Below are 41,107 nucleotides of genomic sequence, written 5' to 3'. Positions count from 1 at the left end.
GACACCGACTTCCTGGCCCGGGTCAGCCGCCGGTGGACGGAGGCGCTGGACCAGGACGGCGCCGAGCCCTCCGAGGAACTGCTCCGCCAGCTCCAGGGCGCCTTCCTCCGCAAACCCCGGCACGGCCTGCAGCACCTGGAAATCTTCGCCACCACGGACCAGTTCGAACACCTGATCACCGTGATGAACACCGCCACCAACCCCCGCACCGGCCCAGACACCGGCCAGGGCACCGCCACCGGACCGGGTGACGGGTCCGCGGCGGCGGATGCGCCAGGCCCCGCTGCGGAGCCCGCCACGGCCGAACAGGACCCCGCACTGCCGTCCCTGGACCACCGCTCCCGGCCCCAACGGCTGCTCGACGGCCTGGTCGGCGCGTGCAAAGCGGCCCTCGCCACCGGAGGGCTGCCCGCCGCGGGCGGGCTCCGGCCCCAGATCATGGCCACCATCGACTACCGCGACCTGCTCACCCGGCTCGGGACGACTCCCGCCGAAGCAGGCGCCCCTGCCAACACCGCACAGCACGGCACCGGAACCAGACACGGCACCGGGACGCTGCTGTTCACCGGCCCAATTACCGCGTCCACGGTTCGCAAGCTCGCCTGCGACGCGGACATCATCCCGGTCGTCCTCGGCGGCGAGGGCCAGGTCCTGGACATCGGCCGCGCCTCCCGCATCTTCCCGCCCCACATCCGCAAGGCCATCACGGCCCGGGACCGGGGCTGCGCCTTCCCGCAATGCACCATCCCGGCCCCCTGGTTCGAGGCCCACCACATCACCTACTGGTCCCGCGCCGGAACCACCGGAACCGGCAACGGCACCCTGCTCTGCTCCCATCACCACCATCTGATCCACAAGGAACACTGGAGCATCCAGATGCGCACCGGCATCCCCTGGTTCATCCCGCCACCCCACCTCGACCCAGCCCAGACACCCCGCCGGAACACCTACTTCCGCCTGGAGTGACCCCCGCGCCTGGACTGACGCTCGCCTCGACTGACTCGGTGGGACCCCCGAAACCGCGCCCTCCGTCGCCGGGCTCCCTGCACCGGGCCGAAAGTCCCAAGCCTGCGCGCCACGGCGGGCCTAGGGTGGAGGCATGGACCAGCGCAGTCTGATGCTGCGGGTAGTGAAGACGCTCCACACCCTTGCCTGGCTCGTGATCGAGGCCTGCATGGCCTACGTCCTGTACGCCGGCATCACGGGCCGCAATGACCGGAAGACGAGGGCTGCCGCCGTCGTGGTCGCCAGCGAATCGCTGATTTTTGCGGGCACCGGCTTCCAATGCCCGTTGACTGTCGTCGCGAAAAATCTTGGCGACGGCTCGGGCTCCGTCACGGACATCTACCTGCCGCGGTGGTTAGCGAATATCTTGCCCGGGCTCCACGTCCCCCTCATCCTCGTCGCAGTGCTGCTGCATTGGCGGAATTGGCGGAAACAGACGGTGCGCGACAGCGAGCGGCGGCTTTTGCTCGGGCGATAGTGCGCGCCCGCCTCACACCTTCGCCCTGCCGCCGATTAACCGTGGTCCCTCCGGCGTGGCCCTTACGGGGATGCCCCCGGAGCCCGGCGGACCGTCCGGGAGTTGCCCGGATTGCGGGTAATCTAAGAGAGTTCCGGAGCCGGCACGGTCGCTCCGGAGCAGTTCATGGCAGGCAGCAAAAGGCGAGGTTGATGGTCCACATCTGGAACGATCTGTCCGAGGTCCCGGCGGACTTTGGTCCTTCGGTTGTCACGTTCGGCAATTTCGACGGCGTGCACCGCGGCCACCAGCAGGTGCTGTCGCAGCTCATCCGCACCGCCCGGTTGAAGCACGCACGCGCCGTCGCCATCACCTTCGACCCGCACCCCGCGCAGGTACACCGTCCGGAATCGGCTCCCGAACTGATCATGGGGCTGGAGGACAAGCTCGTGGCCCTCGGAGAGCTCGGCCTCGACGCCGTGCTGGTGATGAAGTACTCGATGGAGCTCGCCAGCCTCACCCCCGAGGAATTCGTCGCGACAGTGCTGGTCGACAGCCTCAAGGCCAGCCACGTGGTGATCGGCCACGACGCCCGGTTTGGCCGCGGCAATTCCGGCGACCTCGCCACCATGCAGGAGCTGGGCAAGAAGCTCGGGTTCGAGGTGCAGGTCATCAGCGAATTCGGCTCAGAGGGCTTTCCCATCCACGACGACGACGGCACGGACCGCCGCTGTTCGTCCACGTGGGTGCGCGAGGCCCTGCGCGCGGGCGACGTCGCCACCGCCGCTGCCGTCCTCGGCAGGCCGCACCGGATGCGCGGCGAGGTGGTGCACGGGGCCGCACGCGGCCGCGACCTCGGGTTCCCCACCGCGAACCTCTCCTCGACGGCCACCGGGTACATCCCCGCGGACGGCATCTACGCCGGCTGGCTCGTGGACCAGGCAGGCACGCGCTGGCCCGCCGCCATCTCCGTAGGCTCGAACCCGACGTTCGACGGCGTGAGCCGTCAGGTCGAGGCCCACGTGATCGACCGCCCGGAAGAGTCTCCCGATGACTTCGATCTGTACGACCAGACAGTTGTGGTGGAATTTGTCGCCAGGCTCCGCGGCATGGTGGCGTACCGTGGGGCTGAAGCTTTGGTGGAGCAGATGCGCCTGGACGTCGTCCAGGCCCACGACCTCCTGTTCGCCCGCTAAGAACCGGGCCGGATCGGCGTCGGCCCCGCGCTGACAATGTTCTGGTTCACTGGAGCCGCGCTGATTCACAGCCACTTGGCAAGGAAGGCAAGACACGTGACCATCGAGAAAAACACGAGGGAACTGGACCAGGACATTGTCCGGGATTTCAGTGCGCGGATGAGCTACGCGTCCTACCTGCAGTTGCCCACCCTGCTCAGCGCCCAGCAGCCGGTCAGCACGCCGGAACACCACGACGAGATGCTGTTCATCATCCAGCACCAGACCACGGAGCTGTGGCTGAAGCTGGTATTGCACGAGCTTCGCAGCGCCGCCGCGTGGCTGCGGTCGGACGACCTCGGGTCCGCCCTGAAGGCGATCGCCCGCGTCAAGCACATTCAGAAGACACTCACCGAGCAATGGTCCGTGCTGGCCACCCTGACGCCCACCGAGTACTCCCAGTTCCGCGGCTTCCTCGGCAACTCGTCCGGATTCCAGTCCAGCCAGTACCGTGCGGTGGAGTTCCTCCTCGGCAACAAGAACGCCAAGATGCTTCCGGTGTTCGAATCGGACCCCGAGGCCCACGAGATGCTGCGCGAACTGCTCGAAGCCCCCAGCATCTACGACGATTTCCTCGCCTATCTCAAGCGCCAGGGCTTCGACGTCCCGGCCTCCCTGCTGGAGCGCGACGTCACCAAGGCCCACGAGTTCTGCCCCGAACTGGTCCCGGTGTTCAAGTACATCTACGAGAACGCCGCCGACAACTGGGGCGCATACGAGGCCTGCGAGGAACTTGTGGACCTTGAGGACAACTTCCAGCTGTGGCGTTTCCGCCACCTGCGCACCGTCCAGCGGACCATCGGCATGAAGGCCGGCACCGGCGGATCCAGCGGCGCCGCGTTCCTGCAGAAGGCCCTCGAACTGACCTTCTTCCCCGAGCTCTTCGCTGTGCGGACGGAGATCGGCCAGTGAGCATCTCCGCCAACACCGACGCGACGGACAGCCTGTGGCAGCGCGCCCTCGACCTCGACGCCGCGGACCCGCTGGCCGGCTACCGCGACCACTTCGTCGGCACGGACACGGACCTGTCCTACCTTGACGGCAACTCCCTGGGCCGTCCGCTCAAGCGGACCGTCACCGACATCAGCAGCTTCATCCAGGACAGCTGGGGCGGCCGCCTGATCCGGGGCTGGGACGAGGAATGGCTCGAACTGCCCCAGAAGATCGGCGACCAGCTCGGCCGCGCCGTGCTCGGCGCGGCGCCGGGGCAGACGATCATTGCCGATTCCACCACCGTGGTGCTGTACAAGCTCATCCGCGCCGCGCTGGCAGCCGTCACCGATCCGGCCCGGACCGAGATCGTCCTGGACACGGATAATTTCCCCACCGACCGCTACCTGGTGGAGGGAATCGCCCGTGAAGAAGGCCTGACCCTGCGCTGGATCGACGCCGATCCGGCCTCCGGCGTCACCGTCGAGCAGGTGCGCGACGCCACCGGCCCGGCCACCGCCGTCGTGGTCCTGAGCCAGATCGCCTACCGCTCCGGCTTCCTCGCGGACCTGCCGGGCATCACCGCGGCAATCCACGACGCCGGCGCCCTGGTGGTGTGGGACCTGTGCCACTCCGCCGGGTCTGTGGAGATCGCTTTGGACGACGCCGACGTCGACTTCGCGGCAGGCTGCACCTACAAATATCTGAACGGGGGACCGGGCTCGCCCGCGTTCGCCTACATCAACGCACGGCACCTGGCCGGGCTGCAGCAGCCCATCTGGGGCTGGATGGGGCGCAAGGACGCGTTCGAAATGGGTCCCGGCTACGAGGCCGCCCCCGGCATCCGCGGCTTCCTTAGCGGCACTCCGGCGATCTTCGGGATGCTCGCCATGCGCGGCACCCTGGACCTGATCGAGGAAGCGGGGATGGCGTCACTGCGGGAGAAGTCACGGGTGCTGACCGCTTATGCCCTCGAACTTTACGACGCCTGGCTGGCGCCGGCCGGCGTGCAGCTGTCCACCCCGCGGGCGGCGGAACTGCGCGGCAGCCACGTGACGATCGACCACCCGGCCTTCCGGGAAATGACGGCCACATTGTGGGACCAGGACGTGATTCCCGATTTCCGCGCCCCGCAGGGCATCAGGATCGGGCTGTCGCCGCTCAGCACATCCTTCGCGGAGCTTTACCGGGGCGTCGCCGCTATTCGCGAACTGCTCGCAGCCCAGGAAAGTGGAAAACCGCAACCGCCGCAGGCAGCTGGCGCGCCGGCAGAGTCGGCGGCCGCGCCCGGCGGTTTCGACAAGACCGCGGACGTGCCACTAAACTGAACGTTGGATCCGGCTGCAGTCCGTGGCGGCTGGCTCCTGTTGTGTACGGAATGCCCGGCTTCGGCGGGGGATTCCGGGACGGCACCCCCGGCAGTGAATTACTGATTCGGGCCTCACGGCACATCTCTAGGAGTTATTGTGGCACTTGAAGCCGCTGTAAAGCAGTCCATCATCAAGGATTTCGCAACGTCCGAGGGCGACACCGGTTCGCCGGAGGTCCAGGTTGCAGTCCTGACTCAGCGGATCAAGGATCTCACTGAGCACATGAAGGAGCACAAGCACGATTACCATACCCAGCGCGGTCTGCTGGCCATGGTTGGTCGTCGCAAGCGCATGCTCACCTACCTCAAGAACACTGACATCACCCGCTACCGTAAGCTCATCGAGCGCCTCGGCCTGCGTCGCTAGTCAGCTTTAAGGGGCGGCCCCTTCCGGACCGGAAAGGGCCGCCTTCTTCAGGAAAAAACTAAACAGGAGGATCAACCGCATCACGCATTCGCGGTCCTCGGTAGTGATCCCCGGGAACGGCCTCAAGGAATGAGGCCCGGCCCGTGGGTCTCGATCGATGACCGGGTGCAGTGCAGGCCAGTAGACAGATGCTGGGCTGGGTTGATGCGGCTGGGCTCCGTGAACCAAGAAACGGAGGTGACTCTCTATGGAGGGTCCCGAAATCCAGTTCTCAGAAGCAATCATTGACAATGGCCGCTTCGGCAAGCGTGTAATCCGCTTTGAAACCGGCCGCCTTGCCAAGCAGGCAGCCGGCGCAGCGATGGTCTACATCGATGAAGAGACCGCGCTGCTGTCCGCAACCACCGCCGGCAAGCACCCGCGTGAAGGTTTCGACTTCTTCCCGCTGACCGTCGACGTCGAAGAGCGTATGTACGCCGCCGGCCGCATCCCGGGCTCGTTCTTCCGCCGCGAAGGCCGTCCCTCCACGGAAGCCATCCTGGCCTGCCGCCTCATGGACCGTCCGCTGCGCCCCGCGTTCGTCAAGGGCCTGCGCAACGAGGTCCAGATCGTCGTCACCGTGCTGTCCATCAACCCGGACGAGCTCTACGACGTCGTCGCGATCAACGCGTCCTCGATGTCCACCCAGCTTTCCGGCCTGCCCTTCTCCGGCCCGATCGGCGGCGTCCGCGTTGCCCTCGTTGCCGACGAGAACGGCTCGCAGTGGGTTGCGTTCCCGAAGCACTCCCAGCTCGAGAACGCCGTCTTCAACATGGTCGTCGCCGGCCGCATCGCCGGTGACGACGTCGCCATCATGATGGTTGAAGCCGAAGCCACCGACAACTCCTGGAACCTCATCAAGGAACAGGGCGCCACCGCCCCGACCGAAGAGGTTGTCTCCGAGGGCCTCGAGGCTGCCAAGCCGTTCATCAAGGCCCTTTGCGAAGCACAGTCCGACCTGGCAGCCCGCGCCGCCAAGCCGACCGTCGAGTTCCCGGTCTTCCTGGACTACCAGGACGACGTGTACGCCGCTGTGGAGTCCGCTGCCGCCGAGAAGCTGGCCGCTGTCTTCCAGATCGCCGACAAGCAGGAACGCGACACCGCGTCCGACGAGCTCAAGGACGAGGTCACCTCTTCCCTGGCCGGCCAGTTCGAAGGCCGCGAGAAGGAACTGTCCGCAGCCTTCCGCTCCGTCACCAAGCAGGTTGTGCGCCAGCGCATCCTCAAGGACCAGATCCGCATCGACGGCCGCGGCCTGACGGACATCCGCCAGCTCACCGCCGAGGTTGAGGTTCTGCCCCGCGTCCACGGCTCGGCCATCTTCGAACGCGGCGAGACCCAGATCATGGGTGTCACCACGCTGAACATGCTCAAGATGGAACAGCAGATCGACTCGCTGTCTCCCGTGACGCGCAAGCGCTACATGCACAACTACAACTTCCCGCCGTACTCCACCGGCGAGACCGGCCGCGTCGGCTCCCCGAAGCGCCGCGAAATCGGCCACGGTGCCCTCGCAGAGCGCGCCATCATGCCGGTGCTGCCGTCCCGCGAGGAATTCCCCTACGCCATCCGCCAGGTGTCTGAGGCTCTCAGCTCCAACGGTTCGACGTCGATGGGTTCCGTCTGCGCCTCCACGCTGTCCCTGCTGAACGCAGGCGTGCCGCTGAAGGCTGCTGTTGCCGGTATCGCCATGGGCCTGGTCTCCGACCAGGTCGACGGCCAGACCCGTTACGCCGCCCTGACCGATATCCTCGGCGCCGAAGATGCCTTCGGTGACATGGACTTCAAGGTTGCCGGTACTTCCGAGTTCGTCACGGCCATCCAGCTGGACACGAAGCTCGACGGCATCCCGGCCTCGGTCCTGGCCGCCGCCCTGAAGCAGGCCCGCGAAGCCCGCCTGCACATCCTGGACGTCCTGAACTCCGCGATCGACACCCCGGACGAGCTCTCCGAGTTCGCGCCGCGCGTCATCGCGGTCAAGATCCCGGTTGACAAGATCGGCGAGGTCATCGGCCCGAAGGGCAAGATGATCAACCAGATCCAGGAAGACACCGGAGCCGACATCTCGATCGAGGACGACGGAACTGTCTACATTGGCGCCACCAACGGCCCGTCTGCCGACGCAGCACGGTCCGCGATCAACGCCATCGCCAACCCGCAGATCCCGGAAATCGGTGAGCGCTACCTGGGCACGGTCGTCAAGACCACCACCTTCGGCGCCTTCGTTTCCCTGACCCCGGGCAAGGACGGCCTCCTGCACATCTCCGAGCTGCGCAAGATCGCCGGCGGCAAGCGCGTGGACAACGTCGACGACGTCGTCTCCGTGGGCCAGAAGATCCAGGTGGAAATCACCAAGATCGACGACCGCGGAAAGCTGTCCCTCTCGCCCGTAGTGGCTGAGGAGGCTGGCGCGGAAAATGCAGGAAACACGGAAAACGCTGACAACGCCGAGGTCTCCGCGGACGCCGCAGAGTAGTCTCTCCTGAGTCAAAAAGCGGGGCCGGTGGATCAACCACCGGCCCCGCTGCTGTTAAAGGTAGGATGGCAGGCAGATTTGGCATGTGTTCAATGAAAGGCCTTGATGACTGTCGTCCCCCTGCCGCTAGAGCAGAACCAGCACGCTGACACCCTGATCCACGGCGCCGACGGCGGCTCCGAGGTGCGACGCTCGGTCCTGCCCGGCGGCGTCCGCGTCCTCACCGAAGCGATGCCCGGCCAACGCTCTGCCACGATCGGTTTCTGGGTCGGCGTCGGCTCCCGCGACGAGGCTCCCGGCCAGCACGGTTCCACGCACTTCCTGGAGCACCTGCTCTTCAAGGGCACCAAGCGCCGCACCGCGCTGGAGATCGCCTCGGCCTTCGACGAGGTCGGCGGGGAATCCAATGCGGCCACCGCGAAGGAAAGCACCTGCTACTTCGCCCGCGTGCTGGACACGGACCTTCCCATGGCGATCGACGTCATCGCGGACATGATCACCGGCGCGGTCCTGGACCCGCAGGAGATGGAGCAGGAGCGGGACGTCATCCTCGAGGAAATCGCCATGGACAGCGACGATCCCACCGACGTCGCGCACGAGAACTTCGTGGCCGCCGTGCTGGGAACGCACCCGCTGGGCCGCCCCATCGGCGGCACGCCGGCAGCCATCCGGGCCGTGGCACGCGACTCGGTGTGGGACCACTACCGCCGCTACTACCGTCCCGACGAGCTCGTGGTCACCGCGGCCGGCGGCCTGGACCACGACGTCGTCTGCGGGCTCGTGGTGGATGCCCTGCACTCCGCCGGCTGGAACCTTGAGGCCGCGGCCGCCCCCGTGCAGCGCCGCTCCACCGAACGTGCATCGATCACCGGCACGGCCGGCCTGCATGTGGTCAAGAGGCAGGTGGAGCAGGCCAACATCATTATGGGTTGCCCGTCGCTGGTCGCCACCGACGGCCGCCGCTTTGTGATGAGTGTGCTCAACGCCGTTCTCGGCGGCGGCATGTCCTCCCGCCTCTTCCAGGAGGTCCGGGAAAAGCGCGGACTCGTCTACTCGACCTACTCTTTCGCCTCCTCCTACGCCGATGCCGGCTATTTCGGCATGTACGCCGGATGCACCCCGTCGAAGGTCCGCCAGGTCATTGATCTGCTGGGCGCCGAACTGGACAAGCTGGCTGCCGACGGAATCTCAGACGAGGAGCTGCGCAAGGCGGAGGGACAGCTGTGCGGCGGAATCGTGCTGGCGCTGGAGGACACCGGTTCCCGGATGTCCCGGCTGGGCCGCGCGGAACTGGTGTCCGGCGAGTACCAGGACATCGATGAGACCCTCCGCCAGATCAAGGCCGTCACAGCCGCGGAGGTCCAGGAGCTCGCCCGTGAACTCGCGGCAGCCCCGCGGACCGTCACGGTGGTCGGGCCGTTCGAGGAAAGCGAGACGTTCGGACTCCTGGCCTAGACATTCCAACTGGCGCGGCGCCATGATGGTGGCGGGGTCACTCGGGAGGAACTCCATATGGGAGAAACTGTGGACCGGCCGCTGCCAGGCAGTGCATGCGAGGCGCTTGAGGCTTTCCTGGGCCATTGGACGGGGACCACGCACTGGGAGGCAACCGCGTGGGGTCCGGCGCGCACCGCGGACACCGAGATTATCTTTTCCCGGGCAGCCGCCGGGCTTGCCGTCGCCCAGAGCTACCGGCACACGGATGCGGACGGGACCCGGTCCGAAGGCCACGGTGTCTTCACGACGGACCCGGACCATCCCGAGACCTTCTGGTACCACGTCAACAGCTTGGGGTTGCCGCCCGAGGGACCCGCGCGCGCCAGCATGGAAGGCGGCACCTTGACCGTGGAACGGCGAAGTGACCGCGGGACCGCACGGCACACCTTCCGGGTGGACGACGGCGAACTCACTCATGCCGCCGGACTCCGCCTGGGCAGGGCGAGCGATTTCACGCCCTTCATGACCACCGTGTGCCGCCGCGTCGCTGAGGGCGCTGCCGTACCGGCGTGAGGTCTTAGGAGGCGGCCTGCAGAATCCGGGTCTTCGGAGTTCCCTCTAGGCCGGGCGCCGCCTCGGCGGAGTTCCAGACCTTCGCCTGAAGATTGGCCAACAAGGCCTCTGCCTGCCCGCGCTGCTCGAAGTCCAGCTCAACGACCACAGAGTGCGGGTCGTCCACGGGTTGGTTGATGCGGTACGCGGTGACGCCCGACGCCGCGCGGTTCACCGGATCACGGTCGAACGCCGCTTTCCACATGGAGAAATCCTTGATCCTATGCTCGATCTGCAAGGTGAACATGCTGCCCTCCTCGTTGGTGTTTGTTGCCCGCCGCGGCGGATATTCCACACTCTAGAACCGGCCAGCTAAACGCGATACCCCGGACTTTGTGAACCCGACATACCGGCTTTATGGAGCCGGGCGTGCCCGGGTTACCCGCCGGCGAACGGCGGCAGCACGTCGACGACGTCGGCCGGCTTGAGCGCCGCGGCATGGTCCCGCACGGCAACTTCGTTGAGCAGGAAGCTGGAGCGGGACAGGATGCGGGCCAGCGGCGGCGTACCGGCCGGCGGTTCGGGGCGCTCGACGGCGAGGATCGCCTCGAGCAGCGAGGCGAGGGTGTCGCCGTCGGCGAGGTCGTAGCGTTCTTCATCCACGCCGGCGGCAGCGCGTGCGGCAGCGAAGTAGCGTACATTCACGAAAAAGTCAGCCTCCGATGGCGCTCATGCTGCGGTCCGGCTGGACGAAGTCGGGCGCGTCGAGGCCCACATGGTCCATGCCGTGGGCCTTGGGCTTGATCCACATGGCATCCTGCCAGCGTTCGGCGAGCTGTTCGTCGCTGGCGCCCTCGCGCAGCAGCCCCAGCAGATCCACTTCCTCGCGCGAGAACAGGCAGCTCATGATCTTGCCCTCGGCGGTGATGCGCGTCCGGCGGCAGTCCGAGCAGAACGGCTCCGTGACGGAGGCGATGATGCCCACAGTGCCGAGCAGAGGGCCGGCGGCGCGGTCGGTGCCGGGAACCCGGGCCCGGACTTCGAACCGTTCCGCCGGGGCGCCGTCGCGGTCCCGCGGGTCGGAACTGAGCACGTAATCGACCGAGAGCAGTTCCCGGATCTCCGCGGCGGTGATCATGTTCCGCCGGGTCCAGCCGTGGTCCGCGTCGAGCGGCATCTGTTCGATGAAGCGCAGTTCATAGCCGCGGTCCAGTGCCCAGGCCAGGAGGGCCGGGGACTCGGCGTCGTTGATGCCGCGCATGAGTACAGCGTTGAGCTTGACCGGGCCCAGGCCTGCGGCCCAGGCGGCGTCGACGCCGGCGAGGACCCTGTCCAGGAAGGGCCGGCGGGTCAGCTTGGTAAAGGTTTCTTCATGCAGGGAGTCCAGCGAGACGTTGATTCTGGTCAGTCCCGCGGCTTTGAGTCCGGCGGCCTTCTTGTCCAGGCCGACGGCGTTGGTGGTCATCGAGATTGGCAGGCCGGGGTGGGCCTGGCGGAGCGCGGCGATGATCTGCAGCAGGTCCGCCCTCACCAGGGGCTCGCCTCCGGTCAGCCGCAGTTCACGCACGCCGAGCATGTCGACGCCGATCCGCACGATCCGGACTATTTCCTCCGCGGACATCACCGCCTGCTTGGACAGCCATTCCAGGCCCTCGGCCGGCATGCAATAGGTGCAACGCAGATTGCACTTGTCCGTCAGTGAGAGGCGCATGTCCGTGGCACGGCGGCCGTAGCGATCCACGAGCCCTGCAACCAGGCCCTCCGGACGCCCGGACAGTGCGGCTGCAGCAGGCACTCCCGCTCCGGGACTGCCTGCCGCGCGGGGCTGGGGCATACCCAGTTGAACTGTCATAGAGTCAGGCTACGCCACCTCGCTGCCCACGTCACAGCCGCATGCCGGCACGGATATTACGGATTCGGGAACGATGTCCGGCGGGGGTCCGGAGCCCTGCCCGGACCGTGGCCGCGAACCTATGCTGGAAGCGTGAACAAGACCCAGCCGGCCCCGGACGCAACGGAGTACCGGCGCATCCTCCTCGTCGAGGACGAACCGACCATCGCGGGAGTGGTCCGGGACTACCTCGTCCAGGCTGGATACCAGGTGGTCCTCGCCGCCGACGGGTTCACGGCCCTGCGCCTTGCGGCCGAACGCCGCCCGGACCTCGTCTTGCTGGACCGCATGCTGCCGGGCCTGGACGGTGTGGAAGTCTGCCGCCGGCTCCGTGCCGCACACAGTGTCCCGGTCATCATGCTCACTGCCCTCGGAACGGAAGACGACCGGATCCTCGGCCTGGAAGCCGGCGCTGACGACTACGTCACCAAGCCATTCTCGCCCCGCGAGCTGGTACTGCGGGTCCGTTCGGTCCTGCGCAGGAGCATTCCCGAATTCAGCCCGGAGCCCTCCGTCGAAGTGGGCGGTTTCGACCTCAACCCGGCCGCACGCACCGTCTCCCGCCATGGCAGGCCCCTGGCGCTGACGGCCAGGGAGTTCGACCTTCTGGCCTTCATGCTCCGCCGTCCCCGGCAGGTCTTCAGCCGCGAGGAACTCATGAAAGCCGTCTGGGGCTGGGACTACGGGGACCTGTCCACTGTCACGGTGCACGTGCGGAGGCTGCGGGAGAAGATCGAGGACGACCCCACCCGCCCCTCCGTCCTGAAAACGGTCTGGGGCGTGGGTTACCGGCTGGACCCCAGCGATGAGGAGGAGTCCGCCGATGCAGACCTCTGAACTCCTGACCATCATCGGCTGGGCCCTGGCCTGGGGAGCCGTGATCGGGGCCGCGTCGCTGCTCATCCTGAAATCCCTGCGCCGGGCCTCGTTCGCGGTCCAGATCTGTGTGGTGGTGCTCGCCGCCGTGGCGGTCCTGACGGCCGGAATGGTCAGCGCCTTCAACGCGATGTTCATCTCGGCCCGGGACCTCGAAGTGATGTGGTACGTCCTGGCCGTGGCTTCCGCCGTGGCTGTTTCGATCGCGCTCGTGCTCGGAGCGAGGGTCTCGGGGAACGCCAAGGCGCTGGTCGAGGCTGCCCGGAGCATCGGCCGCGGCGAGAGCCCCGGGATCCAGTCCCCGGTGATGAGCCACGAACTTGCCGCCCTCGCCGCCGAGCTCGAATCCAGCAGCCGGATGCTGGAGGCCTCCCGGCAGCGGGAGGCCGCCGTCGAAAACGCCCGCCGCGAACTGGTCAGCTGGATCTCCCACGACCTGCGGACGCCGCTGGCGAGCATGCGCGCCATGACCGAGGCCCTGGAAGACGGGATGGCCGCGGACGTCCCCGCCTACTACCGCAAGCTCATCGCGCAGACCGACCTCATGGCCGGCATGGTCAACGACCTCCTGGAACTGTCGAAGATCCATGCCGGAACTATGCGGCTCAAGGCCGAGCCGTTGGACCTGTACGACCTCGCCAGCGACGCCATTGCCGACCTCGCCGCGCTGGCGGAGCAGCACGGCATTACGCTCGACGGCGGCGGCCAACGGGAAAGCCTGGCCCTCGCCGACGGCCCCTCGATGGGGCGTGCCATCCGAAACGTCGTGCTCAACGCGATCGTCCACAGCAGACCCGGCTCCCGGGTCACCGTGGAAGTCGGCCGGGACGGTGACCGGGCCGTCGTCGCGGTCACCGACGGCTGCGGCGGGATCGCGGAAGCGGACCTCCCGCATGTGTTCGAAACCGGCTGGCAGAAGGACCCGGCGCGGCGGCAGACCGGCCGTTGGGCCGCCCCGGACGACGGACTGGACGGAATGGCCCCTGATGGCGCGGCCCCGGGCGACGGCTTCCGGGCGCCCGGGCCGGATGAGCCGGCAGGCGTCATGCGCTACAGCGGCGCCGGCCTTGGCCTGAGCATTGTCGCCGGAATCGTCAGCGCCCATCAAGGCACCGTCACCGTGGAGAACGTCGACGGCGGATGCCGGTTCTCGCTGCTGCTCCCCGGCCAGGGAGCCGCCGGCCAGAAGCCGGGTGGCAGCCACGGCACTTCTGCCGGGGAGCCTGCTGCCGGGGGAGCAGCAGCCCCGGCAGCAACAGCCGAGGGAGCACACAACAGGATTCCGCGCGACGCGGTAGAGGAAAAACTCCGGACGGGATGGGCACAGTGAGCAGCGGCGTCGGCTTTGACGGGCAGGGGAAGGAAACCGGCGGCACACTCGCCGGCAGGGGACAGCAGCATACGGAACCGGGAGTCCGGCAGCGGCAGTCCCGGGACCTGTGGGCCGCCGGGGCCGGACTGGTGGCCGTGGGGACGGCGGTGGTCCTCGGTGAACTCACGGCCAGCCTGGTGAGCCCCACGGTGTCTCCGGTGACGGCCGTCGGCGGGGCCGTGATCGACACCGTCCCGCCGGGCGTCAAGGTGTGGGCCATTTCCTTGTTCGGCACGGCGGACAAGGCGGCACTGCTGGGCGGCATGGCACTGGTCATCGCCGCGCTCGCGGCGCTCTCCGGAGTCCTCGAAGTGCGGCGCCGTTTCGCCGGGGTGATTCTCATCGCGGTGTTCGGCGCGGTAGGGCTCGTGGCCGTGCTGAGCCGGGCCGACCTGACCGCCAACGCCGTCCCCGTCCCGGTGCTGGTGGCACTGGTGGGGATCGCGCTGTTGCGGTGGCTCATCCGGAAACTATTGGAGTGGCAACCCGATGCCGGCCGGCGACCGGCGGTGGCGTCCGGCCCGCCGGAGACACCACCGGTTGAGCCGGCCCCGCAGGACGCCCCTACCGTGGCGCCTGCAGATGCCACAGCCAACGAAGCCGGGCCCGCCCGGCGCCGGTTCCTGCTGGCGCTGGGCGGGACAGCCGCGGTTGCCGCCGTCGCCGGTGTGCTCGCCTCCACCCTCAGGGGAGCGGCCGCCGTCGTCAGCGACGTGCGCAGCAAGCTGGTCCTCCCGGTGCCCGCCGCTCCCGCGCCGCCCATCCCGGCCGGCGCTGAGATCCGGCTGGACGGACTGGGCCCGCTCGTGACGCCGAACAGGGATTTCTACCGGATCGACACCGCCCTGCGCGTCCCGCTGGTGGATCCTGCGGAATGGACGCTGAAAGTCACGGGCCTGGTGGAACGGGAGATCGAGCTCGACTTCGCCACCCTCTTGGCCAAACCCCTGACGGAACGGCACGTGACCATCGCCTGCGTCTCCAACGAGGTCGGCGGGGACCTGATCGGCAATGCCCGCTGGCTCGGCTGGCCGGTGCGCGAACTGCTCGACATGGCCGGCCCCAAGCCCGGGGCGGACATGGTGCTCTCCCGGAGCACGGACGGCTGGACGGCAGGGACCCCGCTGGAGGCCCTCACGGACAACCGCGACGCGCTGCTGGCCGTCGCCATGAACGGGGAACCGCTTCCGCTCGAACATGGATTCCCCGTCCGGATGATCGTGCCCGGGCTGTACGGCTACGTCTCCGCCACGAAGTGGGTCACCGAGCTCAAAGTGACCCGGTACGCGGACGACGTCGCCTACTGGACGCCCCGCGGCTGGAGCGAGCGCGGGCCCATCAAGACATCGTCCCGCATTGACGTGCCGCGCGACGGGGCCAACGTGAAGGGCGGGACGGTTGTCTTCGGCGGCGTCGCGTGGGCCCAGCACACGGGCATCGGCAAGGTGGAGCTGCGGGTCAACCGCGGCGACTGGCATCAGGCCGAGCTGGCCCCCGGCATCTCCAAGGACACCTGGTACCAGTGGAAGCTGGCCTTGCCGCTGGAGCCGGGACAATATGAGGTCCAGGTCCGGGCCACAGCCCTCGACGGCGTGCCGCAGGCCGAGGAATCCGCACCGGTCGCGCCGAACGGAGCCACGGGTTACCACACGGTTAGAGTTGACGTGAAGTCCTAGCGAGCCGAGCAGAGGTCAGGAAACGCATGCACCGCACCGAGACAAGGCATGTCAGCGTTCAAGCACACCGGGACAAGGTGCGGGTCCTGCTGGCCCCCCTACGCACCGAGGGGCGGGTGGAACGGCTCCCGCTGCTCGAAGCCTTGGGCCGGGGGCTCGCCGCCGACATCCTGGCGCCGCTGGACCTTCCCCCCTTCGCCAACTCGCAGATGGACGGCTTCGCGATCCGCAGCGCCGACGTGCCCGACGGCGGCAGGGAACTGCGTGTCGTCGCGCCCGTCCCGGCCGGAGCCACACCGGCGGAACTGGCCGCCGGCACGGCCGCTCCGATCATGACCGGCGCGATGATGCCGGCCGGGGCCGACGCCGTCGTTCCCATCGAGCAGGCCGTGCCCGATTCCTTCCCGGTGCCGGGGGAGCCCGCCACGGTCCACTTGCCGGCCGCCGCCGCCGGAACGTTCGTGCGCGACGCCGGCAGCGACATCCGCTCCGGCGAGCTCGCCCTCAGCGCGGGGACCTTCCTCGGCCCCGGCCAGCTGGGACTGCTGGCGGCGATGGGCTACACGGAGGTGCCCGTCCGTCCCTCCCTCCGGGTCCTCCTGGTCACCACCGGCGACGAGGTGGTGGAACCGGGCAGCCCGCTCGGACCGGGCAAGATCTTCGACTCCAACGGCACACTGCTCGAGTCCTCCATGCGCCAGGCCGGGCTCCAGGTCACACGGACCGGCGTCTCCACGGACCAGCCGGATGAGCTCGCCGCGTTGCTGCGCCGGCACGCCCCCGCCGCGGACCTGATCGTCACCACCGGCGGCGTCAGCAAAGGTGCCTACGAGGTGGTCCGGCAGGCAATGGCCGGACACGACGTCGAATTCGGCGCCGTGGCGATGCAGCCGGGCGGCCCGCAGGGGATCGGCAGCTTCGACGGCGTCCCTGTGCTGGGGTTCCCGGGCAACCCGGTGAGCTGCCTGGTGTCCTTCGAAATGTTCCTGCGCCCGGTCCTCACGGAACTGTTCGGCGCCCCGGCGCCCCGGCCTGCCGTCCGCGCGCGCCTCGCCGAACCGCTGACCTCCCCGGCGGGCAAGCACCAGGTGCGGCGCGGCACGCTGGCTCCGGACGGCACGGTCAGGCTGGAGGGCGGCGCGGGCTCCCACTTGGTTCATGCCCTGGCCCGTTCCAACGCCCTCGTCCACGTGCCAGAGGGAACAGCGGCGCTCGCAGCGGGCGACGAAGTGGAAGTATGGATCCTGTGAATGATGTAGAAAACCCTGAAGCGGATGCCGCGCCGGCGGACAAAGGCGAAGCGGGCAACGGCGAAGCGGACAAAAGAGCCGTGGGCAACACCCGCCTGACCCACCTCCGCCACGACGGCACGGCCCAGATGGTGGATGTGTCCAACAAGGCGCAGTCCACCCGGGAAGCCACGGCCACCGCGACCGTCCGCAGCACGGCCGAGGTCCTGTCCCTCCTCGGCGGCGGTGAGCTCCCGAAGGGCGACGCCCTGGCCGTGGCCCGCATCGCCGGGATCATGGCGGCCAAGAAGACGCCGGACCTGATCCCGCTCTGCCACCCGCTGCCGATCGCCAAGGTCACCATCGACTTTGAGCTCGACGCCGACGCCGTGACAATTTTCGCCACGGTCAAGACACGCGGCGTCACCGGGGTCGAGATGGAAGCCCTGACTGCGGCGACGGTCGCGGCACTGAGCGTGTACGACATGATCAAGGCCGTGGACAAGCACGCGGTCCTGACCGATATCAAGGTGCTCGCCAAAAGCGGCGGCAAGAGCGGGGACTGGACCCTATGAACATGCCCGAACCCCACCGCCATGGCGAAGCCACGGGCCGCAAGGCCGGTGTCGTGATCGCCTCTACCCGGGCGGCCTCCGGTGTCTATGAGGACCTCACGGGCCCTGTGATCATCGATTGGCTCACCGAGCACGGCTTCGAGCCGTTTCCCGCCATGGTGGTGCCGGACGGGGCGCCGGTCGGGGCCGCGCTGAGGGCCCTGCTGAGCCAGCAGCCGGCCGTCATCATCACCAGCGGCGGCACCGGGCTGAGCCCCACCGACGCAACGCCGGAGCAGACGCTGCCCCTGCTGGACCGGGAAATCCCGGGCATCATGGAGGGCATCCGGAACGCCGGAACGGCCAAGACTCCGATGGCCATGCTCAGCCGGGGCCACGCGGGCGCAGCCGGACAGACGTTCATCGTGAACCTGCCCGGATCCCCGAAGGGTGTGATGGACGGCCTGGCCGTGCTGGATCCCATCGTTGGACACCTTTGCGACCAACTGGAAGGCAGCCATGGGCACTGATACCGGATTTGAAATCGTGCACGCCGTGCTGAGCGCCGAACCCATCTCGGTGGAGCAGGCCATCGCGGCGGTGGAGTCGGACACGGCAGGAGCGGTGGTCAGCTTCAGCGGCGTCGTCCGCAACCACGACGGCGGCAAGCAGGTCTCCCGGCTCAGCTACAGCGCCCACCCGACGGCGCACCAGGTGATGGCCGACGTCGTCGCCGGGCTTGTGGCGGAGCACTCGGTCCCGGCCGGGAATGCCGCGCCCGGCGGATCTCCGGAGGACGCCGCCGGCGGCGCCGGCGCCACCCGGGACGAGCGGCAGCCGGTGCGGATCTGGGCGGCCCACAGGATCGGCATGCTGGAGATCGGCGATCCGGCCCTGGTGTGCGCCGTCTCGGCGGCCCACCGCGGCCAGGCCTTCGCCGTATGTGCAGAACTCGTCGACCGGATCAAGGCCCGAGTGCCGATCTGGAAGGAACAGTTTTTCGCCGACGGCACCGTGGAGTGGGTCGGCGCCGGCGAGTAGACGCCGTGGTGACCGGCAGGAAGCCGGCTCCGGATCAGGAGGAAATAACCCTGCGCCGGACCCCCGCCCGGTCGACCCCCAGTTCCTTGAGCAGCACGGCTGCCGGATCGTGTTCCTGGCAGTCCAGCAGCGACAGCAGCAGATTCGCGGTGGTGATTTGTCGTGACTTCTGGTCCATGGCGTACCGAAGCATGCCTTCCATTACCGACCGGGCGCCCGAGCTGAAGGGCGGCTTCTTCCCCCGGCTGGGCATGGGGACGCGCTCAAAGCCGTGGGCATCTATACCGATTGATGTGAGTGCCGTGCGGTCAAGCCTCGCCGCCGCGGCCCGTGCCTGATCGAGCGTGACATCCAGAAGGGCGGCGGGACCAGGATCGTGGAGCGCCCCCAACAGCAGATGATCCGTGCCCAGCCGCTTGTCGCCGCTGCAGCGGGCCTCGTCCATGGCGAAGCCAACGATCTTTCGGGTGTCGTCGGCAAATCGTTCAAACATGGCTTGATCTCACTCTCGGTATTTTGCGTGGACGGACTGCCGCGAGACGCCCAGGGCGTCGCCGATCTGCTCCCAGGTCCATCCCCGCTGTCGGGCAGCTCTGACCTGCGCTGCCTCGACCTGTTCTGCCAGGCGATGGAGGGCGCCGACCGCCCGCAGACCGACGGCGGGATCGAGTGAATGAATATGCGCGGACAGGTCATCGGTCTCCATGCCTGTCAGTTTAGATTGACAGGCGCAGGGCGTCAATCCAGCCTGACAGGCCTGGGTCGGCGTGTGACCCATCGAGCCGGCGGGCCGGGCCTTGCGGAACGTTGCTCACGCCGCGTGGCGGTCAGGCTGTCGCCCCCGGCGGCGGCCCTGTAACCAAGCGCCGCCGGTTCCGGAACGCAGCGGCCCCGGCGGTAGGGTTGATGGCATGACCGAACAACTCTCCGTCGCCGTGCTGGGCGCCAGCGGGCGCATGGGCGCAGAGGCCGTGAAGGCCATCGACGCCGCCGCGGACCTGACGCTCGTCGCGGCCCTTGGCCGCAACGACCCCCTCGACTCCCTTGTCAGCTCCGGCGCGCAGGTCGTGGTGGACCTGACCGTCCCCGAAAGCACCGAGGCGAACGTTCGCTTCGCCGTCGAGCACGGCATGCACGCCGTGGTCGGCACCACCGGCTGGGATGCCGGCCGGCTCGCGGGGCTGGAAGAACTCCTCGCCAACCGGCCCGGCGTCGGCGTCCTGATCGCCCCGAACTTCGCCCTCGGCTCCGTCCTGGCCTCCGCCTTCGCCGCCAAGGCGTCCAAGTACTTCGAATCCGTTGAAATTATTGAGCTGCACCACCCGGACAAGGTCGACGCGCCCTCCGGCACGGCCGTGCGCACGGCACAGCTGATCTCGGCCGAGCGCTCCGAGGCTGGCGTGCCGTCCAGCCCGGACGCCACCACCTCGGAACTCGCCGGTGCCCGCGGCACCGACGTCGACGGCATCCGGGTCCACAGTGTCCGGCTGGCCGGTCTTGTCGCGCATCAGGAGGTCCTGCTGGGCGGGCCGGGGGAGCAGCTGACCATCCGCCACGACTCGTTCGACCGTGCGTCCTTCATGCCCGGCGTGCTGCTGGGGATCCGCAGCGTCGCCGCTCACCCCGGTCTCACCGTGGGACTCGACGGCTACCTGGACCTGGGACTCTGAGCCCGATGTCCGCTGCCTTGACAGCCCTGAAAGCGAACCGCACCAAGATCTGGGTGGGGGCCGTCACCCTGCTGCTCGTGTTCTACCTGGTGGTGTCCCTTCAACGTTCCGTGCTCCTGATGTCCGACCCCAGCCTCGTGGCGAAGGCGATCGGCGTCGCCTACCTGGTGCTGCCGGTCATCGGGGCCTGGGCCCTGATCCGGGAACTGCTGTTTGGTGCCCGCACTGAGCGGTTGGCAAAGATCCTCGAAGCCGAGGGGGGCCTGCCGGAGGACACTCTGCCGCGCACGCCCGCCGGCCGGATCGTCCGCGAAGCCGCCGACGCCGAATTTGAGAAGTACCGCGCTGAGGCCGAAGCTGCCCCCGAGGACTGGCGTTCCTGGTTCCGGCTCAGCTGTGCGTACGATGCTGCCGGCGACCGCAAGCGCGCCCGCGCCTCAATGCGCGACGCCGTGCGAATGTTCCGCGCCGGGGAGCAGAAGAACTAGCCGGACACCGTTTGCCGGGCCGCGCCGGGCCCGGCGGCGGAACTTAGCGCACGACCCGGCGGCGGAACTTAGCGCACGCGTCGAGGCCGGCGGAACTTAGCGTACGCGCCGAGGCCGGCGGACTTGGGCCGGCTGGTGCCGGCCCGCCTGGCTGGCCGCATGGGTCGCCCACTCCAGCGGCCCGCGCCACGCCATGGCCGCGAAGACTCCGCCGGCCACCAGCATCCCGACAGCCTGCGCGAAATACACACCCTCCACGGTCCAGCCCGGCATCAAGGGCTGGTCGTGCAGGGCGGCCATGATGCACAGGTGAGCCGTGTAGAGGCTCAACGTCATGGCCCCGGCTCCGCGCAGCGGCAGCAGCAGATCCAGTTCCAGCCAGTCGCCCAGCCGGCCCAGCAGCAGGCACAGGCCGATCACGGCGGCAGCGGCCCCCGAGGTGTGCAACAGATCCAGCGTGGTGCCGGAGTGCGGTGCACTCGTGGCCAGCCACCACACTGAGCCTGACTGGTCGATGCCGGCCAGGTTGACCTGCAGCAGGCTCTCCAGCGGGTAGGCGGGATCGCCGATATGCGCCTGAAGGGCCTGCCTGCCGCCCCAGTCCTCCAACGTGAGCGTCCCCAGCCACTTGGACATGACGGCCACCACCGTGCCGGCAGCAACGAGCAGGAACGGCACGGCCGCTTTCCACAGCGCCATCCGACCGATCACCAGCCCTACGAGGAGATAAGCGATCCACTGCAGGACAGGGTAGTAGCCCGTGAGAAAGAGGTCGCCCAGCAGCCTGGCCGGGGCGGCCAGATCCTCCCAGCTTGGGTTGTGCCCCAGCCGCAGGGGCGGATCGGCGGACAGCAGCCACGGCCGCAGGAGGTAGGCCAGAGCGGGGGCAGCCAGTATCCAGAGGACCGAGAGTGCGGCCAGGCGTTTCAGCCCAAGCCCGACAAAGGGCAGCACGCACAGGAACAGCAGGGCGTAGTGGACCAGAATTATCGCGATGTTGACTTCCAGCCCGCCCAGGGAGAGCCCGACGGCACCGATTACGAGCGCCCGCAAGGCGATGCCTCTGCGGGCACCCCGCAGTTCGGCGCCCTCAAGCGGCTGCTGTTTCCCCGTGGACAAGGCGAGCCCGACTCCGGCCAGCACGGCGAACAGCGCGGCTGCACGTCCGGAAAACGCCAGGCCGATCCAGGTGGGCGTGAGCTGCGGGTCCGGCTCAAAGGTTGCCAGCACGTGGGTGGCCATCATGGCCAGCAGGGCCAGGCCGCGCGCGGCGTCGATGCCGGCCAGCCGGACGCCGGGGGGAGTGCCCCGGACGGTCCGGGAAGCCGTAGTCATTCCGCGCGCCGTCATCATCTGATCGTCTCACGATCGGCCCGGTGACCGTCTCATCTTCGGCCTGCCCGCAGCCCCGATCCTTCTCCGGGCATCCCTTGTATTCGAATATATGTTCGAATACGATGGGCGCATGAACGACGCCCCAGAGCCAGCCTTCCTGAAGCCCGAATTCACCGGCCGGGAATCCACAAGCCGACAATTTCCGGGCCCGGATCCGTCGGGCCCGCAACTGAACAGCGCGACGCCTGGCGGACGGACGAACGGTGGCGAGCCGGCGGCCGGCGTCCTCAAAGCCATGAGCCCGGGCGTCGTGGACTTCCTCTTCCGGCGCTTGGTCGCCGGGGAGCCGGCCGAGGACGTTCAGTGGGGGAAGGAAGGTGCGGCGCTGGCCGCGGTGCCGCCGGGAGCTGAGCTGGCCCGGCGGCTGGCCGAGACGGACCTCGACGCCCTCACTCCAACCGAACTGTTCGACTACGTGCGGGCGGCCCAGCGTCTAGCCGCCTGGGCAGAGGCCCTTCGCGAAACCGCCGTCGGGCGTTACTGCTCGGCACCTTCGGCTCCCTCCGGCGAAAGACGGGGTGCATAGGATGGCAGGGTGACCACTGGCTCAATCACCGCGCTGACGCTGTCCGCCGTCCAATACCAGGCCCTGGATGGTGGCGTTGCCACCAACGTGCCCGAGCACATCCGGCTGATCGAAGACGCCGAGTCGCATGGAGCCCGGCTTGTCATCTTTCCCGAACTCTCGCTGACGGGATACCGGCTGGACCTGCTGGACGGACCCGGGGAGTGGCTGAGCGCGGCTGACCGGCGGCTGGACGGCATCCGGGAAATCTGCCGGCGCACCGGAATAACCGCCGTCGTCGGTGCCGCGTTCAAAGACGCGGACGGTACTCCGCGGCTGGCCGCCCTCGCGGTCCATCCAACAGGCTCCATCGAGACCAGCTTCAAAACGCATCTGCACGGACCGGAGCAGGATCTCTTCGTGGCCGGCAGGAATCCAGCGGTTCTGGAGATCGACGGCTGGAAGGTCGCCCTGGCGATCTGCTTCGACGCAGCGCGCCCCGGCCATGCGGAATGGGCCGCGGACGCCGGGGCGGACATCTATGCCGTCTCGGCCCTCTACACGGCCGGCGAAGACCACCGGCTGGCACTGCATCTCGGCGCCCGGGCCATGGACAACCGGATGTTCTCCGTCCTGGCGAACCTGGCGGGCGCCACGCCGCTCGGCCCTTCGTGTGGCCTGAGCGGGTTCTGGGGTCCCGACGGGCTCCCGCTCCGGCAGGCGGCCGGCACCGGCACCGAGGTGCTGACCGCGAGCCTCCAATACAGTGTGCTGGCGCGGTTTCGGCGGCCCTGAGTCCGGCCGGGCGGCCGAAACGTGACGCACGGCCGCCGAGTTTGACGTTCGTCACACCGCCGCCATTGTCCTAACATGCCGCAGACAAGGTAACGTTTTTCATATGGCTGACTCTGATATTCGCTCTTACACGTTCGGGACCCTCGTGACTGCCATGGTCACGCCTTTCACATCGGACGGTGAGGTCGACTACCGGCAGTCGGCGGAACTGGCGAGCAAGCTCGTCGACGACGGCAATGACGCCCTCGTGATCTCCGGCACCACGGGTGAGACCTCCACGCTCGAGGACGACGAAAAAGAGAAGCTCTTCCGCGTCATCGTCGAGGCCGTGGGCGACCGCGCCAAGGTCATCGCCGGAACCGGGACCAACCACACCTCGCACTCGATCGAGATGGCCAAGCGCGCCGCCAAGGCCGGAGCCCACGGCCAGCTGATCGTCACGCCGTATTACAACAAGCCCAGCCAGGCCGGTATCCAGGCGCACGTCGAGGCCGTGGCCGACGCCGCCGACCTCCCCGTCATGGTCTACGACATCCCCGGCCGCGCCGGCGTGCCCATCCTGCCCGAGACCATGATCCGGCTCGCCGACCACCCCAGGATCGTCGCCCTCAAGGATGCCAAGGCCGACTTCAACGCCCTCACGCGCGTCCTGGCGAACACCGATCTTGATGTCTACTCCGGCGACGACGGCCTCACGCTGCCGTGGATGGCCGCCGGTGCCGTCGGGCTGGTCAGCGTCTCCGCGCACGTCGCGACGCGGCAATTCCGTGCGCTGATCGATGCCGCACTTGCAGGCGATTTTGCTACCGCCCGCACCCTACATTTCGAACTGGACCCCGTGGTCCGCGCAGTGATGACCCACATTCAGGGTGCTGTCGCTGCCAAGCAGGTTCTTAAGTGGCAGGGAGTCCTGCCCAACTCGGTTGTCCGTTTGCCCCTCGTGGAGCCGGGCGAGGCCGAGATCGCAACCATCCGCGAGGATTTGGCGGAAGCGGGGATGGTCTTTTCCTGATCGGGAGCCAATCCTGATGGTTAAGAACCAGCCCGGCTTCAGCCTGGAAAGTAGTGCACTATGACCCAAACCGCCCTTCCCGGCCTTGTCACGCCGCCCCGCCTCCCGAAGAACACCCTGCGGATCGTACCGCTCGGCGGAATCGGGGAAATCGGTCGAAACATGACCGTTTTCGAGATCGATGGCAAGCTCCTCATCGTTGACTGCGGCGTCCTCTTCCCCGAGGAGACCCAGCCCGGCGTCGACCTCATCCTGCCGGACTTCTCCTACATCGAGAACCGTCTCCAGGACATCGTCGCGGTAGTCCTGACCCACGGTCACGAAGACCACATCGGCGCCGTCCCCTACCTCCTGCGCCTGCGCGCCGACATTCCCATCGTCGGTTCACAGCTGACACTGGCCCTCATCGAGGCCAAGCTGCAGGAACACCGGATCAAGCCGAACACGAAGATCGTCGTCGAGGGCCAGGTCGAGAAGTACGGGCCCTTCGAATGCGAGTTCATCGCCGTCAACCACTCCATCCCGGACGCCCTGGCCGTGTTCCTCCGCACCTCGGGCGGCACCGTCCTGCACACCGGTGACTTCAAGATGGACCAGCTGCCGCTGGATGGCCGCATCACCGACCTCCGGCACTTCGCCAAGCTGGGCGAAGAAGGCGTGGACCTGTTCATGTCGGATTCGACCAACGCCGACGTCCCGGGGTTCACCACCGCCGAGAAGGAAATCGGACCCACCCTGGACCGGCTGTTCGGGCAGGCCTCCAAGCGCATCATCGTCGCCTCCTTCTCCTCGCACGTGCACCGCGTCCAGCAGGTTCTCGACGCCGCCGCCAACCACAACCGCAAGGTTGCCTTCGTGGGCCGCTCCATGGTCCGGAACATGGCCATCGCCGCGAAACTGGGCTACCTGGAGGTCCCGGCCGGGATCCTGGTCGACATCAAGAACATCGACAACCTGCCGGACAACCGGGTTGTGCTGATGTCCACCGGCTCCCAGGGTGAGCCCATGGCCGCCCTGTCCCGCATGGCCAACGGCGACCACCGCGTCGTCGTCGGCGAGGGGGACACCGTCATCCTCGCGTCCAGCCTGATCCCGGGCAACGAAAACGCCGTCTTCCGCATCATCAACGGCCTGCTGAAGCTCGGCGCCGACGTCATCCACAAGGGCAACGCCAAGGTGCACGTCTCCGGCCACGCTGCCGCCGGCGAGCTGCTGTACTGCTACAACATCCTTGAGCCGCTCAACGCCATGCCGGTGCACGGCGAAACCCGCCACCTCATCGCCAACGGCAAGATCGCCCTCGAATCCGGAGTGCCGGAGGAAAGCATCCTGCTCGCGGACAACGGCACAGTGATCGATCTTCGCGACCACCAGGCCGACATCGTGGGCCAGGTCGAGGTTGGCTTCGTCTACGTCGACGGCTCCAGCGTCGGCGAGGTCACCGAAGCAGACCTCAAGGACCGTCAGACCCTCGGCGATGAGGGCTTCATCTCCATCATCACGGTCATCCACCGTGCCACCGGCAAGGTGGTGTCCGGGCCGGAAATCCACGCCCGCGGCGTGGCCGAGGACGATTCCGTCTTTGACGAGATCATCCCCAAGATCAATGAGGCCCTCGAAGAAGCCGTGCTGAACCGCACGGACCACACGACGCACCAGCTGCAGCAGGTCGTCCGCCGGGTCGTCGGCACGTGGGTCAACCGCAAGCTCCGCCGCAAGCCCATGATCATCCCGGTGGTCCTTGAGGCGTAGGCCTCAGTTGGTTCGCCGGGCGTAAGCCTCAGGTGGTTCACCGGGCGTAAGTCCTTCACGCGCACCCGGCGCATGCCTGGTCAACGGCCTTCCCGGCCATCCCGCAGCCTGAGCGCCGCGGGAGGCGGGGGAGGCCGTTCCCGTTGGTGGTGGCGGCAACATGATCCCGGACGCCCGGAAATTCGGGGTTTTCGGCCCGGCATCCGGTACCGTGGCGGGTATGGCGACTCGTACTTCTTCCGCGCCTAGAGGAAACTCAAGCGGCAAATCAGGCAGTTCTCCCGGCCGGGGGTCCCGTCCCGCTGCATCCAAATCCGCCCGGCCGCGGGGAGCCGCAGGTGGCACCGCAGGTGGGACCGCAGGTAGAAACACAGCCACCGCGCGGACCCGGCAGTTGGCCGTTGTTGAGCCGCACCAGCCCTGGGTGGTGAGGGTGCTGGCCGGTGCCTGGCTGGGCATCGCCCACGTGATCGGCGCCGGCATCCGGCGGGTCGGCCACGACGTCAGCGACCTAGCCCCCGAGGACCGCCGCGACGGCGCCGCCCTGTTCAACCTGGCCCTGGGAGTCTTCGTTGCCACCTTCGCGTGGTGGGGGTTCCAGGGCTGGCTCCCTGACCTCGTGTTTGCGATCGTCAACGGCACGTTCGGCTGGATGGCCCTGCTGCTGCCGCTCATGCTGTTCGTGTGCGCCTTCCGCCTGTTCCGCCAGCCCGACGACGGCCGCGGCAACAACCGGGTCGGCATCGGTTTCCTCATCATGACGTTCGCCGGTTCCGGGCTGGCCCACATCATTGGCGGCCAGCCGACCGTCGCCGACGGCTTCGACGGCCTGCGCCGGGCCGGCGGCATGCTCGGCTACCTCGCCGCCGCCCCGCTCGCCGCCGTGCACACCGCCGTCCCCGTGGCGGTCTACGGCCTGCTGGCCTTCACCTCGCTGCTGATCGTCACCGCCACGCCCTTCGGCGCGATCCCTGGCCGCCTGCGCGACGCCTACGAGCACCTGATGGGCATCGACCTGCAGGACGACGACGGCGGCGACCGCCACGACCGCAGCTACCTTTACGAGAACGACGCGCCGGCCCCGCCCAGGAAGAAGCGCAAGCGCCTCTTCGGCAAGGACCACGACGACGAGTCCGGTCTGGAAGGCTACGTCGGCGACGAGGCCTTCGAACGCGCCCTCATCGCAGATGATGAAGCAGCGGACGCACCTCCGGCCAAGGGCACGAGGGGCAAGGCGCGCTCTGGCGTCGCAGCCGACGCCGCGCCCGATGTCGCGCCCGGCGTCCGCCGTCCCACCCAGGCCGAGATCGCCGTCGAAAAGATCAAAGCCGCCCAGGGGCTCGGGATGGCAGGATCAGCCGGCGCTGCGGCGGAGTCCAGCGGCGACGCCACCGAGGCCATCCCGCTGATCACTCCGGGGATGGTGGCCGCGGGATCGCTCAATGCCGCCGCTGCGGCCGCCAAGGTCCCCTCCAACCCGGTCGCGCCCGCACCGCTGCCCACCCCCATTCCGCAGCGCACCGAGCAGCTTTCCCTGGCCGGCGACGTCACTTACACCCTGCCGGCGTCGGACGTGCTGACACCCGGTTCCATCCCCAAGGAACGCACCGAGGCCAACGACGCGATTGTCGCCTCGCTCACCGAGACCCTCAACCAGTTCAACGTGGAGGCACAGGTCACCGGCTTCAGCCGCGGCCCCACCGTGACCCGCTACGAAATCGAGCTGTCCCCGGGCACCAAGGTGGAACGGGTCACCGCCTTGTCCAAGAACATTTCCTATGCCGTGGCCAGCTCGGATGTCCGCATCCTGAGCCCTATCCCGGGCAAGTCGGCCATCGGCATCGAAATCCCCAACACGGACCGCGAAACCGTGTCCCTGGGCGACGTGCTCCGCAGCCAGAACGCCCGCCGCACCGACCACCCCATGGTCATGGGGGTCGGCAAGGACGTCGAGGGCGGGTACGTCGTGGCCAACCTGGCCAAGATGCCGCACCTGCTCGTGGCCGGCGCCACCGGTGCCGGTAAGTCCTCGTTCGTGAACTCGATGATCACCTCCATCCTGATGCGGGCCACCCCGGACGAGGTCCGGATGGTCATGGTGGACCCCAAGCGCGTGGAACTCACCGCCTACGAGGGGGTCCCGCACCTCATCACCCCGATCATCACCAACCCGAAGAAGGCGGCCGAGGCCCTGCAGTGGGTGGTCCGGGAAATGGATGCCCGCTATGACGACCTCGCCAATTACGGCTTCAAGCACATCGATGACTTCAACAAGGCTGTCCGGGCTGGCAAGGTCCACCCGCCGGTGGATTCCAAGCGCGTCATCAAGCCGTACCCATACCTGCTGGTCATCGTGGACGAACTCGCCGACCTCATGATGGTGGCCCCGCGCGACGTCGAAGACTCGATTGTCCGCATCACGCAGCTGGCCCGTGCGGCCGGCATCCACCTGGTCCTGGCCACCCAGCGCCCGTCGGTCGACGTCGTGACCGGCCTGATCAAGGCGAACGTGCCCTCCCGCATGGCCTTCGCCACCTCCTCTGTCACCGACTCCCGGGTGGTCCTGGACCAGCCGGGCGCCGAGAAACTCATCGGCCAGGGGGATGCCTTGTTCCTGCCGATGGGGGCCTCGAAGGCCATGCGTGTCCAGGGTGCCTGGGTCACCGAGTCCGAGATCCACAAGGTCGTCGAGCACGTCAAGGGCCAGCTCAAGGCCGTCTACCGCGACGACGTCGCGCCCGAGGCGCAGAAGAAGCAGATCGATGACGACATCGGGGACGATCTCGAGGTCCTGCTCCAGGCAACCGAGCTCGTGGTCACCACCCAGTTCGGCTCCACCTCGATGCTCCAGCGCAAGCTCCGCGTCGGTTTCGCGAAGGCCGGCCGTCTCATGGACCTGCTCGAGTCCAGGGGAGTGGTGGGGCCCTCCGAAGGTTCCAAGGCGCGCGACGTGCTGGTCAAGCCCGATGACCTCGCCGCAGTGCTGGCCGCGATGAAGGGACAGGACGGCCCGGTGTCCGCCGACTCGCAGACCGCGGCGCTGAGCGATAACGCCAACGCGAACATCGCCCAGGGCGGTTACGCCGAGGACCTCGTGGCGGCGGACCTTGAGAACCGCACCCAGGCGATCGACTACCACGACGGCGCCGACGGCGGTTCCGGCGACGAGGACGGCTCAGAGGACGCCTGGTCGCTCACCGGCCGGTAGCGCAGACGGTAGCCTAAGAAGGTGAATAGCGCCGAAGCCAACGCCGGATCCGCCTCGGAGATCTGGAACCTGCCGAATGTCCTCACGATGCTGCGGATAGTGCTGGTGCCGTTCTTCGTCTGGTTCCTCCTCCTCGACGCGCCGGGGCTGCAGGCCCAGAACGGCGTCTGGCGCTGGGCGGCCGCCTTCGTTTTCGCGGTGGCCATCTACACGGACAAGCTCGACGGCGACATCGCCCGGTCCCGCGGCCTCGTCACCGACTTTGGCAAGATTGCCGACCCGATCGCCGACAAGCTCCTGATCGGTTCCGCGCTGGTCATGCTCTCCTTGCTCCAGGAACTGCCCTGGTGGGTCACCATCCTGATCCTGGTCCGGGAGTGGGGCATCACCGCCCTGCGTTTCTTCGTCATCCGCTACGGCGTTATCCCGGCCTCGCGCGGAGGCAAGCTCAAGACGGTGGTGCAGACGGCGGCCATCTTCCTCTACGTCCTTCCGTTGGCATCCCTCGCCCCGTGGCTGGGCGTTGTGGCGTTCATCGTGATGATGGCCGCCTTGGCCATCACCCTGTGGACCGGCGGCGAATACGTCATTGAGGCGCTCAAACTGCGGGCGGCCGGCATCAAGGCAGAGAAACAACGTTCAAGGGAGAACAAGCCATGAACCAGTCGGACTCCGTTCCTCACCCCAACCTGCACCCCAATCTGCATCCCAATCTGCACCGACTGGCGGAGCAGGCCGTCACCGGCGCCCTCGGCCGCGGCCTGACCGCCGCCACCGCCGAATCCCTCACCGCCGGGATGGTCACCGCCGTGCTGGCCGACACGCCCGGCGCCTCCGGGATGCTGCAGGGCGGCGTGGTGTCCTATGCCAACAGGGTCAAGTCCGACGTCCTCGGCGTCCCCGCTGAGCTGCTCGACGCCGTCGGCTCCGTGGACGGCCAGGTAGCCGCAGCCATGGCCGACGGGGCGCGCCGCATCTGCGGCGCCGATATCGGCGTGTCCACTACCGGCGTGGCCGGTCCCGAACCGCACGACGGCAAAGCGGTGGGCACGGTCTTTGTCGGCATCGCCACGGCGGAAGGATCGACGTCGTACCCCTATTCCTTTGACGGCAGCCGCGCCGAGATCCGCGCACTTGCGTGCGGCGCCGCGCTGGAACGTCTGCTGGAGGCCCTATCTTCCGAAGGCTACCGGGCGTAAAGTTGCCGGGAACAAAAGTTGATTCCGAATAGTTGTTACATTGTGTCGCTTCCAAATGAGGGAGGCGCCTAGGATGAAAACATCAGCAGAGTCCGCCCCCACCGGCGGACTCGACAGTACGAGGAGCAAGGCGATACAGATGGTAAAGCAGCCCGTATCCGTAAACGGCGTTGTCCGCTGGAAGGATGTGGGCCTCGCCGATCAGGCCAAGAGCGAACAGAAGGAGCGCAAGATGGTTGTACTACGTCACGAAATCGGTGATGTCCTGCGCGATGTCCGCCAGCGCCAGGGCCGTACGCTCCGCGAAGTCTCGCACAGTGCCCGCGTTTCCCTGGGCTACCTGAGCGAAGTGGAACGCGGCCAGAAGGAAGCCTCCTCGGAGTTGCTCTCCTCGATCTGCTCGGCCCTCGATGTTCCGCTTTCGAGCATGCTCCGCGAAGTCAGCGACCGCGTCGCGGTCGCCGAGGGCGTCGCGGTTCCGGACACCGTTCCCCAGGAGTTCGCGCAGCGCTATGGCCGCGACCTCGACCGGGAACTGAACTCCGATCTCACCGACGAGCTGGCCAAGGGCCTCCTTTCCGGGGCGCGCTAGCAGCCAGCTCACCTAAGACCTAAGACACAAAAGAGGACCTCCGGCCCAGGCCGGAGGTCCTTTGTCGTGCTTCGGTGACCAGGGTTCCCGGTGGGGGAGTCAGGCGGGCTCGTCCCGGGGGAAACCGTCGCGCTCGTAGGTGGCATTGAGCTTGGCCATGTACATGGCCAAAGCCTGCAGATCCTCGGCCGGCCATTCCGCCAGGCGTTCCCGGAACACCTCACGCCGTGCGTCCTGGACCTGGTGCATCCTTTCCTCGCCTTCGGATGTCAGCCGGATGGCCTGCGCCCGGCCGTCCAGCGGGTCAGCCTCCTTCGACACCAGCCCGAGGCCCTCGAGGAAGGCGATCTGCCGGCTCACCGATGGCTTGCCGACGCCGATGCAGGAGGCTAGGTCGGTCAGCCGGATGGGGCCCTGCTGGCGGATCACGCTGAGCAGGCCGTAGGCGGCGGGTTCCATGTCCGGGTGGACCTGGCGCGAGAGCTGGTGGGAAATCGACCGGCCCCGGCGCCAGAGCAGGCTCAGCTGGTTCTCGACGGCGTCCAGGGCGGCGTCCGCGCCGGCGGTATCGGGAGCGGGATCTCCCGCGGACTCAGTTGGGTTGCTCATGGCAACCATTCTAGAGTCCCCGGCCGTGAGAGACTTTACTCGTGCGAATCAGTGACTTTTGGCGGCTTATGGACGACGAGTTCGGCGCGGGATACTCCCGCGTCCTGAGCAGTTCGCTGGTCCTGGCCGGGGTCGGAGGCCGCACCGCGGACCAGGCGCTCGGCGCCGGAGTTCCGCCGCGCCAGGTGTGGCTTGCCATGTGCGACGTCCAGGACGTTCCGCCGGAACGCCGCCTGGGCCGCGACGTCAAACCCCGTGACACCACCGGGCCCCGCTGACGCCTGCGTCGTCGCGCTGACGCCAGCCGAGCTCCGCTGACGCCTGACACGCCGTCCGCTTGTTCGAATATCTGTTCGGATAGCGATATGCTTTTTTTCAGACCGTTTTCCACATAAGTGGTTCTCCCGACAACTTTGTCGGAGGGTGCCAGTAGCGTCAGTGATGACAGACAAAGGCCTCCACGGCCACTCCACAGCGAGAAAGTATTAGAGGTGTGAATCATGGCCGCAGCCCCGGATCGCCAGAAGGCGCTCGACGCAGCGCTTGCCCAGATTGACAAGCAGTTCGGCAAAGGCTCGGTCATGCGCCTCGGCGATGAAGTCCGTGCGCCCATCGAAGTCATCCCGACCGGGTCCATCGCACTGGACGTCGCCCTGGGAATTGGCGGCCTGCCCCGCGGCCGCGTCGTGGAAATCTACGGTCCGGAATCCTCCGGTAAGACCACGGTCGCGCTGCACGCGGTTGCCAATGCCCAGCGCCAGGGCGGCATTGCCGCCTTCATCGACGCCGAGCACGCCCTCGATCCGGAATACGCCGCCAAGCTGGGCGTCGACACCGACGCGCTCCTGGTCTCCCAGCCGGACACCGGCGAGCAGGCGCTGGAAATCATGGACATGCTTATCGGATCCGGCTCCCTTGACGTCATAGTCATCGACTCCGTGGCCGCCCTCGTTCCCCGCGCGGAAATCGAAGGCGACATGGGCGACAGCCACGTGGGCCTGCAGGCCCGCCTGATGAGCCAGGCCCTGCGTAAGATCACCGGCCGCCTGAGCCAGACGAAGACCACGGCCATCTTCATCAACCAGCTGCGTGAAAAGATCGGTGTCTTCTTCGGCTCCCCGGAAACCACCACCGGTGGTAAGGCGCTGAAGTTCTATGCCTCCATCCGCATCGACGTCCGCCGCATCCAGACCCTGAAAGAGGGCGCCGATTCCGTCGGCAACCGCACCAAGGCCAAAATCGTCAAGAACAAGATGGCCCCGCCCTTCAAGATCGCCGAGTTCGACATCATCTACGGCCAGGGCATTTCCCGTGAGGGCGGCATCATCGACATGGGTGTCGAGCACGGCCTGATCAAGAAGTCGGGCTCCTGGTTCACCTACGATGGCGACCAGCTGGGCCAGGGCATGGAGAACTCCCGCCGCTTCCTGCGCGACAACCCGGAGCTGGCGGCCGAACTCGAGCGCCTGATCAAGGAAAAGCTCGGCGTTGGCGTCAAGGCCCCGGCTGAGACCGAAGAATCTCCGAAGCTGAAGGCCGTTGACGGCTTCTAACAGCCGGCGGCGCAAAGGGGCAGGATTTCCATCACGGAATCCTGCCCCCGGCTTTGCCGGCCCGGATCAGCCGGCGGACCGCACCGATGGCGCGGATTCGCCGGCCGGGCAGGACCGGGACGCGGACCCCGCGGCGGTGGCGCGTGCCATCGTGCTGCGGCAGCTGACGAATTCGCCCAAGAGCCGGCTGCAGCTCTCGCGCAAGCTGGCCGAGCGCAACGTCCCTGAGGACGTCGCGGAGGCCGTGCTGGACCGCTTCGAGGAAGTGCGGCTGGTTGACGACGCCGAGTTCGCCGACATGTGGGTCCGCAGCAGGTCCCAGACGCGCAAGCTCGCCAAAGGCGCCTTGCGGCGCGAACTTGCGGACAAGGGCATCGACCCGGAGATCGCTGCCGGTGCACTGGCCCAGCTCAGCGACGCCGACGAGGAAACGGCCGCCCGGGAGCTCGTGGAGCGCAAGCTGCGGGGATTCACCGGCGACGAAGACCGGGCCGAACGCGACAAAGTTACGCGCCGCCTCGCGTCAATGCTGGCCCGCAAGGGATACCAGCCGTCGCTCGCCTTCCGGGTGGTGGGTGAGGTGCTCGATGCCGCCGCCGGCCAAGCGGGGGACGGGGATTAGGACCGCCGGGCCGGGGTCTGCGCTGGCCCAGCCGCTGCCCACTACCCTTACCCGTTACCCTTAACAGGTGAGTTTTACCATTCCCTCCCCAACGGCCGGCACGACTTCTCCGACAGCGCCACCGGCGGTGCAGCCGGCAGGGCCCCAGACATTCGGTGCGGACCCCGTTTCCGCACCGGAAAGTCCCGCCCCGGCCCAGCCCCGCACCTACCAGGTGCGCACTTTCGGCTGCCAGATGAACGTGCACGATTCCGAGCGGATGGCCGGCATGCTGGAAGCCGCAGGCTACGTCCCCTCCTCCGGCGAGCTGGCCGACGTCGTGGTCTTCAACACCTGCGCGGTCCGGGAAAACGCCGACAACAAGCTGTACGGCAACCTCGGCATCCTCGCCCCGGTCAAGGCAGCCAACCCGGGCATGCAGATCGCCGTCGGCGGCTGTCTCGCGCAAAAAGACCGCGAGACCATCCTCAAGAAGGCCCCGTGGGTGGATGCCGTGTTCGGCACCCACAATGTCGGTGCCCTGCCGGCGCTGCTGGACCGGGCCCGCCACAACAATGAGGCCCAGCTGGAGATCCTCGAATCGCTGGACGTCTTTCCGTCCACCCTCCCCACCAAGCGGGACTCCGTCTACTCGGGCTGGGTATCGATCTCGGTGGGCTGCAACAACACCTGCACCTTCTGCATCGTCCCGGCCCTGCGGGGCAAGGAAAAGGACCGCCGCCCCGGCGAGATCCTGGCCGAAATCCAGGCGCTCGTGGACGACGGTGCCATCGAGGTAACCCTGCTGGGCCAGAACGTGAACTCCTACGGCGTCGAATTCGGCGACCGGCAGGCCTTCTCCAAGCTCCTGCGCGCGTGCGGCGACATCCCGGGCCTGGAGCGGGTCCGGTTCACCAGCCCGCACCCGGCCGCCTTTACCGACGACGTCATCGACGCCATGGCCGAGACGCCCAACGTCATGCCGCAGCTGCACATGCCCCTGCAGTCCGGCTCGGACAAGGTCCTCAAGGACATGAAGCGGTCCTACCGCTCGACCAAGTTCCTCGGCATCCTGGACAAGGTCCGCGAGAAGATCCCGCACGCCGCCATCTCCACCGACATCATCGTCGGGTTCCCCGGCGAGACCGAGGAGGACTTCCAGGCCACGCTCGACGTCGTGGCGAAGTCCCGGTTCGCCACCGCCTTCACCTTCCAGTACTCCAAGCGGCCGGGCACGCCCGCCGCGGACCTGCCGGACCAGCTGCCCAAGGCCGTGGTCCAGGAACGCTTCGAACGCCTCACGGCCCTGCAGGACCGGATTGCCGCCGAGGAAAACGCCCGGCAGCTTGGCCGCCGCGTCGAGGTCATGGTGACGGCCCAGTCGGGCCGTAAGGCTGGGGAAACCCACCGCCTCTCCGGCCGGTCCCAGGACCAGCGGCTGGTGCACTTCTCCGTGCCCGCCGGAGCCGAAGTGCCCCGGCCCGGCGATCTGGTGACTGTCACCATCACAGAGGCGGCGGCGTTCCACCTCGTCTCCGACCCCGCCTCGGCCGAGGACTACAGCCTGCGCCGGTCCCGTGCCGGCGATGCCTGGGACCGGTCGCAGGCAGATTCCTGCGGCGCCCCGGCCAGCCCGGCGGGCAAGACCAGCGCGTCGGGCACCTCCGGCGTGTCGCTGGGCATGCCCAGCCTCCCGGTCCGCGGCCGTTAGCGCCGTGCCCGGCCCGCAGGGCGCTCCCCGGAACGAAGCAGTCCAGAACCCAGCAGCCCGCGCCACGGCGGTCGAGGACACAGCCCAGGCCTTGGCGGTCGAGGGCACTGCCCAGAAGGACGCTGCCCAAAATGCGGCGGCGCAGGGGGCACGGCCGGCCGCGCCGCCGGTGATCGCCGTCGTCGGGCCGACGGGATCCGGCAAATCAGACCTGGCCGTTTCCCTCGCCCTTGAGCTCGACGGTGAAGTCATCAACGCCGACTCGATGCAGTTCTACCGCGGCATGGATATCGGCACCGCCAAGATCACCGAGGCGGAGCGCCGCGGTGTGCCGCATCACCTGCTGGACATTCTGGACGTGACCGAGGAAGCGAGCGTCTCGGACTTCCAGCAGCAGGCCCGGGCGTTGATCGCCGACATCCACGGCCGGGGTAAGCGCGCCATCCTGGCCGGCGGCTCCGGACTCTACGTCCGCGGCGCCCTCGACGTCCTGGAATTCCCCGGCACGGATCCGGAGATCCGCGGCCGGCTCGAGGCGGAACTGGCTACCGCGGGCCCCGCGCCCCTGCGGCAACGGCTCGAGGCAGTGGACCCCGTCTCCGCGGGCAGGCTCGGCGATGAGCGCAGGATCATCCGCGCCCTGGAAGTCTTCGAGCTCACCGGGCGGCCATTCAGCTCCTTCATGCCGGCCCGCCAATACTTCCAGCCTGCCATCCAGATCGGACTCGAGGTGGACCGGGAACTGCTCCGGCAGCGCCTGGCCGACCGGGTCCACGCGATGGTGGACCGGGGGCTCCTGGACGAAGTCCGCCGGCTGGACGCAGCAGGGCTCCGCAGCGGCCGGACCGCGCCGCGGGCCCTCGGCTACGCCCAGTTCCTCCGGGTGCTCGACGGTGCCTCCAGCGTGGAGCAGGCCGCGGACGAAACCATCATCGCCACCCGGCAGTTCGCGCGCCGCCAGCTGACCTGGTTCCGTGCGGATCCCCGGGTCACCTGGCTGGGCTGGCACGATCCTGACCTCGTGGCCGAGGCCGCCGGCCTCTGCCGGGCGACGCCGGTTCTGCCTCCGGCGTAGCGCTTGGGTCACGGTGCCGGAGCGGTCGGGGCGGAACGGTAACCTTGGAGCATGGACGAATCCCAAGCCGTAGCCGCTGACCGTACTGCCGGCGATACCGCCCCGCTGAGCGGCCTGAAGTTTTCCAAAGGCCACGGAACGGGCAACGACTTTGTCCTGATCGCAGACCCCAACGGCGCGCTCGAGTTGAGCCCGGAGCACGTCGCGGCGCTCTGTGACCGGCACCGTGGCATCGGCGGCGACGGCCTGATCCGGGCCGTGCCTTCCCGGCTCCTGCCCGAGGGGCAGCAATTGCTGACCGCGCACCCCGATGCCGAGTGGTTCATGGACTACCGCAACGGCGACGGCTCGCTCTCTGAGATGTGCGGAAACGGAGTCCGCGTCTTTGTGCACTTCCTCATCGCCGAAGGCCTCGTGGACCTGCCGGCCGGCGAATCGCTCGTCATTGGAACCCGGGGCGGTGCCAAGACGATCGTCCGGACGGCTGCGGGCTACGCCGTGGACATGGGCCCCTGGGAATTCATTTTCCCGGGCGAGGCGACCGCGCGGGCCATGGACTCGCTGGTCAGCGCCGACGGGCTCGAAGTCGCACGGCCCGCCCTCTCCGTCAGCATGGGCAACCCGCACACTGTCGTGGCCCTGGCCGAAACAGCCGAACTGGAGGCCACGCAGCTGTTCACGGCCCCCCGGGTGGACCCGACGCCGCCGCACGGCACCAACGTCGAATTCGTTGTGCCCTCCGAACCACTGGTCCACGACGGCACCGGCACCATCACCATGCGGGTCCACGAGCGCGGAGTGGGGGAGACCCAGTCATGCGGCACGGGCGCCTGCGCCGCCGCCGTCGCGATTCGCCACTGGGCCGGCCAGGGCGCACCGGACGCGTGGAACGTCCACGTCCCCGGCGGCGTCGTCGGCGTGAAATTCTTCCTGGGCCCGGAGGGGCACGAACACGTCGAACTCAGCGGCCCGGCCGTGATCGTCGCTAGCGGGACGCTTTCCTGATTCGAAGGATCCGGAACGACTTCGACGTGCTCTCCCGGGTCACGCTGAAGCTGGCGTCGAGCTCCGCCGAGAGCCAGCGCTGCAGCGAGTCCGAGCCGAGGTTCTTCTGGACCACGAGCCAGGCCGATCCGCCCGGCGCCAGCCTGGGAATCCACAGGCGCAGGAGGGCATGAAGCTCATCCTTGCCGATCCTGATCGGCGGGTTGGACCAGATGGTGTCAAAGCGCAGGTCGGGGTCCACGGCGTCCGGCGTGCTGGCGGATACGTTGTGCAGCCCCAACAGCCCGGCGTTTTCATTGGTCAGGGTCACGCAGCGTTCGTTCACGTCCACCGCGTAGACCTGGGCGTGCGGTGCCCGCAGGGCCATGGTCAGGGCGATCGGTCCCCAGCCGCAGCCGATATCCAGCAGGTTGCCCTGCGGCGACGGCGCCGGGACGTCGGCCAGCAGCACGGCCGTTCCCTTGTCGATCCCGTCCGGGCTGAAGATCCCCGAGGACGTCTGCAGCCGGCGCGTCTCACCGGCAAGATCCACAGTGAGCGGCTTACGGGTAAAGGGCCCGGCCGGCTGGGCGCTGAAATAGTGTGCAGACTCCATAATGGGCCAGATTAGTTCGCGGCCAGCCCGTATGGGAAACCGGGTGGGAGCGCCAGCGTCTGCTACGCTACAAAACATGATCTTGATCTCCAAGTAGCCGGCACGGGTCCCGTCCCGTCCTTGTCAGGGACGCCGAGGGACTCCGTAGCGATGCAGGTAAACGCCTTCCGCTGAGTGCGCCATTGCAGGGGTGAGTTTTCTCACCCGCGGGCGCCCGCACCACTTGGAATCCAGCCATTTCCCAGGCACCGTGTTTTGCTGGCACAGTTTTCGAGCACCCTGCTCCCTGGCCCGCTCCCGGGCCCGGCGTGGCGGAGGCACCTACCTCAACGTGTTTGCACCGGCACCGGCACCGCCCACACAGCCAGTGTCCCCGCAGCCAGGCGCCGTAGCCGCCTCTACCGTCCCCAGCCACCGCTCCGCACAGAGCCAGCCCCGCCCCGGCGCCGTTGCCGTTGCCGCAGGCATTCCAGGAGGCCCGCATGACCCCCCGCCGTCAGCCCAGCGCGAATACCGCCCCACAGAGCAACAATCGGCACTATTCTGAAAGTGCCGAACCTTTAAAGGAGACCATGACCAGCCACCCCAACACCGGACCCGATTCAGCAGCCCAGGACATGAGCCCTGAAGAGATTCAAGCTGTAATCGACCGGATCCTTTCCAAGGACACCCCCGCCCCAGGCCGCGGCGGCGGCACCGGCCATGGCACCGCCGCCGGTGCTGGCACCAGCAGCCCGACGTCGGTGCTCGGCAAGGCGCAGGCCATCTCCCGCCTGGACGAGGTGTACACCAACTTCGACGGCGACCAGCAGGACCTTGAGGAACGGCACGCACTGCGCCGCAAGGCCGGCCTGTCCACCGAGCTCGAAGACGTCACCGAGGTCGAATACCGGCAGTTGCGCCTTGAGCGCGTCGTCCTGGCCGGCCTCTGGACCGAGGGCACCCTCGCGGACGCGGAGAACTCCCTGCGTGAACTTGCCGCCCTCGCTGAGACGGCCGGCTCCGAGGTCCTCGACGGGCTCGTCCAGCGGCGTGCCAAGCCCGATCCCGGGACTTTCCTAGGCTCCGGCAAGGCACAGGAGCTGAAAGCCATCGTGATGTCCACCGGCGCCGACACCGTCGTCGTCGACGCCGAATTGGCCCCGTCCCAGCGTCGCGGGCTGGAGGACATCGTCAAGGTCAAGGTCATTGACCGTACAGCGCTGATCCTGGACATCTTCGCCCAGCACGCCAAGAGCCGTGAAGGCAAGGCCCAGGTGGAGCTCGCCCAGCTCGAATACCTGCTCCCGCGCCTGCGCGGCTGGGGTGAATCGATGTCCCGCCAGGCCGGTGGCCAGGTGGGCGGAGCCGGTGCCGGCATGGGCTCGCGTGGTCCCGGTGAGACCAAGATCGAACTGGACCGCCGCCGGATCCGCACCCGGATGGCCAAGCTGCGGCGCGAAATCGCCGCCATGAAGCCTGCCCGGGAAACGAAGCGCGCCAACCGCCGTCGTAATGCCGTGCCCTCTGTCGCCATCGCCGGGTACACCAACGCCGGGAAGTCCTCGCTGCTGAACCGGCTGACCGACGCAGGGGTGCTGGTGGAAAACGCCCTGTTCGCCACCCTGGACCCCACCGTCCGCAAGGCCGAAACCGCTGACGGGCTGGGATACACCCTGGCCGACACCGTGGGCTTTGTCCGTTCCCTGCCCACCCAGCTCGTGGAGGCATTCCGCTCTACGCTGGAAGAGGTCGCCGACTCTGACCTGATCCTGCATGTCGTGGACGTCTCGCACCCGGATCCGGAAGGCCAGATCGCGGCTGTCCGGACGGTCTTCAGCGAAGTCGACGCGCGCAAGGTTCCGGAAATCATTGTCCTGAACAAGGCCGACGCCGCTGACCCGTTCGTGGTCGAACGGCTAAAGCAGCGCGAGCCGCGCCACGTGGTGGTCTCGGCCCGCACCGGCGAAGGCATTCCGGAACTGCTCAAGGCCATCAGCGACGGCATTCCGCGGCCCAGCGTGAAGCTTGAGCTGCTCATCCCGTACAACCGCGGGGATCTGATCAGCAAGCTCCACGAGAGCGACGCCGAGATCCTCAGCCTCGACCACGAGGAAACCGGGACCCGTGCCGTGGTGATGGTGCGTGAAGGACTCGCCGCCGAACTGGATCCCTTCATCAGCAATGACTGAGGCTGCGGTGACCAGGACCGACGCCGATCCAGCTCATGCCGAACCAGCCGACGCCGGGCCGGCCGAAACTGACACCGGCGCCGGTTCGGGTGCCGGCGCGGCCGGCGAGGAGTTTGTTGTTAAGCTGCTCGACCGTGCCGTGTCCGGCATGGGCGGGCAGAGCCGCGATGGCCAGCACGAAATGGCCCGGCAGGTGGCGCGCGCGATAGACAGCGGTGATCACCTGCTGGTCCAGGCCGGCACCGGCACCGGCAAGTCGCTGGCCTACCTGATTCCGCTGATCGCGCATTCGCTGACCAGCAACAAGCCCACGCTGGTCTCCACCGCCACCCTGGCGCTGCAAACGCAGATTGTGGGCCGTGACCTGCCCAGGCTGCTTAAGACCATCACCCCTGCCCTGGAGCGGCCCGTCAAGGTCGCCCTGGTCAAGGGCCGGTCCAACTACGTCTGCCGGCACAAACTCGAGGGCGGCTTCCCGTCCGAAGAACCTTCCGAGGGACAGCTGTTTTCCCTCGGCGAGGACACGTCCGTGCCGCACTTCGCCGCCGCACTTGGCGGGCCGTCCTCCCAGCTGGGCAAGGAAGTTGTCCGGCTGCGCGAATGGGCCGAGGAGACCGCCACGGGGGACCGCGACGAGCTCATGCCGGGCGTCACGGACCGGGCCT

At 67.9% G+C, this 41,107-nt stretch carries 42 protein-coding genes (1 of these 42 only partly in view); 34 read left to right on the top strand and 8 right to left on the bottom strand.

Going from position 1 to position 41,107, the window contains the following annotated elements; all coding sequences use genetic code 11:
- The 9 genes from AC1DKN_RS17565 to AC1DKN_RS17525 all read left to right on the top strand — a co-directional run.
- On the top strand, positions 1–966 hold a 966-nt coding region (locus tag AC1DKN_RS17565), incomplete at its 5' end, for a DUF222 domain-containing protein (protein WP_476872030.1).
- 133 nt (positions 967–1,099) lie between these two features.
- A complete protein-coding gene (locus AC1DKN_RS17560) occupies positions 1,100–1,483 on the top strand; it encodes a hypothetical protein (protein WP_476856441.1) in 384 nt (127 codons plus the stop codon).
- Positions 1,484–1,674: 191 nt separating this feature from the next.
- Entirely contained in the window at positions 1,675–2,658 is a 984-nt protein-coding gene (locus AC1DKN_RS17555; RefSeq protein WP_476856440.1) for a bifunctional riboflavin kinase/FAD synthetase, read from the top strand.
- A gap of 96 nt (positions 2,659–2,754) precedes the next feature.
- Positions 2,755–3,609 (top strand): tryptophan 2,3-dioxygenase, encoded by an 855-nt coding sequence (kynA, locus tag AC1DKN_RS17550; RefSeq protein ID WP_223914012.1) that lies wholly within the window; start codon positions 2,755–2,757, stop codon positions 3,607–3,609.
- Positions 3,606–4,955 (top strand): kynureninase, encoded by a 1,350-nt coding sequence (gene kynU, locus AC1DKN_RS17545; RefSeq protein ID WP_476849437.1) that lies wholly within the window; start codon positions 3,606–3,608, stop codon positions 4,953–4,955. Before kynA ends, kynU begins: the two co-directional genes overlap by 4 nt.
- Positions 4,956–5,093: 138 nt before the next feature.
- Positions 5,094–5,363 carry a 30S ribosomal protein S15 gene (rpsO, locus tag AC1DKN_RS17540; RefSeq protein ID WP_018774485.1) on the top strand — a complete coding sequence of 90 codons (270 nt, stop codon included), beginning with the start codon at positions 5,094–5,096 and terminating at the stop codon, positions 5,361–5,363.
- Positions 5,364–5,610: 247 nt separating this feature from the next.
- Positions 5,611–7,878, top strand: coding sequence for a polyribonucleotide nucleotidyltransferase (locus AC1DKN_RS17535; protein ID WP_223914011.1), 2,268 nt, complete (start codon positions 5,611–5,613; stop codon positions 7,876–7,878).
- Between the two features lie 105 nt (positions 7,879–7,983).
- Entirely contained in the window at positions 7,984–9,333 is a 1,350-nt protein-coding gene (locus AC1DKN_RS17530) for a M16 family metallopeptidase (protein WP_243181750.1), read from the top strand.
- 57 nt (positions 9,334–9,390) lie between these two features.
- A complete protein-coding gene (locus tag AC1DKN_RS17525) occupies positions 9,391–9,888 on the top strand; it encodes a DUF1579 domain-containing protein (protein ID WP_476849438.1) in 498 nt (165 codons plus the stop codon).
- A gap of 4 nt (positions 9,889–9,892) precedes the next feature.
- Here the strand turns inward: AC1DKN_RS17525 and AC1DKN_RS17520 are convergent, their stop codons facing one another.
- The 3 genes from AC1DKN_RS17520 to moaA form a co-directional block, all read right to left on the bottom strand.
- Positions 9,893–10,174: a hypothetical protein gene (locus AC1DKN_RS17520; RefSeq protein WP_476849439.1), complete on the bottom strand. Its 282-nt coding sequence runs from the start codon at positions 10,172–10,174 to the stop codon at positions 9,893–9,895.
- A 131-nt stretch (positions 10,175–10,305) separates the two neighbouring features.
- On the bottom strand, positions 10,306–10,572 hold the full coding sequence (locus AC1DKN_RS17515) for a MoaD/ThiS family protein (protein ID WP_229992995.1): 267 nt from the start codon (positions 10,570–10,572) through the stop codon (positions 10,306–10,308).
- Between the two features lie 7 nt (positions 10,573–10,579).
- The gene (moaA, locus tag AC1DKN_RS17510; RefSeq protein WP_223914007.1) at positions 10,580–11,719 is read right to left on the bottom strand and encodes a GTP 3',8-cyclase MoaA; all 1,140 of its coding nucleotides are present in this window, start codon (positions 11,717–11,719) and stop codon (positions 10,580–10,582) included.
- Positions 11,720–11,851: 132 nt separating this feature from the next.
- Here moaA and AC1DKN_RS17505 point away from each other — a divergent pair, with 132 nt between their 5' ends.
- The 7 genes from AC1DKN_RS17505 to AC1DKN_RS17475 are packed head-to-tail and all read left to right on the top strand — an operon-like array spanning position 11,852 to position 18,506.
- Positions 11,852–12,595 (top strand): response regulator transcription factor, encoded by a 744-nt coding sequence (locus AC1DKN_RS17505; RefSeq protein WP_079551342.1) that lies wholly within the window; start codon positions 11,852–11,854, stop codon positions 12,593–12,595.
- Positions 12,582–13,964, top strand: coding sequence for a sensor histidine kinase (locus tag AC1DKN_RS17500; RefSeq protein WP_476872029.1), 1,383 nt, complete (start codon positions 12,582–12,584; stop codon positions 13,962–13,964). Before AC1DKN_RS17505 ends, AC1DKN_RS17500 begins: the two co-directional genes overlap by 14 nt.
- Positions 13,952–15,682, top strand: coding sequence for a molybdopterin-dependent oxidoreductase (locus AC1DKN_RS17495; RefSeq protein WP_476872028.1), 1,731 nt, complete (start codon positions 13,952–13,954; stop codon positions 15,680–15,682). The genes AC1DKN_RS17500 and AC1DKN_RS17495 overlap by 13 nt, the downstream gene beginning before the upstream one ends.
- A 26-nt stretch (positions 15,683–15,708) precedes the next feature.
- Positions 15,709–16,932, top strand: a complete 1,224-nt coding sequence (locus tag AC1DKN_RS17490; RefSeq protein WP_476872027.1) for a molybdopterin molybdotransferase MoeA — start codon at positions 15,709–15,711, stop codon at positions 16,930–16,932.
- Positions 16,929–17,486, top strand: a complete 558-nt coding sequence (moaC, locus tag AC1DKN_RS17485; protein WP_476872026.1) for a cyclic pyranopterin monophosphate synthase MoaC — start codon at positions 16,929–16,931, stop codon at positions 17,484–17,486. The genes AC1DKN_RS17490 and moaC overlap by 4 nt, the downstream gene beginning before the upstream one ends.
- A complete protein-coding gene (locus AC1DKN_RS17480; RefSeq protein ID WP_476849444.1) occupies positions 17,483–17,995 on the top strand; it encodes a MogA/MoaB family molybdenum cofactor biosynthesis protein in 513 nt (170 codons plus the stop codon). The genes moaC and AC1DKN_RS17480 overlap by 4 nt, the downstream gene beginning before the upstream one ends.
- Positions 17,985–18,506, top strand: coding sequence for a molybdenum cofactor biosynthesis protein MoaE (locus AC1DKN_RS17475; protein WP_476872025.1), 522 nt, complete (start codon positions 17,985–17,987; stop codon positions 18,504–18,506). The genes AC1DKN_RS17480 and AC1DKN_RS17475 overlap by 11 nt, the downstream gene beginning before the upstream one ends.
- Positions 18,507–18,540: 34 nt before the next feature.
- On the opposite strand, the gene AC1DKN_RS17470 is transcribed toward AC1DKN_RS17475, so the two are convergent.
- Together AC1DKN_RS17470 and AC1DKN_RS17465 are read right to left on the bottom strand one after the other, a co-directional pair.
- On the bottom strand, positions 18,541–18,999 hold the full coding sequence (locus AC1DKN_RS17470; protein WP_476872024.1) for a Clp protease N-terminal domain-containing protein: 459 nt from the start codon (positions 18,997–18,999) through the stop codon (positions 18,541–18,543).
- A gap of 9 nt (positions 19,000–19,008) precedes the next feature.
- Positions 19,009–19,212: a helix-turn-helix domain-containing protein gene (locus tag AC1DKN_RS17465; protein WP_223914000.1), complete on the bottom strand. Its 204-nt coding sequence runs from the start codon at positions 19,210–19,212 to the stop codon at positions 19,009–19,011.
- A gap of 205 nt (positions 19,213–19,417) precedes the next feature.
- Between AC1DKN_RS17465 and dapB the strand changes: the two genes are divergently transcribed.
- Positions 19,418–20,176 carry a 4-hydroxy-tetrahydrodipicolinate reductase gene (gene dapB / locus AC1DKN_RS17460; protein ID WP_476849447.1) on the top strand — a complete coding sequence of 253 codons (759 nt, stop codon included), beginning with the start codon at positions 19,418–19,420 and terminating at the stop codon, positions 20,174–20,176.
- Between the two features lie 5 nt (positions 20,177–20,181).
- The gene (locus AC1DKN_RS17455; RefSeq protein WP_476872023.1) at positions 20,182–20,664 is read left to right on the top strand and encodes a hypothetical protein; all 483 of its coding nucleotides are present in this window, start codon (positions 20,182–20,184) and stop codon (positions 20,662–20,664) included.
- 96 nt (positions 20,665–20,760) lie between these two features.
- Here AC1DKN_RS17455 and AC1DKN_RS17450 read toward each other — a convergent pair whose 3' ends face one another.
- Positions 20,761–22,014: a heparan-alpha-glucosaminide N-acetyltransferase domain-containing protein gene (locus AC1DKN_RS17450; RefSeq protein ID WP_476872022.1), complete on the bottom strand. Its 1,254-nt coding sequence runs from the start codon at positions 22,012–22,014 to the stop codon at positions 20,761–20,763.
- A 115-nt stretch (positions 22,015–22,129) separates the two neighbouring features.
- On the opposite strand from AC1DKN_RS17450, the gene AC1DKN_RS17445 reads away from it, so the two are divergent.
- From AC1DKN_RS17445 to AC1DKN_RS17410, 8 genes are all read left to right on the top strand, one after another.
- The gene (locus tag AC1DKN_RS17445; protein ID WP_476849449.1) at positions 22,130–22,585 is read left to right on the top strand and encodes a hypothetical protein; all 456 of its coding nucleotides are present in this window, start codon (positions 22,130–22,132) and stop codon (positions 22,583–22,585) included.
- A 9-nt stretch (positions 22,586–22,594) separates the two neighbouring features.
- The gene (locus AC1DKN_RS17440; protein WP_476872021.1) at positions 22,595–23,359 is read left to right on the top strand and encodes a carbon-nitrogen hydrolase family protein; all 765 of its coding nucleotides are present in this window, start codon (positions 22,595–22,597) and stop codon (positions 23,357–23,359) included.
- Between the two features lie 103 nt (positions 23,360–23,462).
- Positions 23,463–24,371, top strand: a complete 909-nt coding sequence (gene dapA, locus AC1DKN_RS17435; protein WP_223913994.1) for a 4-hydroxy-tetrahydrodipicolinate synthase — start codon at positions 23,463–23,465, stop codon at positions 24,369–24,371.
- Between the two features lie 60 nt (positions 24,372–24,431).
- Positions 24,432–26,123 carry a ribonuclease J gene (locus tag AC1DKN_RS17430; RefSeq protein WP_476849451.1) on the top strand — a complete coding sequence of 564 codons (1,692 nt, stop codon included), beginning with the start codon at positions 24,432–24,434 and terminating at the stop codon, positions 26,121–26,123.
- Between the two features lie 220 nt (positions 26,124–26,343).
- Positions 26,344–29,331, top strand: a complete 2,988-nt coding sequence (locus AC1DKN_RS17425) for an FtsK/SpoIIIE family DNA translocase (protein ID WP_476872020.1) — start codon at positions 26,344–26,346, stop codon at positions 29,329–29,331.
- A 21-nt stretch (positions 29,332–29,352) separates the two neighbouring features.
- A complete protein-coding gene (gene pgsA / locus AC1DKN_RS17420) occupies positions 29,353–29,991 on the top strand; it encodes a CDP-diacylglycerol--glycerol-3-phosphate 3-phosphatidyltransferase (RefSeq protein WP_476872019.1) in 639 nt (212 codons plus the stop codon).
- Complete coding sequence (locus tag AC1DKN_RS17415) at positions 29,988–30,530, top strand: CinA family protein (protein ID WP_476872018.1); 543 nt, start codon at positions 29,988–29,990, stop codon at positions 30,528–30,530. The genes pgsA and AC1DKN_RS17415 overlap by 4 nt, the downstream gene beginning before the upstream one ends.
- Before the next feature lie 139 nt (positions 30,531–30,669).
- Positions 30,670–31,122, top strand: a complete 453-nt coding sequence (locus AC1DKN_RS17410) for a helix-turn-helix domain-containing protein (RefSeq protein ID WP_026538316.1) — start codon at positions 30,670–30,672, stop codon at positions 31,120–31,122.
- A 99-nt stretch (positions 31,123–31,221) separates the two neighbouring features.
- Here AC1DKN_RS17410 and AC1DKN_RS17405 read toward each other — a convergent pair whose 3' ends face one another.
- Positions 31,222–31,731: a MarR family winged helix-turn-helix transcriptional regulator gene (locus tag AC1DKN_RS17405; protein WP_223913991.1), complete on the bottom strand. Its 510-nt coding sequence runs from the start codon at positions 31,729–31,731 to the stop codon at positions 31,222–31,224.
- A gap of 41 nt (positions 31,732–31,772) precedes the next feature.
- Here AC1DKN_RS17405 and AC1DKN_RS17400 point away from each other — a divergent pair, with 41 nt between their 5' ends.
- The 6 genes from AC1DKN_RS17400 (at position 31,773) to dapF (ending at position 37,676) form a co-directional block, all read left to right on the top strand.
- Positions 31,773–32,009 (top strand): DUF3046 domain-containing protein, encoded by a 237-nt coding sequence (locus AC1DKN_RS17400; RefSeq protein ID WP_476856426.1) that lies wholly within the window; start codon positions 31,773–31,775, stop codon positions 32,007–32,009.
- 222 nt (positions 32,010–32,231) lie between these two features.
- Positions 32,232–33,284: a recombinase RecA gene (recA, locus tag AC1DKN_RS17395; protein ID WP_018774457.1), complete on the top strand. Its 1,053-nt coding sequence runs from the start codon at positions 32,232–32,234 to the stop codon at positions 33,282–33,284.
- Entirely contained in the window at positions 33,271–33,906 is a 636-nt protein-coding gene (locus AC1DKN_RS17390) for a regulatory protein RecX (RefSeq protein WP_476872017.1), read from the top strand. Before recA ends, AC1DKN_RS17390 begins: the two co-directional genes overlap by 14 nt.
- A 214-nt stretch (positions 33,907–34,120) precedes the next feature.
- Positions 34,121–35,596 carry a tRNA (N6-isopentenyl adenosine(37)-C2)-methylthiotransferase MiaB gene (gene miaB / locus AC1DKN_RS17385; RefSeq protein WP_476872033.1) on the top strand — a complete coding sequence of 492 codons (1,476 nt, stop codon included), beginning with the start codon at positions 34,121–34,123 and terminating at the stop codon, positions 35,594–35,596.
- A gap of 169 nt (positions 35,597–35,765) precedes the next feature.
- Positions 35,766–36,671, top strand: coding sequence for a tRNA (adenosine(37)-N6)-dimethylallyltransferase MiaA (gene miaA / locus AC1DKN_RS17380; protein ID WP_476856517.1), 906 nt, complete (start codon positions 35,766–35,768; stop codon positions 36,669–36,671).
- A 51-nt stretch (positions 36,672–36,722) separates the two neighbouring features.
- Positions 36,723–37,676: a diaminopimelate epimerase gene (gene dapF / locus AC1DKN_RS17375; RefSeq protein ID WP_028277231.1), complete on the top strand. Its 954-nt coding sequence runs from the start codon at positions 36,723–36,725 to the stop codon at positions 37,674–37,676.
- On the opposite strand, the gene AC1DKN_RS17370 is transcribed toward dapF, so the two are convergent.
- The gene (locus tag AC1DKN_RS17370; RefSeq protein WP_230008613.1) at positions 37,657–38,271 is read right to left on the bottom strand and encodes a class I SAM-dependent methyltransferase; all 615 of its coding nucleotides are present in this window, start codon (positions 38,269–38,271) and stop codon (positions 37,657–37,659) included. The genes dapF and AC1DKN_RS17370 overlap by 20 nt on opposite strands.
- 572 nt (positions 38,272–38,843) lie before the next feature.
- Between AC1DKN_RS17370 and hflX the strand changes: the two genes are divergently transcribed.
- Together hflX and AC1DKN_RS17360 are read left to right on the top strand one after the other, a co-directional pair.
- The gene (gene hflX / locus AC1DKN_RS17365) at positions 38,844–40,442 is read left to right on the top strand and encodes a GTPase HflX (RefSeq protein WP_223913986.1); all 1,599 of its coding nucleotides are present in this window, start codon (positions 38,844–38,846) and stop codon (positions 40,440–40,442) included.
- Positions 40,435–41,107, top strand: the beginning of a protein-coding gene (locus AC1DKN_RS17360; RefSeq protein ID WP_476872016.1) for an ATP-dependent DNA helicase. It continues 1,463 nt past the right edge of the window; only the first 673 of its 2,136 coding nucleotides appear in the window; the start codon lies at positions 40,435–40,437; the stop codon falls past the right edge of the window. The genes hflX and AC1DKN_RS17360 overlap by 8 nt, the downstream gene beginning before the upstream one ends.

Source organism: Arthrobacter sp. 01N444, from assembly GCF_056399305.1.
This window is presented reverse-complemented; position numbering and strand designations above follow the sequence as displayed.

What these genes read in the sequence shown, in the direction of transcription:
- AC1DKN_RS17415 (WP_476872018.1), top strand. Translation starts at nt 29,988, where the DNA reads ATGAACCAGTCGGACTCCGTTCCTCACCCCAACCTGCACCCCAATCTG.
- dapF (WP_028277231.1), top strand. Translation starts at nt 36,723, where the DNA reads ATGGACGAATCCCAAGCCGTAGCCGCTGACCGTACTGCCGGCGATACC.
- AC1DKN_RS17445 (WP_476849449.1), top strand. Translation starts at nt 22,130, where the DNA reads ATGAACGACGCCCCAGAGCCAGCCTTCCTGAAGCCCGAATTCACCGGC.
- AC1DKN_RS17500 (WP_476872029.1), top strand. Translation starts at nt 12,582, where the DNA reads ATGCAGACCTCTGAACTCCTGACCATCATCGGCTGGGCCCTGGCCTGG.
- AC1DKN_RS17470 (WP_476872024.1), bottom strand. Translation starts at nt 18,999, where the DNA reads ATGTTTGAACGATTTGCCGACGACACCCGAAAGATCGTTGGCTTCGCC.
- AC1DKN_RS17410 (WP_026538316.1), top strand. Translation starts at nt 30,670, where the DNA reads ATGGTAAAGCAGCCCGTATCCGTAAACGGCGTTGTCCGCTGGAAGGAT.
- AC1DKN_RS17495 (WP_476872028.1), top strand. Translation starts at nt 13,952, where the DNA reads ATGGGCACAGTGAGCAGCGGCGTCGGCTTTGACGGGCAGGGGAAGGAA.
- AC1DKN_RS17535 (WP_223914011.1), top strand. Translation starts at nt 5,611, where the DNA reads ATGGAGGGTCCCGAAATCCAGTTCTCAGAAGCAATCATTGACAATGGC.
- AC1DKN_RS17555 (WP_476856440.1), top strand. Translation starts at nt 1,675, where the DNA reads ATGGTCCACATCTGGAACGATCTGTCCGAGGTCCCGGCGGACTTTGGT.
- AC1DKN_RS17465 (WP_223914000.1), bottom strand. Translation starts at nt 19,212, where the DNA reads ATGGAGACCGATGACCTGTCCGCGCATATTCATTCACTCGATCCCGCC.
- hflX (WP_223913986.1), top strand. Translation starts at nt 38,844, where the DNA reads ATGACCAGCCACCCCAACACCGGACCCGATTCAGCAGCCCAGGACATG.
- AC1DKN_RS17525 (WP_476849438.1), top strand. Translation starts at nt 9,391, where the DNA reads ATGGGAGAAACTGTGGACCGGCCGCTGCCAGGCAGTGCATGCGAGGCG.
- AC1DKN_RS17480 (WP_476849444.1), top strand. Translation starts at nt 17,483, where the DNA reads ATGAACATGCCCGAACCCCACCGCCATGGCGAAGCCACGGGCCGCAAG.
- AC1DKN_RS17455 (WP_476872023.1), top strand. Translation starts at nt 20,182, where the DNA reads ATGTCCGCTGCCTTGACAGCCCTGAAAGCGAACCGCACCAAGATCTGG.
- AC1DKN_RS17370 (WP_230008613.1), bottom strand. Translation starts at nt 38,271, where the DNA reads ATGGAGTCTGCACACTATTTCAGCGCCCAGCCGGCCGGGCCCTTTACC.
- AC1DKN_RS17520 (WP_476849439.1), bottom strand. Translation starts at nt 10,174, where the DNA reads ATGTTCACCTTGCAGATCGAGCATAGGATCAAGGATTTCTCCATGTGG.
- AC1DKN_RS17405 (WP_223913991.1), bottom strand. Translation starts at nt 31,731, where the DNA reads ATGAGCAACCCAACTGAGTCCGCGGGAGATCCCGCTCCCGATACCGCC.
- AC1DKN_RS17425 (WP_476872020.1), top strand. Translation starts at nt 26,344, where the DNA reads ATGGCGACTCGTACTTCTTCCGCGCCTAGAGGAAACTCAAGCGGCAAA.
- AC1DKN_RS17450 (WP_476872022.1), bottom strand. Translation starts at nt 22,014, where the DNA reads ATGACGGCGCGCGGAATGACTACGGCTTCCCGGACCGTCCGGGGCACT.
- AC1DKN_RS17530 (WP_243181750.1), top strand. Translation starts at nt 7,984, where the DNA reads ATGACTGTCGTCCCCCTGCCGCTAGAGCAGAACCAGCACGCTGACACC.
- AC1DKN_RS17560 (WP_476856441.1), top strand. Translation starts at nt 1,100, where the DNA reads ATGGACCAGCGCAGTCTGATGCTGCGGGTAGTGAAGACGCTCCACACC.
- AC1DKN_RS17490 (WP_476872027.1), top strand. Translation starts at nt 15,709, where the DNA reads ATGCACCGCACCGAGACAAGGCATGTCAGCGTTCAAGCACACCGGGAC.
- AC1DKN_RS17430 (WP_476849451.1), top strand. Translation starts at nt 24,432, where the DNA reads ATGACCCAAACCGCCCTTCCCGGCCTTGTCACGCCGCCCCGCCTCCCG.
- AC1DKN_RS17475 (WP_476872025.1), top strand. Translation starts at nt 17,985, where the DNA reads ATGGGCACTGATACCGGATTTGAAATCGTGCACGCCGTGCTGAGCGCC.
- dapB (WP_476849447.1), top strand. Translation starts at nt 19,418, where the DNA reads ATGACCGAACAACTCTCCGTCGCCGTGCTGGGCGCCAGCGGGCGCATG.
- recA (WP_018774457.1), top strand. Translation starts at nt 32,232, where the DNA reads ATGGCCGCAGCCCCGGATCGCCAGAAGGCGCTCGACGCAGCGCTTGCC.
- moaA (WP_223914007.1), bottom strand. Translation starts at nt 11,719, where the DNA reads ATGACAGTTCAACTGGGTATGCCCCAGCCCCGCGCGGCAGGCAGTCCC.
- dapA (WP_223913994.1), top strand. Translation starts at nt 23,463, where the DNA reads ATGGCTGACTCTGATATTCGCTCTTACACGTTCGGGACCCTCGTGACT.